Genomic DNA, 57024 nt, shown 5'->3' on the forward strand with positions numbered 1-57024 from the left:
AACGCCGTAGCGCCGATGGTAGTGTGGGGTCTCCCCATGCGAGAGTAGGGAACTGCCAGGCATCAAATTAACATACCTGACCAGAACTTCAGGGCAGTTCACTACTCGACAGAGAGTAGGACAAAAGCGAAGCTTTTGAACGTTGCGCAGCAACGGCCCGAAGGGTGAATCGCACAGCGATTCATAAACTGCCAGGCATCAAATTAAAGAACCCTCAGCGAAAGCTGAGGGTTTTTTAATTTTGTATTTCTGAAAACGTCCCGGCAGGTCATCTGCCGGTACTTTTCAGGCCTGTCATCCAGGCTTCTGCCACCACCGGCAGCTGCAGGATCAACCCTGTTGCGTATCAATCCATACCATCACAACACCGGCTGCCACCACATCCCTGCGCAGGGCCGCGCCGCCGGGTTCATATGTGAGCGTTGCACCACTCCGCAGGGAAGCGGGTGCACCACCCGTAAACGACCCGGTGGCAGACTGAAACTCCCCCAGCACACGTCAGTTTTCTGGCGTTTTCAACTGGATGCATGCTTCCCTGCCTCAGACATTTTCCGATATTGCCACTTCACCCTTTTTCCTCATCTATCCTTATGATGCCTGTTTCTGACCGGGAGGTATCATTCTGGCTAACAAACCCTTTAATTATCAGCAAGATTTCTCCAGCATCGACTTCAGCAAACATCCTGAACTTTATCAGGTAGGGCGTGGCGAACAGGGCGTATTGCTGGTTGAACCCTATAAAAGTGAGATCCTGCCGCACTGGCGCTACAAAAATGCTGAAGCGGCAGAGAAATCCGCAGCTGCTATCTATGAGATGTTTGAAGCCTGGCGAGCAGAAGACGATTTTGTCGGTATGGATATGGCGCGGAAATTCATTCAGATGGGTTATACCCGTGCTCGTCGCTACGCCAATTACAAAGGCGGCAAAAAATATACCGAGGATGGTTCAACGCATCCGCGCGGCAACGATCCGGTGAAAGCGGTAGCGGCTGCCGTATTCAAAACCTGGTGGGATCGGATCCGCGCCGACGATGACTATCTGCGCCGCAAACGCGAGCATCAGTCAAAGTATGGCTAAGCGCATCCAGCTTTTCACAACAATTACCGTCTGGCTTCACAAAACCGTAGTCAGCAAATAATTAACACTTTATTTACTTTTTCAGCGAGCGCACTCTACGGCTTTCAGTAATGAAGGCTGAATGCGTCTGATAACAAGGAGAAGATCATGACAGAAGTCACCGCTCGCACTGAACAGAAAGCCGCTGAGCATCTGGATACCCGCCGGCGCGTCTGGGCCATCGTGGGTGCTTCATCAGGTAATCTGGTCGAATGGTTCGACTTTTACGTGTACTCGTTCTGCTCGCTCTATTTTGCCCATATCTTTTTCCCGTCCGGGAACCCGACCACACAACTCCTGCAAACTGCAGGGATCTTTGCTGCCGGGTTCTTAATGCGCCCGGTGGGCGGCTGGCTGTTTGGCTGGATCGCTGACCGACACGGACGCAAAACCTCAATGCTTATCTCGGTATGCATGATGTGCTTCGGTTCACTGGTGATTGCCTGTCTGCCCGGCTATGCGCAGATTGGTACCCTGGCTCCGGTATTACTGCTGCTGGCGCGCTTGTTCCAGGGATTATCCGTAGGCGGCGAATATGGCACCAGTGCGACCTATATGAGTGAAGTGGCAATCGAAGGTCGGAAGGGCTTTTTCGCTTCTTTCCAGTATGTAACGCTGATTGGGGGACAACTGCTGGCGCTGTTGACGGTGGTGATCCTGCAGCAGGTGCTGGATGAAAAAGATCTCTATGCCTGGGGCTGGCGCATTCCTTTTGCAATAGGTGCCGTGCTGGCTATCGTCGCGCTATGGCTGCGCCGTTCGCTGGATGAGACCTCGACGGATGAAACCCGTGCACTGAAAGAGGCCGGGTCGCTGAAGGGACTGTGGCGTAACCGCAAAGCGTTCATTATGGTGCTCGGCTTTACCGCGGGTGGCTCGCTCAGCTTCTACACCTTCACCACCTACATGCAAAAATACCTGGTGAATACCGCGGGCATGCATGCGAATACGGCCAGCGCGATCATGACCGGGGCGCTGTTTATCTTTATGCTGCTGCAACCCTTCATCGGCGCGCTGTCGGATAAAATTGGCCGCCGCAGCTCCATGCTGTGCTTCGGCGCGCTGGCGACCCTGTGCACCGTGCCCATCCTTACCGCGCTGCAGAATGTCTCTTCGCCCTGGGCGGCGTTTGGTCTGGTGATGCTGGCGCTGATCATTGTCAGCTTTTACACCTCAATCAGCGGCATTCTGAAGGCTGAAATGTTTCCGGCGCAGGTCCGCGCGCTTGGGGTGGGCTTATCCTATGCGGTAGCCAATGCGCTGTTTGGTGGCTCGGCAGAATATGTGGCGCTGTGGCTGAAGTCGCTTGGCTCGGAAACAGCCTTCTTCTGGTACGTATCCGCGATGGGCGCGCTGGCTTTTGTGGTATCGCTGATGCTGCATCGCAAAGGGAAGGGGATCGCGCTTTAGTACTGCGCCATTTGCCACAGGGCGTAACCGGTGGTTGCGCCCGCAACGTCCCAGGCGAGATCTTTCCAGCTCCAGCCGCTCCCCGCCGGGCGGCTGTCCCAGAGTTCTTTCGTGGCACCAAGACTTACCGCAAACATCAACCCAATTCCGGCGCTGCGATCGCGGCTCCAGCCCTGATGCTGACCTGCCTCGTTGCCAGCGGCGGCAAGCATCGCCGAACCAATAAAGTGTTGGGCTTTATCCTGGCCGTACCAGGCGTCCTGCGCCTGATGACTGCATCCGCTTATCAATAACATGGCGAGTAGACTCAGCGAGCGCATACCAGCTCCATAAAAAAGCCCTGCAAGCAGGGCTGAATAATCAGAGGATACGGCTGATCAGCCGATCGATACGAATCCGGCGCAGGCGGCGAATAAGCTTGCGCACTTTTACCGGATACTCAGCAATGCTCTGCAGGTCGCGATAGTGCTGCACCACGGTAGTGTGAGTGCGGATAAGCTCAAGCTCGCGATCGCGCTGGGCAGCCAGCTCGTGTTGCGGATCGTGGATCAGCACCGCATTCTCCAGATCGAGACGCCAGGCGCGCGGGTTCAGGTTGTTGCCGGTGAGCAGCATCCACTCGTCATCCACCCACATGCCTTTCAGGTGATAGCTGTTATCTTCATCTTTCCACAGACGCACTACCAGCTGACCGCTGCTGACGTAATACTGCAGGCGGCTCAGGAAACGACGCAGGTTAATCTCGTAGAGATAGGGCAGCGCGCCGATGATTTTGAACGGCTGATCTTCAGGAATGTAGAAGTCATTGGCGGTTTTATCGCCGACAATAATTTCCACCTGTTTGCCGCTGCGCAGTAGCTGAATAATGTTACGCACCAGCACGGCAGGAAGGTTGAAGTAAGGTGTACAAATCGTCAGCTTGCGCTCGGCGCACGGCATCAGATGGAAAATGGTTTTATTAAGCGGGCTGGATTTGCCCAGTCCGACCAGCGGCGTGACCGCCAGCTCATCGTTATCCGCATCGCCCTGATAGTTAAACACCGCATCGCGCAGCTCCTGGCGGAACAGGCGAATGTCGTTTTTAATCTCCTGGCTTTTCGGGCGGTTTTCTTCATCGAGGCGGTTAACGGCGCGTCCCTGAATCAGATGCTGTTCAACCCAGCTGAACATCACGTCCGCCAGCTGCGCGTTGCGGATCAGGTGATAGCGGTCGTAGCGATATTTTTCATGCTGATGCAGATAGACGTCGTTCAGGCTGGCGCCGCTGTAGAACACCGCATCATCGATGATAAAGCCTTTGAAGTGCAGAACGCCGAGGGCCTCACGGGTGTTGACCGGAACGCCGTACACCGGGAGGGTAACGCCGGGATTTTCCTGCGCTAAACGGGTGTACCAGTCGGCATTGGTATTTGATGCTGCGGCACCGATGCGGCCGCGCTGTGCGCGGTGCCAGTCAACCAGCACGCAGACCTCAAGTTCAGGGCGCTGGCGCTTCGCATCATAAAGCGCATTGAGAATGCCTTTGCCACCATCATCCTGCTCAAGATAGAGCGCCACGATGCAGATACGGCGCGTGGCACCGGCGATTTTCTCAAGCAGCGTCTCCCGAAATGCTGCCGGGGAGTAGTGAAACGCCACGTCGTCAGCAGACTGAGAAAGCTTCGGTAGTTGGGCAAGGTGTTGTTGATGTTTATTGCGTTTAAATTTAGACAACATCACAGTGCGTATCTTCTCTATACAGTGGACGGTCTTCTGTGCAGTACAGCTGACAGAAGCGGGGGATGATACCACTACTGTCCGGGAATGTGGTCAACATTTCCAGTACCTTACTCACGAATCCGCGTGTGGTGACAGTGGCAAAGTCAGGCCGACAATTCCGTCTTCAAGCTGAATATCGACCTGAAAACCGAGTTTACGTGCCAGCGCGACCATCCCCTGATTACCCGGCATGGTGATGCCGTTAAGCTGCGCAATGCCGTGCTCGCGCGTATAGGCAATCAGTTTTTCCAGTAAGCGCCTGCCCAGGCCAAGCCCCTTCAAATCGGAACGCACCAGTACCGCAAATTCGGCATCGCGATTATCCGGATCTGAGATAGCGCGCGTCACGCCAAGGATCTCCTCTTCCGGCCCGGGATGACGCACTGCAACAAACGCCATCTCCCGATCGTAGTCGATCTGGGTCATATTGGCTAAATCTTCATGAGTAAATTCATTGATCTCGCTAAAGTAACGATAGTAGAGATCCTCTTTGGTGACCTGAGCAATAAAACGGCGCAGCTGTGGCTCGTCTTCGGGCAGGATCGGGCGGAACAGGCAGCGCTCGCCGTTTTTCATCTCAACCCACTCCTCAAAGCGGTGCGGATAAGGGCGGATCGCCAGACGGGTTTCCGGGTCTCCCTGCCAGGGCGCAATCTGTAACGTGACATCGAGGGCGATAAATTCTGAACCCGTCGCCAGCAGGGGATGAATATCCAGCCGGTTAATTTCGGGGCAGTCCACCACCAGGTTCGATACCTGCACCAGCACCTGAGCCAGCCCGGCGATGTCCAGCGGGCGCAGCGCGCTACGGGCGCGAATTTTTCCGCGCTTGATGGCCTGAATCACCAGATAGCGCGCCAGGTTCATGTTGAGCGGCGGGAGTGCCACCGCTGCCGCGTTCTGGCTGTCCCACTCGGTGCCACCTTCCCCCAGCATGATCAGCGGGCCAAACAGCGGGTCGACCTCGACGGCGATACGCAGCTCCTGCGCCCCGGCGCGATTGGCCATGCTCTGCACCAGCAGACCGTGAATGCGCGCCTGCGGCGAGGTCATTTTCACACGGTCAAAAATCGCGGTCGCCGCCTGATGCACTTCCGCCGCGGTGCGCAGATATAGCATTACCCCCTGCACGTCAGATTTATGCGGAATATCCGGCGAGCGCAGCTTAAGGGCGACCGGATAGCCAATCTGCCCGGCGATATGTACCGCTTCGCTGCTGTCACCGGCGATCCAGGTGGGCAGGGTTTGCAGTCCGTAAGCTTCAAGTATTGGCCGCACCTCGTGGGTATCCAGCGCCAGCGCACCGTCATTCAGCGCGTGCTGCAGCAGACGATGGGCATCCCCGGTATTGGCTGTAAGGTTGGGGGGCAGGGCCGGAGTTTCGCGCAGCTGTTTCTGGTTACGGCGGTACTCCACCATATGCATAAACGCGGTGATGGTGCCTTCCGGCGTGCGATAGGTTGGGATGCCGGCATCGCTGAATAAGCGGCGCGCCTCCTGGGATGAAAACTCCCCGCACCAGTTGGTCAGCAGGGTGATGTATTTTCCGCGCGGGTGTTGAGCTATCGCATCAATCAGCGCTCTGGCGCTGGCGCTGCCCGGTGCGGCGGCGCTGGGGGAGTGGATCACCATCAGGGCATCCACCTCCTGGCTGTCGAGCAGCGCCGTTATCGCCTGCTGGTAGCGCTGGGCGGTGGCGTCATCCAGCAGATCGAGCGGATTACCCGGCGTAACGCTGCCCGGTAACACGCTTTGCAGAGCGCTGAGCGTCTCGTCACTTAAGGTTGCCAGCTTGCCGTTACGCCGCCACAGCTCGTCCAGCGCCAGCGCAGCGGGTGCCGCGCCGTTGCTGACAATCATCACCCGCTCACCGCGCAGCGGACGCATATGGCTCAGGGTTTCCACCGCCGAGAAAAGCTCATGGGTATCTTCCACCCGCAGCAGGCCGGCGCGTTGGATCGCAGCATCCCAGGCCTGATCCGATCCGGCATCCGCTTTTAACAGCTGCTGCGCCCCGGGGCTTCTGCCGCTTTTGATCACCAGAATGGGTTTATTACGCGATGCGCTGCGCGCGGCCGAAACGAAGCGCCGGGCATCGCTCAGGTTTTCGAGGTAGAGCAGGATCGCGGTGGTTTTGCTGTCCCGGGCAAGGTAGTCCAGCAGGTCGTCCACATCAATATCGAGACTGTCGCCCAGCGCAATAAAGTAGGAGAACCCCATCTCTCGCTGCTGCGCCCAGTCGAGAATGGTATTGGACACCGCCGCCGACTGGGAGATAAACGCCAGCTTGCCTTTGCGGATCGGCACCGGCGAAAAGCTGGCGTTCAGTCCCTGCCAGGGGGCCAGCAGGCCGAGGCTGTTTGGCCCGAGCAACCGCATTTGCCAGCGGCTGGCGCAGGCGAGGAGTGCGGCATGCTGGTCAGGAGAGGCGGAAAGAATAATGCAGGTTTTGCAGCCCTTTTCTCCCAGCGCCTCCAGCAGCGCCAGGTTGCGTTTCGAATGGGTACAGAGCACCGCGAGATCCGGCGTAAACGGCAGGCTGGCAACATCAGGCCAGGCCAGCACCCCGCATACCGCTTTCCAGGCGGGCGTGACCGGAAGTACCGGGCCGCTGAATCCGCCCGCCAGCAAGTTGCGCATCATTAAGTAACCGGCGCGATCCGGCTTCATTGATGCGCCGATGACGGCGATGGACCTGGGACGAAGCAGCGCTTCCAGTCCACGTTGGCTCATTGGGGATCTCCATCAGGCAAAGTGACCTGATGATTTTAAACGCTTTCTGATTCGTCTGCTGTGATACTGCCCGAATGATGGGGTTTCCCTGCCAGGTAGCGTTCGCGGAACAGGGAAAAGTGATCGCTCAGTCCACGGGCGGCTGCCGTGTCACCCGCGAGGTCAAGCAGGGCAATTGCCACTTCGGCGGTGCAGTATTGCCCCTCAGCGTGCGCTTCCCGCAGTCGGTAAGCGGACACGCGCGACAGATCCACCGACATCACCGGGAAACCATCGAGCCACGGGCTTTTACGAAACATCTTGCGCGCTTCGGTCCAGGTTCCGTCGAGCATAATAAACAGCGGCGGCTTGCCGGTGAGCGGCGGGGTAGTGAGAACGGTACGACCGGCATCGGCGTAAGAGGCAGGGAAAACCACCACGGGCTGGTAATCGCCGCTGGCGACCAGATCGAGCAGCGCTTGCGGTGGCGCAGTGCGCGACCACTGAAAGGCTGTCGTCGTCGGCAGAATATCGGCAATCAGCCGCCCGGTGTTGCTGGGCTTCATCGGTTCGGTATCGAACATCACCAGGCAGAATTCACTGCGAGCGGCAACGGGTGCCAGCGTGGCGCACAGGCACTGCTTTAACGGCAGCAGGCAGCGCTGACAGCGTCGGATACGGTTTCCGCGGGCCAGAAAAGGGCGGGTGGCGCGAGCCAGACGGTCGGCCCGAAGGCGTAAAACGGCGTTTTCAGTCATGGGGAAGGAAACAGGAAAAACGCTATTCTGGCAGAGCGCGGGGCAGGGTACAAGCCTGCCCCGGCAGGTCAGACTGACTCGTTGAGCCAGCTGTCAAAAGGCGCTTTCGGCATTGCGCCGTTCAGCATGTCGACCATTTCACCATTTTTAAAAATCATGATGGTGGGAATGCTGCGAATACGGAAGCGGGCGCTCAGTTCGCGTTCAGCTTCGGTATTGATTTTAACAAAGCGCATTTTCCCGCTGCGCTCTTCCGCCACGTCTTCAAAGACGGGCGCAAAGTTACGGCACGGGCCACACCACGGCGCCCAGAAATCGACCACGACGGGCAGATCGTCTTTCAGCAACGTATCAAACGTTTCACCGGTGGCGTTGATCACTTCGCCATCGAAAAGCTCATGGCCGCAGCGCCCACATTTGGCGCCATCATCAATGCGGTCATCAGGAAGGCGGTTGACGGACTGGCAGGCGGTACAGACGGTATTCATCGTTAACCTCAGGCACATGTAGCCGGTTTGGTGAGCAATTTGCTCAATTTGTTTCAAAGATGTTACACATTATCATTCAGGTCAAAGATATCGACAACGCGATTTATTCAATGAGTACAATAGTTATTAGCTTTTGAGAGAAGGTCATGGCTATGCGCCAGTACATCGGGTAATCTTCGCGCTTCGCGCAGCGCTGGTGGAGAAAAGCATGAACGACGATTTAAAAGGTAAGAGCGGTAAGGTCCGCGTAATGTATGTTCGCGGAGACGATAACGCAGAAAAACGATCTGAAAATCCCCGCACCGGGAAAGGTGGAGGCCGCCCGCAAAGCTCCTCCCGCGCTGAAGGCGGCCGTCGTGGCGGCCGTGATGAAAACCGTAGCCGCGACGGCGGTCGTGGCCAGCGTGATGACCGCCGCGGTCGCGACGCGGGTCATGGTCAACGTGAAGAGAGTTCGCCGTGGCGCACCGTTTCCCGTCCGCCGCGTGACGATGCCGCGCAGGCAAACGCGGCGAATGCTGAACTGCCGAAAGGCTATGTCGATCCGGAAGTGATCCGCAAACAGCGTGCTGAAGAGGCGCGCGTCTACGGCGAGAACGCCTGTCAGGCGCTGTTCCAGAGCCGCCCGGAAGCCATCGTGCGCGCCTGGTTTGTCCAGAGCGTCACCCCTCGCTTTAAAGAAGCGCTGCGCTGGATGGCTGCCAACCGCAAAGCCTATCATGTGGTGGAAGACGCCGATCTGGTGAAAGCCTCCGGCACCGAACATCACGGCGGCGTCTGCTTCATTATTAAGAAACGTCACGGTATCAGCGTACCGCAGTGGCTGGCCCAGGCCGGCGAAACTGACTGCGTACTGGCGCTGGAAGATGTCGGCAACCCGCATAACCTCGGCGCTATCGTGCGCAGCTGCGCGCACTTCGGCGTGAAGGGCGTCGTGGTGCAGGATGCCGGTCTGCTGGAATCCGGTGCGGCGATCCGCACTGCAGAAGGCGGGGCCGAGCACGTTGAAGCTATTACCGGCGATGGCTTCCAGGCGTCTCTCGATGCGTTCCGCAAAGCGGGCTACGCTATCGTCACCACCTCCAGCCATAAAGGCACGCCGCTGTTTAAAGCTTCCATGCCGAAGAAAATGGTGCTGGTGCTGGGGCAGGAGAAAGAGGGCGTTTCTGAAACGACCTTCGCCGGTGCCGATCTGAGCATTGCCATCGATGGTACCGGGAATGTGGAAAGCCTCAACGTTTCGGTTGCCACCGGCATTCTGCTTGCGGAATGGTGGCGTCAGAACCACAGCTAAGCGACCGACGACATGAAAAAAGCCAGCATTGCGCTGGCTTTTTTTGTTATGCGTCCGGGAGCACCGGCTGCCAGTCGATGGGCGTTTCGCCGCGCTCGCTAAGCCAGGCATTGGCTTTCACAAAGTGATCGCAGCCAAAGAATCCACGGTGGGCTGACAGCGGTGACGGGTGCGGCGCACGCAGTACGCAGTGCTTATTCCCGTCGATAATCGCCCCTTTTTTCTGGGCGTGTGACCCCCACAACAGGAACACCACCCCTTCCCGATGCTGGTTGATAATCTCAATCACTTTATCGGTAAAGGTTTCCCAGCCTAAGCTGGCGTGAGAATGCGCCTGCCCGGCACGTACCGTCAGCACGGTATTGAGCAGCAGCACGCCCTGACGCGCCCAGCTTTCCAGATAGCCGTGGGTCGGACGTTCGAAGCCCGGTATCGAGCTTTGCAGCTCTTTGTACATGTTCACCAGTGACGGCGGCGGCGCAATGCCCGGACGCACCGAGAATGCCAGACCGTGCGCCTGACCTGGCCCGTGGTAGGGGTCCTGGCCGAGGATCACCACTTTCACATCCCCCAGCTCGGTAAAGCGAAAGGCGTTGAAGACGTCCTTCTGCGGCGGATAGATAGTGGTACCGGCTTCGCGCTCGGCGGCCACGGTTTGCAGCGTCTGCTGAAAATAGGGTTTCTGTTTCTCGTCTGCCAGCACGTCATGCCAGGTCAGGGGGCTTGTCATCTCGCTCTCCTGCGAAGGTTACTTCCTTTTAGCTTAACGTCTTATCGGGTAAGAACAAAACCTCAGTGCGCATTCAGCAACCCCGGTCATCCGGAAAAGTGAATTTTGATGCTAAACAAGAACCTGGACGTATACCCCTTCCCGGTATGCGGATTTAATTGATTTTGGTCAAAGAATCGCGCCTGTCTGGCTGGTATATAAACAGGATAGCAACAATGGTTTTACCAATGAGCCAGCGAGTCGCTGAGCCATCATCAATAATCGCCCGGGAGGCATACTATGATTACAGGTATCCAGATTACTAAAGCAGCAAACGACGCTCTGATGAACTCTTTCTGGCTGCTGGACAACGAAAAAGGCGAAGCGCGTTGCCTGTGTGCAAAAGGCGGCTATGCCGAAGATGACGTGGTGCCGGTGGCCACGCTGGGTGATATCGAATACCGTGAAATTCCGATGGAAGTAAAACCGGAAGTGCGCGTGGAAGGCGGTCAGCACCTGAATGTTAACGTGCTGCGTCGTGAAACGTTGGAAGATGCAGTTAAGCATCCGGAAAAATATCCGCAGCTGACCATCCGTGTTTCTGGCTATGCGGTGCGCTTCAACTCCCTGACACCGGAACAGCAGCGCGACGTGATCGCCCGTACCTTTACCGAAAGCCTGTAATCGCAGGCGAAAAAAAACGGCGGGGAGACCCGCCGTTTTTATTTTTATTCACCCTTTTCCGGGTTTTCCGCCGCTGCGGCTGAACCCGCAGGCTTACGGCGCTTGCCGATGTTTTTCTTGTCGCGATGGCGCACCTTCACGCGCGGCTTGTCTTTATCCTGCTCTTTCTTCTTCTCTTCGCGTTTCGCCAGCACCTTCTTCGACGGCTTACCGGTCAGCTTCTCGCTCGGCGCACGCGTAGTGGGACGCAGCTCGTCAATCACACGGGCCTTCAGCGGCTCGCTGATGTAGCGGCCGACTTTGCCGAGCAGCAAATGATCATGCGCTTCGACCAGTGAGATCGCCGTGCCTTTACGCCCGGCGCGGCCGGTACGACCGATGCGGTGCAGATAGGTATCGCCGGTGCGCGGCATATCGAAGTTGAAGACGTGACTGACGTCGGGAATATCAATCCCGCGCGCGGCCACATCGGTGGCAACCAGCACGTTAACGCGCCCGTCGGTCAGGCGTTTAATCGCTTCGTTACGCTTAACCTGCACCATCTCACCTTCGAGATAGCAGTTGTTGATGCCCGCTTCACGCAGCCAGGTGGCTAGCTCGTGCACACGCTCGCGCTTGCGGACAAAGACGATGGAACGCGTGGCGTCCGGCTGCTTCAGCAGATGCACCAGCAGGGCGGTTTTATGTTCGATGTTGTCAGCGCGGTAGTACCACTGATGTATCTTCTTACGCTCGCGGGTGGACGGCAGGGCAGACACCTCAACCGGATCTTCCAGCAGGCGCTTCGCGAAGTCGCTCACTTCTTCACTTTCGAGCGTCGCGGAAAACAGCATGGTCTGCTTGCGCCAGCGGGTTTCACCGGCGATGGTTTCGATATCCTGCGCAAAGCCCATGTCGAGCATGCGGTCGGCTTCGTCGAGGATCAGCGTCTCAACCGCGCGGCAGTCGAAGTTCTCTTCTTTAATGTACTGCAGCAGACGACCGGTGGTCGCAACCACGATGTCCTGGTTTTCGCTGAACACCTCAGCATGGTTCATATAGGCCACACCGCCGGTGATGGTGGCGATGTCGAGATGCGTATGGGCTGCAAGTTCGCGGGCGTGTTCCGCCACCTGCATCGCCAGTTCTCGTGTCGGGGTAAGGATCAAGATGCGCGGCGGCCCTGATTTTTTACGCGGGAAGTCGATCAAATGCTGCAACGCGGGCAGCAGGTACGCTGCCGTTTTACCGGTACCTGTCGGCGCAGAGCCAAGAACGTCGCGTCCTTCCAGCGCGGGCGGGATCGCCTCGGCCTGGATGGCGGTGGGGCGGGTGAAACCCTTATCCTGGAGCGCATCCAGCAGGCTATCGTCGAGATCGAGTTCGGAAAAAGTCGTTACAGTCATGTTCTACCTCAGTGTGGGCCGCCGATTATAGACGTTCGGGCTGTAATGTTCATCTGTTTGTATGGTTATGCCTTTTAAGCCGCTTCGCTTTGCCCTATGCTAAACCGGAATTCAGATAAGGTAGCAAAGATGTCCCAGCCAAAATCCCCACTCCGCCGCAACGGTTTTACCTTCAAGCAATTTTTTGTCGCCCATGACCGCTGCGCCATGAAAGTGGGGACCGACGGCATTCTGCTGGGGGCCTGGGCGCCGGTTGCCAGAGTGAAGCGCATGCTCGACATTGGCACCGGTAGCGGCTTACTGGCGCTGATGCTGGCGCAGCGCACGCCGGATGATGTGACGATTGATGCAGTGGAGCTGGAGCCCGACGCCGCGGCACAGGCGGCCGACAACGTGCAGGCTTCACCCTGGCGCGAACGCATTCGGGTTCACGCTGCCGATATTCAGCCCTGGGCGCGGGAGCAAACCCAGCGCTACGAGCTTATCGTCAGCAATCCGCCCTATTTCCCACAGGGCGTTGAGTGCGCCACCCCGGAACGTCAGCAGGCGCGCTATACCACTACGCTCGATCATAGCGCATTACTGTTCTGCGCCGCACAGCGTATTACCGAAGAGGGATTTTTTTGCGTGGTGCTGCCGGAGTCCGAAGGCGCAGCCTTTACGCAGAAGGCGCTGGAGATGGGATGGCACAGCAGGCTGCGCACCGATATCGCTGAAACCGAAGGGCGATTGCCGCACCGGGTGCTGCTGGCTTTTTCTCCGCAGGCGGGTGAGCTGTTCAGCGATCGACTGATCGTTCGTGGGCCAGACCAGAGCTACTCTGAAGCCTACTGCGGTCTGACCCAGGCTTTCTATTTATTTATGTAGGCGTGGGGAACCAGCACTGACGGGCCGGCATCCTCAGCAACATCCGGATAATCAAGGGTGTAATGCAGGCCGCGGCTCTCCTTGCGCATCATCGCGCAGCGTACAATCAGTTCCGCCACCTGCACCAGATTACGCAGCTCCAGCAGGTTGTTCGAGACGCGGAAATGCGCATAGTACTCATCGATCTCCTGCTGCAGCATAGTGATGCGGCGCAGGGCGCGCTCAAGCCGCCGTGTAGTGCGCACTATCCCCACATAATCCCACATAAACAGCCGCAGCTCGTGCCAGTTATGCTGGATCACCACGCGCTCGTCTGCATCGTCCACCCGGCTTTCGTCCCACGCCGGGAGCGCGTCATGAACGCGGGTCACGGGCAGACGGGCGCGAATATCTTCCGCTGCCGACCAGCCGTACACCAGACACTCCAGCAGCGAATTCGATGCCATGCGATTAGCTCCGTGCAGCCCGGTGCAGGAGACCTCACCGATCGCATACAGCCCGTTAACGTCGGTGCGCCCGTGTTCATCCACCATCACGCCGCCACAGGTGTAATGCGCCGCCGGTACGACCGGGACCGGATCGGTAGTGAGATCGATACCCAGCGTCAGCAGCTTCTCGTAGATGGTCGGAAAGTGGTGACGAATAAACGCCGGGGATTTATGCGAAATATCGAGGAACATGCAGTCGGCCCCGAGACGCTTCATCTCGCCATCGATGGCGCGCGCCACAATATCGCGCGGTGCCAGCTCGGCACGCGGGTCGATTTCCGGCATAAAGCGGCTGCCGTCCGGGCGAGTCAGGTATGCCCCTTCGCCGCGCAGCGCTTCGGTCAGCAGGAAATTGCGCGCCTGAGGATGGTAAAGCGCGGTGGGGTGGAACTGGTTGAATTCGAGATTCGCGACGCGACAGCCAGCGCGCCACGCCATTGCGATGCCATCGCCGGACGCCACGTCGGGGTTAGTGGTGTACTGATAGACTTTTGACGCCCCGCCGGTTGCCAGCACGACGGCCTTCGCCTGGCAGGTTTCCACCCGCTCCTGGTTGCGGTTCCAGATCCATGCTCCCACCGCGTGACGCGGACCCTCAACGCCGATCCGGTCTGAGAGGATCAGGTCCACGGCATTAAAGCGTTCGAGAATACGGATATTGGGATGGCTGAGCGCCTGGCTGACCAGCGTGGTTTCTACCGCTTTTCCGGTCGCATCGGCGGAATGCAGGATGCGGCGATGGCTGTGCCCGCCTTCGCGGGTGAGGTGATAACCCGCTTCGCCGTTCGCCTGGATCTCGGTATCGAACATCACGCCCTGATCGATAAGCCACTGGACGCAGTGCCGCGCGTTAGTGGCGACAAACTCAACGGCGTCACGATCGCACAGGCCGGCACCGGCAATCAGGGTATCCTCCACATGGGAAGCGATGCTGTCGGTTTCATCAAACACGGCAGCGATGCCGCCCTGGGCGTAAAAGGTCGCGCCTTCGCTGACCGGGCCTTTGCTGAGCACAATAACGCTGGCGCTGGCGGCGAGTCGCAGCGCCAGCGACAGGCCGGCTGCGCCGCTGCCAACGATCAGAACATCACAGCGATAATCGGGTATGGTTGTCATGATGTGTTTAATTTACTAAACAAGGTTGCCGCAGCATAGCACCACCTTTGCCAGGTGAGCAGCATTTTTTCGCCTTGCGGTTCTAAACGCTAAACCAGGCGGCAGGGAGAGCGGAAAAAGCAGCTGACAACCTGAGCAGCCAGGATTTAAAGAGATGAAATAAAAGTGCGCTTGCGTTAACCTGCACCCGGTCTGTCTGGCAACGTATTGTTAAAAGCCACCCTTTCACTGCAGCGGAACGTATAATGAACAGCGTAGAGCCTGCTTCCGCTCAACAGATCATAACAACAACGGCGTAACGGAATTTACAGGACGAATAGCGGTCATATCCCTGCTCGCAGCGCCAGCAGGTGCCGGAGTCGTTCCGATTACGCGTGGAGATGAGTTTTGAGGAGACATTACCTCGGATGAGCGAGCAGTTAACGGATCAGATCCTCGTCGAGCGGGTCCAGAAAGGAGATCAGAAATCGTTTAACTTACTGGTAGTCCGCTACCAGCATAAAGTGGCGAGCCTGGTTTCCCGTTATGTGCCCTCAGGTGATGTTCCTGACGTGGTGCAAGAATCCTTTATCAAAGCCTATCGCGCGCTGGACTCTTTCCGGGGCGATAGCGCCTTTTACACCTGGCTGTACCGCATCGCGGTAAACACCGCCAAGAACTATCTTGTCGCTCAGGGACGCCGTCCGCCGTCAAGTGACGTGGACGCCAACGACGCCGAAAATTATGAAAGTGGCGGCGCGTTGAAAGAAATTTCGAACCCTGAGAACTTAATGTTGTCTGAAGAACTGAAACAAATTGTTTTCCGCACTATCGAGTCGCTCCCGGAAGATTTACGTATGGCAATTACGTTGCGGGAGTTGGATGGACTTAGCTATGAAGAGATAGCCGCCATCATGGATTGCCCGGTCGGTACGGTTCGTTCGCGCATTTTCCGTGCGCGTGAAGCAATTGATAATAAAGTTCAACCGCTTATCAGGCGTTGACGATAGCGGGATACTGGAAAAGGTATAGGCATGCAGAAAGAACAACTTTCCGCTTTGATGGATGGTGAGACCGTAGACAGTGCGCTGCTGGCGGAGCTGTCTAAAGACGCATCGCTGCAGCAAACCTGGGAACACTATCACCTGATCCGCGACACGATGCGGGGTGATACCAGCGACGTGCTGCATTTTGACATCTCAGCGCGCGTGATGGCCGCCCTGGAAAACGAGCCTGCACACGGCGTTGCCCCGTTAATCCCGGAAGCGCAGCCTGAGCCGCAGAGCTGGCAAAAGATGCCGTTCTGGCATAAAGTCCGTCCGTGGGCGAGTCAGCTTACGCAGATGGGCGTTGCCGCCTGTGTTTCGCTTGCCGTTATCGTTGGCGTGCAGCAGTACAACACCCCGAGCGACGCCAGCGCCCAGCCTGAGACGCCGGTATTCAATACCCTGCCGGTAATGGGCAAAGCCAGCCCGGTAAGCCTTGGCGTACCGGCGGATAATCTTTCCGGTGCCGGCCAGCAGCAGGTGCAGGAGCAGCGTCGCCGCATTAACGCGATGCTTCAGGACTATGAACTGCAGCGTCGCCTCCACGCCGATCAAATCCAGGCGGATGAGAATCAGCAGGCAGCGGTTCAGGTACCAGGAAACCAGACTTTAGGAACTCAATCGCAGTAATGAAGCAGCTTTGGTGCGCCATGTCCCTTATGGCTGGTACCCTGTTCTTCTCAACAAACGCCCTGGCTGATACCGCATCCGGGGCGTTGTTGCAGCAGATGAACGCGGCAAGCCAGTCCCTGAACTACGAGTTAGCCTTTATCAGCATCAACAAGCAGGGTGTGGAGTCGTTACGCTATCGCCATGCGGTGCTGAATAACACCCCGCTGGCCCAGCTGCTGCAGATGGACGGCCCGCGCCGGGAAGTGGTCCAGCGCGGCAGTGAAATCAGCTACTTCGAACCCGGGCTTGAGCCTTTTACGCTCAATGGCGAATACATCGTCGATTCGCTGCCGTCTCTGGCTTACACCGACTTCAAACGCCTCGCGCCGTATTACGACTTTATCCCCGTGGGTCGCAACCGTATTGCCGACAGGCTGTGCGAAGTGATCCGCGTGGTGGCGCGTGACGGTACACGTTACAGCTATATCGCCTGGCTTGACAGCGAAACTCATCTGCCGCTGCGCGTCGATCTGCTCGATCGCGACGGGGAAACCCTGGAGCAGTTCCGGGTGATCTCCTTTACCGTGAATCAGCAGGTGGAAGGCATGATGCAGAATCTCGCCAAAGCCAGCCTGCCGCCGCTGCTGTCGGTTCCGGCTTCTGATAACGTCAATTTCAACTGGGCACCTACCTGGCTGCCGCAGGGCTTTAGCGAAGTATCGAAAAGCCGCCGTCCATTGCCGGGCGTGGAGCTGCCGATCGAGTCCCGTCTTTACTCTGACGGGCTGTTTAGTTTCTCCGTGAATATCAACCGCGCGACCAGCGCCAGCGCCGAGCAGACGCTGCGCACCGGACGTCGCACGGTAAATACCTCAGTGCGTAATAATGCGGAAATCACCGTGGTGGGCGAACTGCCGCCGCCAACCGCGAAACGCATTGCGGACAGCATCAAATTTAAGGCAAGCCAATGATTAAAGAGTGGGCGACGGTCGTGTCCTGGGAAAATGGCGAAGCGCTGCTGAGCTGCGACGTGAAAGCCTCCTGTAACAGCTGTGCCTCCCGCAGCGGTTGCGGCAGTCGCGTGCTGAATAAGCTCGGACCGCAAAACACCCACACTATCGCTGTGTCCAGCGCCGAACCGCTGGTGCCGGGGCAGAAAGTGGAGTTGGGCATTGCTGAAAGCAGCCTGCTTGGCTCGGCACTGCTGGTCTACATGGCACCGCTGGCCGGTCTGTTTATCATGGCGGGCCTGTTCCAGTTCCTGTTTGCCAGCGATCTGGCAGCCATGAGCGGCGCGCTGCTTGGCGGCGTGGGCGGCTTCCTGCTGGCGCGCGGCTGGGGCGAAAAGCTTACTCGCCGCAACGAATGGCAGCCGGTGATCATCAGCGTCGGGCTGCCGCCGGATGCGCTGCGCGTTGAAACCTTTACTCCTCAGGATAACCGCTGATCGCCTCGCGTGTTGCGGGTGCTACACGCATCTTCCTCTCAGACATTTCATCCAGCGACACCGCGTGCTGGATGAGCATTTCCCCGCTTTCTGGTTGTAGTGTAGAATGCGGCGTTTCAGACCACAGACAGCCACAGACAGAAGGCTCGAACTGCGCGTTGCGCGAAGCCCTGAAGGCACACGTAAGGCATAAAACTCCAAAATATGAAGAACATACGTAACTTTTCCATTATTGCCCATATCGACCACGGTAAATCGACGCTGTCTGACCGTATCATTCAGCTGTGCGGTGGCTTGTCCGATCGTGAAATGGCGGCGCAGGTTCTTGATTCGATGGATCTGGAGCGCGAGCGTGGCATCACCATCAAAGCGCAGAGCGTTACCCTCGACTATAAAGCGGCTGACGGTGAAACCTACCAGCTGAACTTCATCGACACCCCAGGCCACGTTGACTTCTCCTATGAAGTATCCCGTTCGCTGGCGGCCTGTGAAGGCGCGCTGCTGGTGGTAGATGCCGGGCAGGGCGTAGAAGCCCAGACCCTGGCTAACTGCTACACCGCGATGGAGATGGATCTGGAAGTGGTGCCGGTTCTGAACAAAATCGACCTGCCGGCGGCCGATCCGGAGCGCGTGGCGGAAGAGATCGAAGACATCGTCGGTATCGATGCTGCCGACGCGGTGCGCTGCTCGGCGAAAACCGGCGTTGGCGTGCAGGACGTGCTTGAGCGTCTGGTCCGCGACATCCCTGGCCCGGAAGGCGATCCGGATGGCCCGCTGCAGGCGCTGATCATCGACTCCTGGTTTGATAACTATCTGGGCGTCGTCTCGCTGGTGCGTATTAAAAACGGCACCATGCGTAAAGGCGACAAAATCAAAGTGATGAGTACCGGACAGGTCTACAACGCCGATCGTCTGGGCATCTTCACCCCGAAACAGGTTGACCGTACCGAGCTGAAATGCGGCGAGGTAGGCTGGCTGGTGTGCGCCATCAAAGACATTCTTGGTGCCCCGGTGGGCGACACCCTGACCCAGGCGCGTAACCCGGCGGATAAAGCGCTGCCAGGCTTCAAAAAAGTGAAGCCGCAGGTCTACGCTGGACTGTTCCCGGTCAGCTCGGACGACTATGAAAACTTCCGTGATGCGCTCGGCAAGCTGAGCCTCAACGACGCTTCCCTGTTCTACGAGCCGGAAAGCTCCACGGCGCTCGGCTTCGGCTTCCGCTGCGGCTTCCTCGGTCTGCTGCACATGGAGATCATCCAGGAGCGTCTGGAGCGTGAGTACGATCTCGACCTCATCACCACTGCGCCGACGGTAGTGTATGAAGTGGAAACCACCAGTAAAGAGGTGGTGTATGTCGACAGCCCGTCCAAGCTGCCGCCGCTGAACAACATCGAAGAGCTGCGCGAGCCAATCGCCGAGTGTCACATGCTGCTGCCGCAGGAGTATCTGGGCAACGTGATGACCCTGTGCGTGGAGAAACGCGGCGTGCAGACCAACATGGTTTACCACGGTAACCAGGTGGCGCTGACTTACGAAATCCCAATGGCGGAAGTGGTGCTCGACTTCTTCGACCGTCTGAAGTCCACCTCCCGCGGCTACGCGTCGCTGGATTACAACTTCAAGCGCTTCCAGGCCTCGAACATGGTGCGCGTGGACGTGCTGATCAACGGCGAGCGCGTCGATGCGCTGGCGCTGATCACCCACAACGACAACGCCCCGTACCGCGGTCGCGAGCTGGTTGAGAAGATGAAAGATCTGATCCCACGCCAGCAGTTTGATATCGCGATTCAGGCTGCCATCGGCAACCACATCATTGCCCGCTCGACGGTGAAACAGCTGCGTAAAAACGTACTCGCCAAGTGCTACGGCGGTGACGTCAGCCGTAAGAAGAAACTGTTGCAGAAACAGAAAGAAGGTAAGAAACGTATGAAGCAGGTCGGTAACGTCGAACTGCCGCAGGAAGCGTTCCTCGCCATCTTACACGTCGGTAAAGACGGTAAATAATTAAGGAGTAGTCATGGCGAATTTGTTCGCGCTGATTCTGGTTATTGCGACGCTGGTAACGGGCATCCTGTGGTGCCTGGATAAGTTTGTTTTTGCCCCGAAACGTCGTGAGCGCCAGGCGGCGGCGCAGGCTGCCGCAGGTGGGGCGCTGGATGAGAAAACCGTGAAGAAAGTCGGGCAGAAGCCCGGCTGGCTGGAAACGGGCGCATCGGTATTCCCGGTGCTGGCGCTGGTGCTGGTGGTGCGCTCGTTCATCTACGAGCCGTTCCAGATCCCGTCAGGCTCCATGATGCCGACGCTGCTTATCGGCGATTTCATCCTGGTGGAAAAATTCGCCTACGGCATCAAGGATCCGCTGTACCAGAAAACGCTGATCGAAACCGGGCATCCGAAACGCGGCGATATCGCCGTGTTTAAATACCCGAACGATCCGCGCGTCAACTACATCAAGCGAGTCGTGGGTCTGCCGGGGGATCGCGTCAGCTACGATCCGTTCACCAAGCAGGTCACCATTGAGCCGAACTGCGCGTCGGGTCAGGCATGCGAAAGCGCACTGGTGGTGACCTATTCGGATGCGAAGCCGAGCGATTTCATTCAGACCTTCAGCTTTGCTGGCGGCGTTGAATCAAGCAAAGGCTTCTTCAACGTGCCGCAGGGTGAAAGTATGGATCAGGGCGTGCGCCTGGCGCAGCGTAACGAAACGCTGGGCGATGTGACGCACCGCATTCTGCTCAACCCGGAAGCGCAGGACAACGTGGGCGGCTACTTCCGCCAGACCCGCAGCCAGATCGCGACCTGGATCGTACCGCCGGGCTATTACTTCATGATGGGTGATAACCGCGACAACAGCGCCGACAGCCGCTACTGGGGCTTTGTGCCGGAGCAGAACCTGGTGGGTAAAGCTACGGCGATCTGGATGAGCTTCGAGAAGCAGGAAGGGGAGTGGCCGACCGGTCTGCGCCTCAACCGCATCGGCGGTATTCACTGATCTCTTGATTATTCCCGGTCACGCCCTCACGCGTTGACCGGGAATTTCATAATATGCCGTTGGCGCTTTTAAAATTATTTAGAATATAAATCTCGTCTGGCTAACGACATCCCCTCAGGTTCTGTATAGAATAATTTCCCGAAGTTTTTGGTTGGCCCCAAACGGGTGCCACGGCACACGAAACAGCGTTGATAGTTATCAGGTCTGTTCCGTGTGCTGAATAGTCGACGCATTCATTAACTGGTATCGCATGAACCCCATCGTAATTAATCGGCTCCAGCGCAAGCTGGGCTACACTTTTCAACATCAGGAGTTGTTGCAACAGGCATTGACCCATCGCAGCGCCAGCAGTAAGCACAACGAGCGGCTGGAATTCCTGGGTGACTCCATTCTCAGTTACGTTATCGCCAATGCGCTTTACCACCGCTTTCCGCGCGTGGATGAGGGCGACATGAGCCGTATGCGCGCCACGCTGGTGCGCGGCAATACGCTGGCGGAAATTGCGCGTGAATTTGAACTGGGTGAATGTCTGCGTCTTGGTCCGGGCGAACTGAAAAGCGGCGGTTTTCGTCGTGAATCGATTCTCGCTGACACCGTGGAAGCATTAATCGGTGGGGTGTTCCTCGACAGCGATATCAATACCGTTGAGCGTCTGATCCTTAGCTGGTATCAGACCCGTCTGGATGAAATCAGTCCGGGCGATAAGCAAAAAGATCCGAAAACGCGTTTGCAGGAATATTTGCAGGGCCGCCATCTGCCGCTGCCATCCTATCTGGTGGTACAGGTGCGAGGCGAAGCCCACGATCAGGAATTTACTATCCACTGCCAGGTGAGTGGCCTCAGCGAACCAGTGGTTGGCACGGGTTCCAGCCGCCGTAAAGCGGAGCAGGCAGCCGCTGAACAGGCACTTAAAAAACTGGAGCTGGAATGAGCGACGAAAAGAGTTATAGCGGGTTTATCGCCATTGTTGGCCGCCCGAACGTAGGGAAATCCACCCTGCTGAATAAACTGCTGGGGCAGAAAGTCTCCATCACTTCGCGTAAAGCGCAGACCACCCGCCACCGTATCGTCGGTATTCATACCGAAGGCGCGTATCAGGCCATTTATGTAGATACTCCCGGCCTGCATATGGAAGAGAAGCGCGCCATTAACCGCCTGATGAACAAAGCGGCGAGCAGCTCCATTGCTGACGTGCAGCTGGTGATTTTTGTGGTGGAAGGCACGCGCTGGACCGCTGACGACGAGATGGTGCTGAACAAGCTGCGCGACAGCAAAGCGCCGGTCATCCTCGCGGTGAATAAAGTCGATAACGTGCAGGAGAAAGCGGATCTGCTTCCGCACCTGCAGTTCCTTGGCGCGCAGATGAACTTCCTCGATATCGTCCCGCTCTCTGCCGAAACCGGCGTGAACGTCGATACCATCGCGGCCATCGTGCGTAAGCACCTGCCGGAATCCGAGCATCACTTCCCGGAAGATTACATCACTGACCGTTCACAGCGCTTTATGGCCTCGGAAATCATCCGCGAGAAGCTGATGCGCTTCCTCGGGGCCGAGCTGCCGTATTCGGTCACCGTTGAGATCGAACGCTTCCAGACCAACGAGCGCGGTGGGTATGACATCCACGGCCTGATCCTCGTTGAGCGTGAAGGGCAGAAGAAGATGGTGATTGGCAACAAAGGCGCCAAGATCAAAACCATCGGCATTGAAGCCCGTAAAGACATGGAAGAGATGTTCGACAACAGCGTTTATCTTGAGCTGTGGGTCAAGGTTAAATCCGGCTGGGCTGACGACGAGCGCGCCCTGCGCAGTCTCGGCTACGGCGAAGACCGCTAAGGTCATGCCGGATGGAAGGCTGGCAACGCGCCTTCGTACTGCACAGTCGCCCCTGGAGCGAAACCAGCCTGATGCTCGATCTCTTTACCGAAGAGTCGGGCCGCATCAGGCTGATAGCCAAGGGCGCTCGCGCTAAGCGTTCAAGTCTCAAAGGCACGTTACAGCCCTTCACACCCTTGCTGGTGCGTTTTGGCGGGCGCGGGGAAGTCAAAACCCTGCGCAGCGCTGAAGCAGTCTCCCTGGCACTTCCTCTCAGCGGCATCGCGCTCTACAGCGGTCTGTATGTTAACGAACTTATCGCCCGCGTGCTGGAGCCGGAAACCCGTTTTTCCGAGCTGTTCTTCGACTATCTCCACTGCATTCAGGCCTTAGCCGGTGCCACCGGATCGCCGGAGCCAGCCCTGCGCCGCTTTGAGCTGGCGCTGCTCGGCCATCTGGGATACGGCGTCGATTTCCTGCACTGTGCCGGGAGCGGCGATGAGGTAGCCGATGAGATGACCTACCGCTATCGGGAAGAGAAAGGGTTTATCGCCAGTCTGGTGGTCGATAACGCCACCTTTACCGGCAGCCAGCTCAAAGCCCTGGCCAGCCGCGAATTTCCCGATATGGATCGGCTGCGGGCCGCCAAACGCTTTACGCGTATCGCCCTTAAACCCTATCTCGGCGGCAAGCCCTTGAAGAGCCGGGAATTGTTCCGCCAGTTTGTGCCAAAAAGGTCGGCGCGATAGTCAGCCTTTCCGGCAAACGTGTACACTGGCGGCAGAACACCACACTGATAAGCCTCTCAGAAGGCGACGTTTACTTACGAGGATAGTCATGGCTGCATTGCTGTTAGGCGTTAACATCGACCACATTGCCACGCTGCGTAACGCCCGTGGTACCGCTTATCCCGATCCGGTTCAGGCCGCCTTTATCGCTGAGCAGGCCGGTGCGGATGGTATTACCGTTCACCTGCGTGAAGATCGCCGCCACATTACCGATCGCGATGTGCGCGTGCTGCGCCAGACCCTCGACACCCGCATGAACCTGGAGATGGCCGTTACCGAAGAGATGCTGGCCATCGCCTGCGACACAAAGCCACACTTCTGCTGCCTGGTGCCAGAGAAGCGTCAGGAAGTCACCACTGAAGGCGGTCTCGACGTGGCGGGCCAGCTCGACAAAATGCGTGATGCCTGTCAGCGTCTGGCGGACGCCGGAATTCTGGTGTCGCTGTTTATCGATGCTGACCACGCGCAGATCGATGCCGCCGTCGCCGCTGGCGCGCCGTACATCGAAATTCATACCGGCTGCTATGCCGATGCCGTCGATGAGGCCGCGCAGGCCCGCGAGCTGGCGCGCATCGCCGCCGCTGCAACCTACGCTGCCAGCAAAGGCCTGAAGGTGAATGCCGGCCACGGCCTGACCTACCACAACGTCCAGCCCATCGCAGCGCTGCCGGAAATGCACGAGCTGAATATCGGTCACGCCATTATTGGTCGCGCGGTGATGAGCGGCCTGAAAGAGGCGGTGGCTGAGATGAAACGCCTGATGCTGGACGCGCGTCGCTGATGGCGATCCTCGGCCTGGGTACCGATATCGTGGAGATCGCCCGCATCGAGGCGGTGATCTCCCGCTCCGGCGATCGTCTGGCGCAGCGCGTGCTGAGCGACTATGAGTGGACGCAGTATCAGGCGCATCAGCAACCGGTACGCTTCCTGGCTAAACGCTTTGCGGTAAAAGAGGCGGCGGCAAAAGCCTTTGGTACCGGCATTCGTAACGGGCTGGCGTTTAATCAGTTTGAAGTGTTTAACGATGCGCTGGGGAAACCGCGGCTGCGGCTGCGCGATGAAGCGGAACGGCTGGCGGAACAGATGGGCGTGAAATCGGTACACGTCACCCTTGCCGATGAGCGCCACTACGCCTGCGCCACTGTGATTATCGAAAGTTAAATTTTATCGGCGTGATGCAGCTGAACGAACTTGTCCCACAGCTGCTCGTCGTTCTCGACGCGCGCCGGATCTTTCAGAATGGTATTGGGGATCGGGCAGACTTTCTGGCAGGTCGGGGTGTCGTAATGACCCACGCACTCGGTACAGCGGTCAGCGTTGATTTCGTAGATGCTGTCTCCCATGGAGATCGCCTCGTTCGGGCACTCCGGCTCGCACATATCGCAGTTGATGCATTTCTTTGTGATAAGCAACGCCATTGGGAAATTCTCAAAACAACACAAACAGGGCGGGCATTATACGCCCATTCCCCCGTCAGACCAGTTTTTTTACCAGTGCCTCGCTGTGACGGATACGCTCCGGCGCGTGCTCCAGATCCTGCTGTACCAGTGCCATAAACAGAAGATCCGCCAGCATCATCTGGGCGCTGGAGGACGAGATGGCCGCGCTGCGCGTCGCCAGCTCCTCCGCGATGGTATAGAGACAGTGGGTCGCCCGTTGCTGCAGCGCATTCGGGCTGAAGCCGGTGATAGCCAGCACCCGCGCATTGGCGCGCAGCGCTTCATCCGCCGCGAGGTTGATTTCACGCCGCTCACCGGAGTAGGAGATCGCCAGCAGCACGTCGTCCGCCTCCATCGCCTGCACGGTTGCCAGCAGGGCGTGCATGTCCAGCTCCGCGACGGCGTTCAGACCGATCTTCATCAGCTTCCACGAGAAATTTTTTGCCACCAGCCCGGAGGCACCAATACCGGTGATCAGAATACGGCGCGCGTTGCGCAGCAGCATCACGCTGGTCAGCAGTTTCTCTTCGCTGTTGATGTCCAGCGAAGCCAGCATCGCCGCATAGTTATCCTGGATCAGTTTCTCCCCCACCAGACGCAGCGGATCGTCGCCCAGGATCTGGTTGTGCACCGGCACAGAATGCGGGGTAGGGGAACTGGCCAGCGCCTCGCTGATAGCCAGTTTCAGCGCCGGAAATCCTTTAAAGCCAAGCTTCTGGGAAAACTTCACTACGCTCGACTGGCTGACGCCCGCCTCGACGGCAAGCTGCTGGGAGCTGAGATGACGCGCTGCTTCCGGATTTTCCAGAATGTAGTCCGCCAGCTTCTGGTCACTCTGTGCCAGCGTTGGATAGCGCTGGCGAATACGAATTAAGCAGTTCACGGATCGCTCCCCGGCAAATGTGATCGTCGACATAAAGGCGTGAAATTAACTCGCCCGATTGAATTTTATATTCCATTATAGCGTGGTTATTATGAATTAAATATTCAGAGGTGCAATATGAATCTCGGCTCGCTGGTTTCTGAATCCCGGAACCCGGACACCATGGATCTCGACTCGCTTTCCACCCGGGAACTGGTTGAGTGTTTTAACCGTCAGGATACGCAGGTAGCCGATGCGGTACGCGCCACGCTACCCGAGGTGGCAAAGGCGGTAGATGCCGCTGCTGCCGCGCTCGCTGCGGGCGGACGCATTATTTATATGGGAGCGGGCACCAGCGGTCGCCTCGGCGTGCTGGACGCGTCCGAATGCCCCCCGACCTTCGGCGTGCCGCATGGCGTGGTGATCGGCCTGATCGCCGGTGGCCCCGGTGCGTTGCTCAAAGCGGTGGAAGGGGCGGAGGACGATCCGGCGCTCGGCAAAGCAGATTTACAGGCGCTGGGCCTGACGCCGCAGGATTTGGTGGTCGGGCTGGCCGCCTCGGGCCGCACGCCGTACGTTATCGGCGGGCTGGAATTTGCAAAGGCTGAAGGCTGCACCACGGTAGCTATCTCCTGTAATCCGGCGTCGCCCATCGCCAGTATCGCCCGAATTGCTATTTCGCCGGTGGTTGGCCCGGAAGCGCTCACCGGCTCGACGCGTCTGAAGTCCGGCACCGCCCAGAAGCTGGTGCTGAATATGATCTCCACCGGGGCGATGGTGAAGTGGGGCAAGGTCTGGCAGAACCTGATGGTGGATATGAAAGCCACCAACGTGAAGCTGGTGGACCGCGCCTGTCGCATGGTGATGGAAGCCACCGGCGTGGCGCGCGACGAGGCGCAGGCGGTGCTGGAGCAGACCGGCTACGACGTGAAGCCCGCTATCCTGATGATCCTCAGCGGTCTGGATGCGGAAACGGCGCGGGCGCGGCTGGCACAGCACAACGGCTTTTTACGCGCGGCCTTAGCGCAACAATAACGGGGGCGTCATGGACAAAACCTCAGCGCTGGCCAGCGGTATTCTGCTGGGCGTCGGCGGGCAGGGCAATATTCACCGGCTGGAAAACTGCATGACGCGCGTGCGCCTGGAAGTGCATGACGACGCGCGCCTGGATATTGCCGCGCTGAAAGCGCTGCCCGGCGTCAGCGGCTACGTGAAGCAGGGGGCGCAGCATCAGCTGATCGTCGGCCCTGGCCGGGCGGCGCAGGTGGTGGATGCCATGCGCGCCGCGATGCAGCAGAGCGCTGCGCCGCGTGAGGTTGACGCCATCGCACAGAGCAAAGCTCAGGCCAAAGCGCGCTATAAAGCGCCGATGAGCGATGCCCTGCGCCAGCTTGCCAACGTCTTTATCCCGCTGATCCCGGCGTTCATCGCCTCGGGTCTGATCACCGGCATCATCAATATTCTCAAACGCCCGGACATCGTTGGCGACGTCGCCACCCAGTACCCCAACGTCCTCGGCCTGCTGGGCATTTTCGGCAGCGCGGTATTTGCCATCATGAATATTCTGGTGGGGGTTAACGCCGCACGGGTATTCGGTGGCTCAATGGCGATGGGCGGCGTGATGGCGGGCATTCTCTCCAGCCCGCAGCTGGCGCAGATCACCCTGTTCGGCGAGGCCTTACAGCCCGGACGCGGCGGGGTGATCGCGGTGCTGCTGGTGGTGGCCCTGATGTGCTGGATTGAGAAGCGGCTGCGCGAGCGCCTGCCCGGCTCGATTGAGCTGATCCTTAACCCGCTGCTGACTACGCTGATTACCGCCACGGTGGCGATTGTCGCGCTGCAGCCGCTGGGCGGCTGGATCTCCGATGCCATCGCCCGCGGCGCGACGCTGGCCATCGACCAGGGCGGCCTGCTGGTGGGCGGACTGCTGGCCGGCACCTTCCTGCCACTGGTGCTCACCGGGCTGCATCAGGGGCTGGTGCCGATCCACGTCGAGCTGGTACAGGCCCACGGCGTCAACGCGCTGTTGCCGGTGCTGGCGATGGCGGGTGTCGGGCAGATTGGTGCTGCCGTGGCGGTGCTGATGAAAACCCGCAATGCGCGTCTGAAAAAGGTGATTAAGGGCGCGCTGCCGGTGGGGCTGCTGGGTGTCGGGGAACCGCTGATCTTTGGCGTCACGCTCCCGCTCGGTAAACCGTTTCTCGGTGCCTGCCTCGGCGGTGCCGTTGGCGGGGCGCTGATCAGCTATTTCAAAGTCGCAACGGTCGTCACTTTTGGTATTTCGGGCCTGCCGCTGGCGTTAACCATCGTAACCGGAAAAGTTGCCATCTATCTGTTAGGCTATTTAGTAGCAGTAGCCGCAGGATTTCTTTTCACATGGTTCCTTGGCTTTAACGATCCAGAGGAGTGAGGTTTGTCTCAGAACGCGCGTCGGGTAGTTTTTTTCGATTTGGATGGCACGCTGCATCAGCAGGATATGTTCGGCACGTTTATGCGCTATCTGCTGCGTCATCAGCCGCTTAATGTGCTGCTCGTTATCCCGTTGCTGCCGGTGATTGGCGCGGGGCTGTTGATTAAGGGGCGTGCCGCGCGCTGGCCGATGAGCCTGCTGTTGTGGGGCTGTACCTTCGGGCACAGCGAAGCGCGGCTCAAGGCGCTGGAAAAAAGCTTTGTCGCCTGGTTCCGCACCCACGTTAAAGCCTTCCCGGTGGTGCAGGCGCGCTTAACCGAATACCTTGCCAGCACCGATGCTGACGTCTGGCTGATCACCGGCTCCCCGATGCCGCTGGTAGAGCAGGTGTATGTGGATACGCCCTGGCTGCCGCGGGTAAACCTTATCGCCAGCCAGGTGACCCGCCGCTACGGCGGCTGGGTGCTGACCCTGCGCTGCCTCGGTCATGAAAAAGTGGCCCAGCTTGAGCAGCAGATCGGCACGCCGCTGCGCCTCTACAGCGGCTACAGCGACAGCAAGCAGGACAACCCGCTGCTCTACTTCTGCCAGCACCGCTGGCGCGTAACGCCGCAGGGTGAGCTTCAGCAACTGGAGTAAACGCGCGGTCTCTCCTGATGCGTTTCACTAAACATTATCGCTGTGTATAATGCGCCGCCTTTTGTAGCTCAGGAGTTATCTGTGTCAGACAGCGAATTTACCCACGAATACTGGATGCGCCACGCGCTCACCCTGGCGCAGCGTGCCTGGGACGAGGGGGAGGTGCCGGTCGGGGCTGTGCTGGTGCATAACAACCAGGTGATTGGCGAAGGCTGGAATCGCCCGATTGGCCGTCACGATCCTACCGCCCACGCCGAAATCATGGCGCTGCGTCAGGGCGGGCTGGTGCTGCAAAATTACCGTCTGCTGGATACCACGCTGTATGTCACGCTCGAACCCTGCGTCATGTGCGCGGGGGCGATGGTACACAGCCGTATCGGTCATCTGGTGTTTGGTGCGCGGGATGCGAAAACCGGCGCGGTCGGCTCGCTATTGGATGTGCCGGGCCATCCCGGCATGAACCATGTGATGCAGGTTACGGATGGGGTGCTGGCAGAAGCGTGTTCGGCCTTACTAAGTGAGTTCTTTCGAACGCGTCGTCTTGAGAAAAAGGCCCTAAAGGAAGCGGCCCGAAAGGCGGTTTGATCAGCTCCTGCGGACGCACAATCGGGTAATCCGCAGCGATTTTCTCCAGGCGGGCGGCCTGCTTCTCTTTCTCCATCAGATAGCCAACCAGGCTTATCTGATACTTACGAATATTTTCTACATAGGCGTAAGCCTCATGCCCGCGCGCGTAGCCGTAGGTCGTCTTGCTGTAGTAGGGCTTCAGGCTCAGCAGTGACAGGCGCTGTTTTACGTCAGCCCAGCTGTCGGGATTGCCTTTCTGCTTCGCCGTCAGCGCTCTGGCATCCAGCATATGGGCGTACCCCATATTGTAAGCCGCCAGCGCGAACCAGATGCGCTCCTCTTCCGGCACCGTCTCCGGCACCTTTTTCATCATATCGCTCAGGTAGCGCGCCCCGCCGCTGATGCTCTGCTCGGGATCGAGCCGGTCAGTCAGGCCGACGCTCTGTGCGGTATTACGCGTCAGCATCATCAGGCCGCGTACGCCGGTGGGGGAGGTGGCCTGCGGGTCCCAGTGCGACTCCTGATAGGAAATGGCGGCCAGCAGCTTCCAGTCGATGTCGGTTGCGTACTTCTCAAACAGCGGCTGCAGATCCGGCAGCAGCGTGTCCACGGCACGCAGGAAGCTGCGGGTGTCTACATAGTCGAAATCGTTGCCGTGACCGAGGTACTTCTCCTCCAGCCGCGCCAGAGTGCCGTCTTCGTTAATGCGGTTGAAGAAATCCAGCATCGCTGCCGCCAGCGTATGGTCGCCGTCGCGCTGGGTGTACCAGCTTACCGGCTGCTCATCGGTCATATCCAGCGCCACGGCCAGCTGGGGATGCACACGCTGGAACAGGTTCACCGCCACCGAGTCGGCAATGGTGTAGTCAATTTTGCCTTCCAGCACCTGGCTTAACAGGGTGTTGCTGTTGCGCTGAGGATCGATGGTCCAGCTGAGGTCCGGGTATTTGCTCGCCCTGAGCTTTTCCAGCTCGTTAAGCGCCGTATGCCCTGGCGCGATCACCAGCTGGCCGGGCTTGATAGTGCCGGGGTTGCGCGGACGCAGGGAGCCGACGCGGTAAACCAGCTGCTGCGAAACCGAATAGTAGGTCGGCCCCGGCTCGTAGTGCCGGGTTCGCTCCGGGTTGTACACCAGCCCGGCGGCGAGCACGTCGGCATCATTATTATCAAGATCGTCAAACAGCTCGTTAATGTTCTGACGTGAAGTGATCTCAAGCTTCACGCCGAGATAGTCAGCAAACAGCTGCGCCAGCTCATAGTCGAGGCCGTAGGCTTTGCCGTTGATCGAGGTAAAGATAAGCGGGGAGGGAACGGTACTGACGCGCAGTACGCCGCGAGACTTTATTTCCGCCAGTCGGTTTTCCGCGCCGCCAAACCAGGGGATAGCGGGCCACAAGGCTAACGCCAGCAGCAGAGACACGATGCAGATAAACAGATAATTAAGCTTTAATTTTTTCAATCAGTTAATTCTCTGCGGTGTATCGAGCCCCGGCGGTAATGTGTAGTGTTATAGGTATGGTTAATGACAATTTGAGCGGCATTTTGCTTAACAATGAGTCAGTTGGCAACTAATTAGAGCGATTGGCGACGGCATACGGACGAAACGGCGGGCGATTTTATTTCTACGCAAACGGTTTCGTCGGCGCGCCGTATTCTCTATAATGACGCCCGTTTTCCCCTGCGCCCACTGACAGCGCTGCGCTGGCGCTGCAAAGACGAGAGACTTATGATGGAAATTCTGCGTGGTTCGCCCGCCCTGTCTGCATTCCGTATCAACAAGCTGCTGGACCGTTTCACGGCACTCAACCTGCCGGTGACCTCGGTTTATGCGGAATACGTTCACTTTGCCGACCTTAATGCGCCACTCAGTGCGGATGAACACAGCCGCTTAGCCCGCCTGCTGCAGTATGGCCCGAGCCTCAGCAGCCATGAACCGCGCGGTACGCTGCTGCTGGTGACGCCGCGTCCGGGCACCATCTCTCCGTGGTCATCGAAAGCGACCGATATCGCCCATAACTGCGGTCTGGCGCAGATCAACCGCCTTGAACGCGGCGTAGCCTGGTATGTCGTCGCCGACTCCCTGAACGATGCGCAGTGGCAGGCGCTGGCCGGCGAGCTGCACGATCGCATGATGGAGAGCGTGTTCGGCTCGCTGAACGAGGCGCAGCAGCTGTTTGCTCATCACTCCCCGGCCCCGGTGCAGAGTGTGGATCTGCTGGGCCAGGGCCGCGAGGCGCTGATGGAGGCCAATGTGCGTCTCGGTCTTGCGCTGGCGGAAGATGAAATCGACTATCTGCAGGATGCTTTTACCCGTCTGGAGCGCAACCCGAACGATATCGAACTCTATATGTTCGCGCAGGCCAACTCAGAGCACTGCCGCCATAAGATCTTCAACGCCGACTGGATCATCGACGGCGAACAGCAGCCGAAGTCGCTGTTCAAAATGATCAAAAACACCTTCGAGAAAACCCCGGAGCACGTACTGTCGGCGTATAAAGACAACGCCGCGGTGATGGAAGGTTCCCCGGTGGGCCGCTTCTTTGCCGACCACAGCGCCGGGCGCTACGACTACCATCAGGAAGAGGCGCACATCCTGATGAAAGTGGAAACTCATAACCACCCGACCGCCATCTCTCCGTGGCCGGGTGCCGCCACCGGCTCCGGCGGCGAGATCCGCGATGAAGGCGCCACCGGACGCGGTGCCAAACCGAAAGCCGGGCTGGTGGGCTTCTCAGTTTCCAACCTGCGTATCCCGGGCTTCGAACAGCCGTGGGAAGAGGATTTCGGCAAGCCGGAACGCATCGTTACCGCGCTGGATATCATGACCGACGGCCCGCTGGGCGGCGCGGCGTTTAACAACGAATTTGGTCGTCCGGCCCTGACCGGCTACTTCCGTACCTACGAAGAAAAAGTCACCAGCCACAATGGCGAAGAGCTGCGCGGCTATCACAAGCCGGTGATGCTGGCAGGCGGTATCGGCAACATTCGCGGCGAGCACGTCAGAAAGGGCGAAATTACCGTCGGCGCGAAGCTGATCGTACTGGGCGGCCCGGCGATGAACATCGGTCTCGGCGGCGGGGCGGCCTCCTCAATGGCGTCTGGTCAGTCCGATGCGGATTTAGATTTTGCCTCGGTACAGCGCGACAACCCGGAAATGGAACGTCGCTGTCAGGAAGTGATCGACCGCTGCTGGCAGCTCGGCGATGCCAACCCGATTCTGTTTATTCATGACGTCGGTGCCGGCGGCCTCTCTAACGCCATGCCGGAGCTGGTGAGCGATGGCGGCCGCGGCGGACGCTTCGAGCTGCGCGGCATCCTCAACGACGAGCCCGGCATGAGCCCGCTGGAAGTGTGGTGTAACGAATCTCAGGAGCGCTACGTGCTGGCGGTGGCGCCGGAGCAGCTGGCGCTATTCGACGAGCTGTGCCGCCGCGAGCGCGCACCTTACGCGGTGATCGGTGAAGCCACCGAAGAACTGCACCTGACCCTCAACGACAGCCACTTCGACAACCAGCCGATCGACATGCCGCTGGACGTGCTGCTGGGTAAAGCCCCGAAGATGACCCGCAACGTGACGCGCCAGCAGGCCAGCGGCCAGCCGCTTGAACGCCGCGGGATCACCATTGCGGAAGCGGTGAAGCGCGTGCTGCACCTCCCGACGGTGGCGGAGAAAACCTTCCTCGTCACCATCGGCGACCGTACCGTCACCGGCATGGTGGCGCGCGACCAGATGGTTGGTCCGTGGCAGGTGCCGGTTGCTAACTGTGCGGTAACCACCGCCAGCCTCGACAGCTACTACGGCGAAGCGATGTCGCTGGGCGAGCGCGCGCCAGTGGCGCTGCTCGACTTCGCGGCTTCTGCGCGTCTGGCAGTTGGTGAAGCGCTGACCAATATCGCCGCTACGCAGATCGGCGACATCAAACGCATCAAGCTCTCGGCAAACTGGATGGCGGCAGCGGGCCATCCGGGCGAAGACGCCGGGCTGTATGAAGCGGTAAAAGCGGTGGGTGAAGAGCTCTGCCCGCAGCTTGGCCTGACCATTCCGGTGGGTAAAGATTCAATGTCGATGAAAACCCGCTGGCAGCAGGGCGACGAGCAGCGTGAGATGACCGCGCCGCTGTCGCTGGTGATCACCGCGTTTGCCCGCGTGGAAGACGTGCGCGGCACCGTAACACCGCAGCTTGCCACCGAAGACAACGCCCTGCTGCTGATCGACCTCGGCAAAGGCCATAACGCGCTGGGGGCCACTGCGCTGTCTCAGGTGTGGCGTCAGCTGGGCGATAAGCCCGCAGACGTGCGTGACGTGCAGCAGCTGAAAGGCTTCTATAACGCCATGCAGGCGCTGGTAGCGGATCGCAAGCTGCTGGCCTGGCACGACCGCTCCGACGGCGGCCTGCTGGTCACCCTCGCAGAGATGGCCTTCGCGGGTCACTGCGGTGTTGAGGCAGACATCACCCGCCTCGGCGACGACGCGCTGGCAGCGCTGTTCAACGAAGAGCTGGGCGGCGTGATCCAGGTGCGTGCCGCCGATCGTCAGGCGGTGGAAGCGGTGCTGGACGCGCACGGCCTCGCCGACTGCGTGCACTATCTCGGCAAGGCGGTAGCAGGGGATCGCTTCACGCTGATCGCCAGCGGCGACACCGTCTTCAGCGAAAGCCGTACCACGCTGCGCGTCTGGTGGGCGGAAACCACCTGGCAGATGCAGCGCCTGCGTGATAACCCGGCGTGCGCCGATCAGGAGCACGAGGCGAAATCTAACGACAGCGATCCGGGCCTAAACGTGAAGCTGTCGTTCGATATCAACGAAGACATCGCGGCACCGTACATCGCCAAAGGCGCACGCCCGAAAGTAGCGGTACTGCGCGAGCAGGGCGTTAACTCCCACGTGGAGATGGCCGCGGCGTTCCACCGCGCGGGCTTTGATGCCATCGACGTACACATGAGCGACCTGCTGGCCGGTCGTCGCGGTCTGGACGATGTCCAGGCGCTGGTGGCGTGCGGCGGCTTCTCCTACGGTGATGTGCTGGGTGCGGGCGAAGGCTGGGCAAAATCAATTCTGTTCAACGAGCGCGTGCGTGACGAGTTCCAGACGTTCTTCCACCGTCCGCAGACCCTGGCGCTGGGCGTGTGCAACGGCTGTCAGATGATGTCCAACCTGCGCGAGCTGATCCCGGGCAGCGACTTGTGGCCGCGCTTCGTGCGTAACCAGTCCGACCGCTTTGAAGCACGCTTCAGCCTGGTGGAAGTGACCGCCAGCCCGTCGCTGCTGCTGCAGGGGATGGTCGGGTCGCACATGCCGATCGCCGTTTCCCACGGCGAAGGGCTGGTAGAAGTGCGCGATGCGGCACACCTCGCCGCGCTGGAGAGCAAAGGCCTGGTGGCGCTGCGCTTCATCGATAACTTTGGGGCGGTGACCGAAACCTATCCGGCGAACCCGAACGGCTCGCCGAACGGGATCACGGCGGTGACCAGCGAAAGCGGACGCGTTACCATCATGATGCCGCACCCGGAGCGCGTATTCCGTACCGTGGCGAACTCCTGGCATCCGGAAGAGTGGGGCGAGGACAGCCCGTGGATGCGTATCTTCCGTAACGCCCGTAAGCAGCTGGGCTAACCGGACAAGGGGAGCGAAACGCTCCCCCTTTTTTATGCAGATCGCTATTTCTCTCGCTGCGTTCATGCTGTTACTTTTAATCTGTGATATACCCCGCAAATGTGTCGGCAATTTGCGACAGCGCCAGTCAGTAACTGTCGCCAAAAGGTGACATTTAAGTTATTGATTTATAATGACTGCGCAAGGCGACGTTTGGAGTGTTGTTTTTTGACGACAGGCCGGTGAAAAAACGTGCGCGATCTTCGTGGCTCGATTTAATTAATAATCACTTTAATATCAGTTAATTATAATTAAATTTTCAAAAGTGGCACGCATCCTGCTAGATAATACTCAGTGGCTCATTCACCTTCTTATGTCAGACCCTTCGGGAGCGCTACATAAACCTCAGAATGACGCACAACAAGGTGCCTGCCGTCCAGCTGCTGATTATCGCAATGCGTTATCAAACTTCGGGCGACACGTTGAGTAAGGCACCGCCTCATTTCACACGAAAGGCAGGGTAATTACCCTGCCTTTCGTGTTTCTGCCATTCGGCGCTTCCCACGCGTGCCGCACTCCGCTAGCATCCGGTTATTCCTTTTATCGCGAGATAACATGTTGAAACGCTGGCCTGTTGTATTCCCTCGTTCACTGCGCCAACTGGTAATGATGGCCTTTCTGCTGATCCAGGTGCCGTTGCTGGTGCTGGCCTGGCAGGCGTGGCAGAGCCTTAACGCCCTGAGCGATCAGGCCGCGCTCACCAACCGCACCACGCTGGTGGATGCCCGTCGCAGCGAAGCCATGACCAATGCCGCGCTGGAAATGGAGCGCAGCTACCGTCAGTACTGCGTGCTGGACGACCCGACGCTGGCCCGCGTTTACCAGAGCCAGCGCAAGCGTTATGCCCAGATGCTGGATGCCCATTCCGGCGTGCTGCCGGATGAGATGCTCTATCAGGCGCTGCGGCAGAACCTCAACGATCTCGCGCTGTTACAGTGTAAAAACAGCGGCCCGGACAGCGCCGCCGCCGCCCGGCTGGAAGCCTTTGCCAGCGCCAATACCGAAATGGTGCAGGCCACCCGCGCCGTGGTGTTCTCGCGCGGACAGCAGCTCCAGCAGGAGATCGCCGAGCGCGGTCAGTTCTTTGGCTGGCAGGCGCTGATCCTGTTTCTGGTCAGCCTGGCGCTGGTGCTGCTGTTTACCCGCATGATCATCGGCCCGGTGAAGGGGATCGAGCGGATGATCAATCGTCTCGGGGAAGGGCGCTCGCCAGGTCATACCGTGGCGTTCAAGGGGCCGCGCGAGTTGCGTTCCGTCGGGCAGCGTATTATCTGGCTCAGCGAGCGTCTGGCGTGGCTCGAATCCCAGCGTCACCAGTTCCTGCGCCATCTCTCTCACGAGCTGAAAACGCCGCTGGCGAGCATGCGCGAGGGCACTGAGCTGCTGGCCGATCAGGTCGCCGGCCCGCTGACCGCCGGGCAAAAAGAGGTGGTGGATATACTGGATACCAGCAGCCGTAACCTGCAAAAGCTGATTGAACAGCTGCTGGACTACAACCGTAAACTGGCCGATGCCCAGGTCGAGCTGGAGCAGGTTGAAATCGCGCCGCTGGTTGATATGGTGATCGCTGCTCACAGTCTGCCGGCGCGGGCTAAAATGATGCATACCGACATCGCCCTTGAAGCGCAGGTGTGTCTGGCGGAACCGATGCTGCTGATGAGCGTGCTGGATAATCTCTATTCCAATGCGGTGCACTACGGCAGTGAATCCGGTACCATTTATATCCGCAGTTACACAGCCGGATCGCGGCTGCGGATTGAAGTCGCAAATACCGGAACGCCGATCCCCGCGGCTGAGCGGGAGATGATCTTCGAACCTTTCTTTCAGGGAAGCCTGCAGCGCAAAGGCGCGGTCAAGGGCAGCGGCCTGGGGCTGAGCATCGCTCAGGACTGTATTCGCCGCATGCATGGCGAGCTTCGTCTGGTGGAAGAACACGGCGCCGATGTCTGTTTTCGCATCGAGCTGCCTGTCCCTGAGCCGGAAACACCACAACAATGAGTCTGGACCTTATGAATTTACTGCGGCCCGTTTTGTCGCGCCTGAAACGCCCACGTCTTCTCCGCTCGCTGCTGTGCCCGGCGCTTGCCGGGATGCTGCTCAGCGGCTGCGTTGCCCATCCGGTGAAAAGCTCGCTTAAAAACAAAAATGAACCGCAGCTTCCGGATCATCAGCTGGCTGATTTTCTCTCCACCGACTGTCAGGACATCTGGCAGCTTGGCGGGCACAGTATTGAGACCAACCCGCTCTACTGGCTGCGCGGTATGGACTGCGCGCTGCGTCTGTCGCCGGTGGATGCCCGCGCCGAGGCGCGCCTGTGGTCGGCATACAGCTGGCAGGACACCTTCAAGCGCGGCATTTTACTGGCGAACGCCAGAATCAACCCGACCGAGCGCCGCGGCTTTATTACCGCGCTCGACGATCTGAGCCCCGGCATCCCGGCGCAGGTGCGCCCGCTCTACCAGGTGTGGCGCGACGGCCAGGCCTCGCTGCTGCAGCTTTCCGATGAGCGCACGCGCTACAGCAAGCTGCAGCAGAGCAGCGACAGCGAGCTGGACACTCTGCGCCAGCAGCAGCAGCACCTGCGCAGCCAGCTCGATCTGACCACGCGCAAGCTGGAAAACCTCACCGACATCGAACGCCGGCTGTCGTCGCGTAAACCGACCAGCAGTTATATGCAGGACAACACTCATCCGAACGGGGGCGAGAGCAAAGATGCCCCGGCGGCGGAGGATATCACCACGCCGGACAACAGCAGCACCGGTTCTGCCCCGGAGGAACTGACGCCATGACGCAACGCAAGCCTGCCCGTCTGCTGCTGGTGGATGACGATCCCGGGCTGCTGAAGCTGCTCGGCATGCGTCTCACCAGCGAAGGGTACAGCGTGGAGACCGCGGAAAGCGGAGCCGAAGGGCTGCGCGTACTGACGCGCGAGAAGATCGACCTGGTAATAAGCGATCTGCGCATGGATGAGATGGACGGCCTGCAGCTGTTTGCCGAAATCCAGAAGCTGCAGCCCGGCATGCCGGTGATCATCCTTACCGCGCACGGCTCAATCCCGGATGCGGTGGCCGCCACCCAGCAGGGCGTGTTCAGCTTTCTCACCAAACCGGTGGATCGCGACGCGCTGTACAAGGCGATAGACGATGCGCTACTGCACACCGTCTCCAGCAGCGATGATGCCTGGCGCGAGTCCATCGTCACCCGCAGCCCGATTATGCTGCGTCTGCTGGAGCAGGCGCGCATGGTGGCGCAGTCCGACGTCAGCGTACTGATCAACGGCCAGAGCGGCACCGGGAAAGAGATCCTCGCCCAGGCGATCCACAACGCCAGCCCGCGCAGCAAGAAGGCGTTTATCGCCATCAACTGCGGCGCGCTGCCGGAGCAGCTGCTGGAGTCCGAACTCTTTGGTCACGCCCGCGGTGCCTTTACCGGCGCGGTAAGCAGCCGGGAAGGGCTGTTCCAGGCCGCCGAAGGGGGCACGCTGTTCCTCGATGAGATTGGCGATATGCCGATCCCGTTACAGGTGAAGCTGCTGCGCGTCTTGCAGGAGCGCAAGGTACGCCCGCTGGGCAGCAACCGCGATCTGGATATTGACGTGCGCATTCTCTCGGCCACCCACCGCGACCTGCCGAAGGCGATGGAGCGCGGCGAATTTCGTGAAGATCTGTTTTACCGCCTCAACGTGGTGAACCTGAAGATCCCGGCGTTGAACGAGCGTGCGGAAGATATTCCGCTGCTGGCCGCCCATCTGCTGCGCCAGTCGGCGGATCGCCACAAGCCGTTCGTGCGCAGCTTCTCGACTGACGCCATGAAACGCCTGATGACCGCCAGCTGGCCGGGCAACGTGCGCCAGCTGGTGAACGTCATTGAGCAGTGCGTGGCGCTGACGTCCGCCCCGGTGATCAGCGATGCGCTGGTGGAGCAGGCGCTGGAAGGCGAAAACACCGTGCTGCCGACCTTTGTTGAGGCAAGGAATCTGTTCGAACTGAACTATTTACGCAAAATTCTGCAAATCACCAAAGGCAACGTCACCCATGCTGCGCGCATGGCCGGGCGCAACCGCACCGAATTCTATAAACTGCTGTCGCGTCATGAACTTGATGCCAACGACTTCAAAGAGTAGTTTCGCCATCCATTGGCGCTAAGAATATGATAGGGTGAGCAACCGATTACGTACCCATGATGAACACCTGACGGGCGAAGAGAGTTAAGGACCACCATGAAAAAGATTGATGCGATTATTAAACCATTCAAACTGGACGATGTGCGCGAAGCGCTGGCGGAAGTGGGCATCACCGGTATGACCGTCACCGAAGTAAAAGGCTTTGGTCGCCAGAAAGGGCACACCGAACTCTATCGCGGTGCCGAGTACATGGTGGACTTCCTGCCGAAGGTGAAGATTGAGATCGTGGTGCCAGACGATATCGTCGAAACCTGCGTCGATACCATCATCCGCACAGCTCAGACCGGAAAAATCGGCGACGGTAAGATTTTCGTCTTCGACGTGGCGCGCGTGGTGCGTATCCGTACCGGCGAAGAGGACGACGCGGCGATTTAATCTCGTGCTCGCAAAAAAAAGGCAGGTCTGAGACCTGCCTTTTTTGTTGGGCTTTTGCGGTAAAAATTACAGTACCTTATGCGGCCCGAAGCACTCGTAGTGGATGTGGTCGCGATCCACGCCCAGCGCCACCAGCTGCTGCGCGGCAAACTGCATAAAGCCGACCGGGCCACAGAGCCAGAAAGTCATGGCCGGATCGCTGAACGCGCTTTGCTGGCTCGCCAGCTCCATCAATCCTTCGCTGTCAAAACGCACCGCCTCGCGGTCCGCCTCGGCTGGCGTCTGATACCAGACGTGAGAGGTGAAACGCGGCAGTTTCGCACCCAGCGCCGCCACTTCATCGGCAAAAGCATGCACTTCGCCATTCAGCGCGGCGTGGAACCAGTTAACCTGGGCCGGATGCGCATTGTTCGCCAGCGTATCCAGCATCGCCAGCATCGGGGTCTGGCCGACGCCAGCGGAGATCAGCGTCACCGGGGTCTGTGGCGTAGCGTCCAGGAAGAAATCCCCGGCCGGGGCGGCAACCTGTACCACATCGCCAACGCGCGCGTCCCGGTGCAGCCAGTTCGACACCTGGCCGCCATCTTCGCGTTTTACCGCAATGCGGTAGCTGCGGCCGTTGGGGCTGCGGGTGAGGGAGTACTGACGGATCTCCTGGTGCGGGAAGGCGTCCGGCTTCAGCCAGACTGCGAGGTACTGCCCCGCACGGTAATCCGCCACCGCGCCGCCATCAACCGGCTCCAGCTCAATGCTGGTAATCAAAGCGCTGCGCGGGGTTTTGTCGACGATGCGGAACGCACGGGTGCCTTCCCAGCCGCCCCGTTTGCTGGCGTGCTCCTGATAGATCTCGGCTTCGCGATTGATAAACACCTGCGCCAGCACGCCATAGGCTTTGCCCCAGGCATCCAGCACCTCCTGACCCGGACTCATCAGCTCGTCAATGGTGGCCAGCAGATGGGTTCCCACGATGTTGTACTGCTCAGGTCTGATAGAGAAGCTGGTGTGCTTCTGGGCGATTTTTTCCACCGCCGGCAGCAGCACGGCCAGATTTTCAATATTGGTGGCGTAGGCGCAGATGGCATTAAACAGCGCTTCACGCTGGTCGCCGTTACGCTGGTTACTCATATTGAAAATTTCTTTCAGTTCCGGATTGTGCTGGAACATGCGGTCATAGAAATGGGCGGTAAGTTTTGGCCCGGTCGCGGCAATGGCGGGAATGGTGGATTTCACGATGGCGATGGTTTGCGCGTCTAACATGGCAGGTCCTTTTTAATGTTGCATTTTAAATGCATGTTATAAGCGATACCCCTGCGTTGTAAAGGGGAAATACGCGGCCAGGGTAAAAACGAACGTGAAAAATCGACATCTCAAAAATGAAAAGAATTCGTGAAATCATGCCGGAATTATGTGTGGTCAAAGCCTTACGCGGCGCGGAGCCAATCGTTTGCGTAAAAAGCTTTGTCAAGACCTGTTATCGCCCCTTTAATCAGTTATACTGTGGGCCGCTGCCGACGGGGCAATGGCCTCAGGCGAAAATAAATACTGTTAGCTGAGTCAGGAGATGCGGATGTTAAAGCGTGAAATGAACATTGCCGATTATGATGCCGAACTGTGGCAGGCTATGGAGCAGGAAAAAGTACGTCAGGAAGAGCACATCGAACTGATCGCCTCCGAGAACTACACCAGCCCGCGCGTGATGCAGGCGCAGGGCTCTCAGCTGACCAATAAATACGCGGAAGGCTATCCGGGCAAGCGCTACTACGGCGGCTGCGAATATGTGGATATCGTTGAGCAGCTGGCGATTGACCGCGCAAAAGCGCTCTTCGGCGCTGACTACGCTAACGTCCAGCCGCACTCCGGCTCACAGGCTAACTTCGCGGTCTACACCGCGCTGCTGCAACCGGGCGATACCGTGCTGGGTATGAACCTGGCGCAGGGCGGCCACCTGACACACGGCTCCCCGGTTAACTTCTCCGGCAAACTGTACAACATCATTCCTTACGGTATTGATGAGACCGGTAAAATCGATTACGAAGACATGGCGAAGCAGGCGCAGACCCATAAACCGAAGATGATCATCGGCGGCTTCTCGGCTTACTCCGGTATCGTTGACTGGGCGAAAATGCGTGAAATCGCTGACAGCATCGGCGCATACCTGTTCGTTGATATGGCCCACGTGGCAGGTCTGATTGCCGCTGGCGTCTACCCGAACCCGGTTCCGCACGCCCATGTCGTCACCACCACAACCCATAAAACCCTGGCGGGTCCGCGCGGCGGTCTGATCCTCGCCAACGGCGGCAGCGAAGAGCTGTACAAAAAACTGAACTCTGCGGTGTTCCCGAGCGCGCAGGGTGGCCCGCTGATGCACGTTATCGCGGCGAAAGCGGTCGCGTTGAAAGAGGCGATGGAACCGGAGTTCAAAACCTACCAGCAGCAGGTGGCAAAAAACGCCAAAGCGATGGTAGAAGTGTTCCTGAACCGTGGCTATAAAGTGGTGTCCGGCGGCACTGAAAACCACCTGTTCCTGCTGGATCTGGTGGATAAAAACCTGACCGGTAAAGATGCTGACGCAGCCCTGGGCCGCGCCAATATCACCGTGAATAAAAACAGCGTGCCGAACGATCCGAAGAGCCCGTTCGTCACTTCCGGCATCCGTATCGGTTCGCCGTCTGTGACCCGCCGCGGCTTTAAAGAAGCGGAAGTCAAAGAGCTGGCTGGCTGGATGTGCGACATTCTCGACAACATCCATGACGACGCGGTTATCGAGCGCGTAAAAGCTAAAGTGCTGGATATCTGCGCCCGCTTCCCGGTTTACGCGTAAGCGTACGCCATCTGAAAAAGCCGCCGCGAGCGGCTTTTTTTATGCCTGCAGGAGGGCACATGCGTATTCAGACCTTTGCGCAGCTGACCGGGCTGTCGGTTCATACCCTGCGCTATTACGAAAAACTCGGCCTGTTGAGTCCGGGGCGTAACGCCAGCGGTCACCGCGACTACCGGCAAAGCGACGTTGACTGGGTAAACTTCATCAAGCGGCTGAAGGCCACCGATATGCCGCTGGAGGCGATCCAGCGTTACGCGCAGTTACGCAGCGCGGGCGACAGCACGCTGGCCGAACGGCGCACGCTGCTGGCGCATCACGCTGAGCGGCTGGCCCGGCGGCTGGCCGAGCAGCAGGCGCATCTGCATCAGCTTGAAGTGAAAATGGCCTGGTATGATGACGCGCTGCTGAAAAACAGCGCTTGACCTGGAGTTAACTCGAAGCTTTACCGTTGTCTCCACATTCAACAAGGAGACATCATCATGACCCCATCCCGCTATGACACCGGCCTCGCACGCCTTGCCGCCATCGACGGCGCTGCCGGCGAAAAGGTGATCGCCGCACTGGCCGACATCGCGCCGGATCTCGGCAAATACGTGATTGAATTCGGCTTCGGCGACGTCTACAGCCGCCCGGGGCTGGATGTGAAAAGTCGCGAACTGGCGACCATTGCCGCGCTGACTGCGCTCGGTCACGCCCAGCCGCAGCTGGCGGTGCACCTGCACGCGGCACTTAACGTCGGGTGCAGCCGCGAAGAAATTATTGAAGTGATTATCCAGATGGCGCTGTACGCCGGTTTCCCGGCGGCGCTGAATGCGATGTTCACCGCTAAAGCGGTATTTATCGAGGCGGGTATTCAGTAAAACTCCCTGCCGCAAGGGCAGGGAGTGCGGTTACGGCTGCGTCTTGTCCGCGGTGCGGGTGTCGAAATCTGACGCGTCGTGACGCTCATGCAGCTGCGACGCCGGATCGCCAGAGAGACGATTCACCATCCGCCCGCGCTTCACCGCCGGGCGGCTCGCCACCTCTTCAGCCCAGCGCACCACGTTCTTATACGATTTCACGTCGAGGAACTCGGCGGCCTCGTAGATACCGTCCAGCACCAGCGCGCCATACCACGGGAAGATGGCGATATCGGCGATGCTGTACTCATCCCCGGCAATAAAGCGGCGAGTCGCCAGCTGCTGGTCCAGCACGTCGAGCTGGCGCTTGGCTTCCATTGAGAAACGCTCAATCGCGTATTCGATTTTCAGCGGCGCATAGTGATAGAAGTGCCCGAAGCCGCCGCCGAGGTACGGCGCCGAGCCCTGCAGCCAGAACAGCCAGTTCAGCGCTTCGGTGCGGCCGGCATGGCTTTTCGGCAGGAAGTGACCGAACTTATCCGCGAGATAGAGCAGGATTGCCCCGGATTCAAACACGCGCAGCGGTGGGGTTTGCGAGCGGTCTTCCAGCGCCGGGATCTTTGAGTTCGGGTTCACGCCCACAAAGCCACTGCCAAACTGATCCCCGTCGCCGATGCGGATCAGCCAGGCATCATACTCTGCAGCGGTAACGCCCAGCGCCAGCAGTTCCTCCAGCAGGATCGTCACCTTCTGCCCGTTTGGCGTCGCCAGCGAGTAGAGCTGCAGCGGATGTTTGCCCACCGGCAGCGCTTTATCGTGGGTCGCCCCGGAAACCGGACGGTTAATGGATGCCCAGGTGCCTGCGCCACCCTGTTTCCAGGTCCAGACTTTTGGCGGTTGATATTGATTTTCCGACATATTCGTTGCCCCGTTTGCCTGTTGTGAAGCTTCGAGTGTAGCAGGAAGCACAGGGCGGGTTTAGCAGGATGCGGCGTTAACACTGCCGCGAAACGGCAATGGCGCGCCGCGAGGAAAGCAGAAAGACAGGCGGCCGGAGCCGCCTGAGAGGAAGTTATTTCAGATGCGCTTTCAGCTCTGAACCGGCCTGGGCCAGCGCGGTGCGCACGGTTGGCTCCTGGCTCAGGGCATTGAGCAGGCCATAGTCGTGGATCATGCCGTTATAGCGGGTTACGGTCACCGGGACACCGGCGGCATCCAGTTTGCGGCCAAAGGCTTCGCCCTCATCGCGCAGCACATCAAGTTCAGCGGTCTGGATCAGCGTCGGCGGCAGGCCTTTCAGCTCGGCACTGGTAGCGCGCAGCGGCGAGGCCAGGATGTTGTTGCGGTCGGTTTCGCGGGTGGTGTAGTTATCCCAGAACCACTTCATCATGTTGCGGCTCAGGAAGTAGCCGTTCTGATATTGATCATACGAGGCGGTATCGAAGCGCGCATCGGTGACCGGCCAGAACATCACTTCATAGCGGATCGCCGGCGTGTGGTTACGTTTTGCCTGCAGGGCGACGGCCGCGACCATGTTACCGCCCACGCTGTTGCCCGCCAGCGCCAGACGGCTGCCGTCAACGCCGATTTCCCCTCCGTGCTCCGCGACCCATTTCGTGGCTTCATACGCCTGGGTGATGGCGACCGGGAAGTGGGCTTCCGGTGACGGCGTATAGTTAACGAACACCGCCGCCGCGCCGGATTCATTCACCAGGTCGCGCACAAAACGCTCGTGGGTCGGGAAGTCGCCCAGTACCCAGCCGCCGCCGTGGAAGAACATAAACACCGGCAGTTTACCGGTTGCCCCGGCGGGTTTCACGATGGTGAGCGTCAGCGGCTTACCCAGTGCGGTAATGGTTTTTTCACTGACATCAGCGGCTGGCAAGGCAGCGCCTTTCTGCGCACCGATCAGGACATCACGCGCCTGCTGGACGGAGAGCTGCTCAAGCGGCTTGCCGCCAGCGCCGTTCAGTGCGCTCAGGAAAGTGGCTACGCCGGCAGTCGGAGCAGGCGCATTGTCAGCCTGGGCGAAGGGAGCAACGGTGGAGGCCAGTACTGCAGCGGCAAGAACAGAATGCTTGATTGTCATTTTTAATCTCCTGCTATTGTGTAGTGCGCTATTTATATGATGGCGTGAATGCCGGTTGATGGAGTGAACTATAGCGCCTGGATTTTGCATTGCAAGCAAAAATTTAATAAACAATTTAATTGTGCGCTATTTAAATGTCAGGGCAACGCCAGATGCCTCTCATTCTGGCGCATTCAGGGGTCGATAAATAATGTTAAATTGATGTTACGTCTTGCATGAGGGGGAATTACCCGCGAGACTATCGCCGTCCAAAACGGGAGGGATTCATGGGACTGCATTCCAGAAACTGGCTGGCGCTCAGCTACTTCACCTACTTCTTCAGCTACGGCATTTTTCTGCCCTTCTGGAGCGTCTGGCTTCAGGGCGTTGGCCTGCCCGCCGAAACTATCGGCTTACTGCTGGGGGCAGGGCTGATCGCCCGTTTTCTCGGTAGCCTGCTGCTGGCTCCCCGCGTACAGGATCCTTCCCGGCTGGTCTTTGCCCTGCGCATTCTTGCGTTGCTGACGCTGGTGTTCGCGCTGGCCTTCTGGTTGGGTACGGCCGCCGCCTGGCTGTTTGTGGTGATGGTCGGCTTCAACCTGTTTTTCTCCCCGCTGGTGCCGCTCACCGACGCGTTGGCCGGCACCTGGCAGCGGCAGATCGCGATGGATTATGGCCGCGTGCGGCTGTGGGGGTCGATTGCCTTTGTGGTGGGCTCAGCCCTGACCGGTAAGCTGGTCAGTCTTTATGACTACCACGCCATTCTGGTGCTGCTGTCGATCGGCATCGCGTCCATGTTGCTCGGTATGCTGCTGCGCCCTTCGGTGATGCCGCAGGGCGAAGCCCGCAGTCGCGAAGCGGCAGGCTGGCCGGCATGGCGGGCGCTTATTGCCAGCAGCTGGCGTTTTCTCGCCTGCGTCTCCCTGCTGCAGGGGGCGCACGCCGCCTATTACGGGTTCAGCGCTATCTACTGGCAGAAAGCGGGCTATTCCGCGTCGGTGGTGGGCTATCTGTGGTCGCTGGGCGTCGTGGCGGAGATCCTGGTGTTTGCGCTGAGCAACAGGCTGTTCCGCCGCTTTTCGGTACGCGGGCTGCTGCTGCTCTCGGGCATCAGCGGCATAGTGCGCTGGGGGCTAATGGGCTGGACCACCGATCTGCCGTGGCTCATCGTGATGCAGATCCTGCACTGCGGCAGCTTTACGGTCTGTCATCTGGCGGCGATGCGCTACATTTCTGCGCGCAAAGGCGCTGAGGTGATTCGCCTGCAGGCAATGTACTCCGCGGTGGCAATGGGAGGCGGCATCGCCATCATGACGATGATCGCGGGCTATCTCTACCAGCACCTCGATAACGGTGTGTTCTGGGTGATGGCGCTGGTGGCGCTGCCGGCGCTGCTGTTACGCCCCGGCGTGGCAGCGCCGCGTTAGGCTTCAAGAATGGCGCGAATGCGCGCCTGCTGATGTTCCCCCAGCGGCATAGTGGCATGGATCAGCGGCGGTGAAAACAGCGGCAGCGAGGTGGCGTAAGGCGTCACAATCAGCGCCGCCTCCCTGGGAGCGCCCTGCTGCTGGAAAGCATGCAGCGTCAGATGGCGAATATTGAGCGGCAGCAGCGTCAGTTCGCGCAGCTGCTGTTCGATCTCCTGCTCCAGCCGGGTATCGTTGCCGGTTAACAGCAGCACCTGTTTCTCATGCAGATCGCTCTCCTGCATCAGCCATGCACCAAATATCACCGCGACCAGCCCCACCTCTTCATCGGAAAAGTCGATGCCGTACTCGGTTTCAAAGCCGCGGAACGCCTCGCGCGTGGTGCGCATCAGGCGCGGATAAAGCCGGTAAACCTCTTCCGGCAGGCTGTTATCAATGCCGATGCCGAACAGCGAGCGCTCCAGCGCCTGCGCCAGATGAATATAGAGCTGATCGGCCAGCCCCTGTTCATCGCTGAAGGTCATGCCGGACAGCGCCCGGAAGCGTTCGATCATCTGACCAATGGCGAGCCGCAGCCGGATATCCTGCTGGTGGCTGTCGTTAAGAGGGTCCGGGGTGCGCAGCATCATAAACAGCAGGGCGAGGAAGCGCTGCTCATTTTCATGGGGAAGCTGCATCACCCGGCGCTGCCAGTGCCGCACGATCTCCTGCGCCGCCTGATACTCGGCACGCGTCTGGGTCCACTGCTGCTGCGGCTCGGTAAACTCCGGCGTCAGGCCGTCATGGTGCTGCAGCAGGCAGTACTGAAGGTAAAGACGCAGGAACTGGACATCGCGGGTGCCAAAGCTGCGCTGCAGACGGCGACCACACAGGTTGACCAGCGCCTGCAGGTTCGTGTCGTCATACAGCGCGGTGGCGATGCCAAGGGTGCGCAGACCGGTCTTCAGCGTTGGTGTGAAGTGTTGCTCGATAAAGTGCGGGCACAGACGCAGGCCGCGCCGCAGCCAGTGCAGCAGGCAGAGGCGGCGGTCGAGGGCGGAGCCGTCAATCCGGTAGCTGCCATCTTCGAGGGTCAGGATCGTCAGCCGGTGAAAGCGGGCAATCTCCTCGCTGGCGTCCAGAATATCCTGTCGGGCAATGCTGTCGTCCACGCCATTCACGCGTGCCAGAATTTCTGGCGTCACGATCTGTCCCGGCAGATAGAGCATCAATAACACCTGGCAGCGACGCTGCGGACTGGAGAGCGCAGAGGACGGCGGGCATAATAGTGTCATCATCTGATTTTCCAGTTATGTTGAATAACGTTAAGAGTAGCTAACCTGTACCCGGCGGAAAGCGAGACAGACGGCTTTTCATTACGGAATTGTGGCTGGCTCACAGAATTTTGCATCTGAGGGAAAAATGCGCAGACAAATGCAGGGGATTATCGGCGCGGCAGCGTTGTGGATGCTGACCGGCGCACAGGATGCGTTTGCGCATCCGCACAGCTTTATTTCGCTGCAGTCGACGGTGGTGGTGCGGGATGACCAGTTTATCGCGCTGAAAATGCGCTGGACGATGGATGAAATTACTTCAGCAGATCTTCTCTATGATGCCGGTGATGCCCCGCCGGGCTCGGAAATCTGGAAAAAGCTCGCCGCCGAGGTGATGGCGAACGTGCTGGGCCAGCACTATTTCACCGAGGTGTGGCACAACGGTAAAAAGGTGAAGTTTATCGACCGCCCCACGTCCTATAGCCTGGAGGAGGAGAACCACCAGGCGGTGCTTAACTTCGTGCTGCCGCTGGCTTCGGCGCAACCGCTTAGCGGGCAGACGTACACTTTTTCAACCTTCGACCCGAGCTACTACGTGGATATGAGCTACGCCGAGGACAGCGATGCCCGGCTGCCGCCAGCGCTGGCGTCGCGCTGCTCGCTGAAGGTGATGACGCCGTCGCCGGGGGATGAGGTGCTGGATTTCGCCTCTTCGCTCGATAAAGCGGACGCGCCGCCGGAAGATATGAATTTAGGTCGACAATTTGCTCAGCAGGTAACGCTTCAATGTCAGTGATCTTTACCCAACGCACCGCGTCACGCCGCTGGCTGCCATTCTGGCCGCTGGCGCTGTTTGCTCTGTTTATACTGATGGCCGGGCTGGCGCTCTGGCACTACTGGCCGCAGGTAATGATCAGCAGCATCCGCTGGCAGCGGGCGGCCAACAGTGAGATGAGCCAGCTGCTCAAGCGCGTGGCAGAGAACCCCGGTCAGGCGGGTGCGTCACTGCTGCTGTTCAGTTTCGTCTACGGCGTGCTCCACGCGCTGGGGCCAGGGCACGGTAAAGTGGTGATCACCACCTGGCTGGCTACGCATCCGTCGCGGCTGAAAACCAGCCTCGGGCTGACGTTTGCCTCCTCGCTGCTGCAGGGCGTGGTGGCGATTGCACTGGTTACCGTGGTGCTGACGCTGCTGAAGCTGCCGGCGCGCCAGCTGCACCTCAGTGGTTTCTGGATGGAGAAGGGGAGCTATCTGCTGGTAGGCGCGCTGGGGCTGCTGCTCTGCTACCGGGCGATAAAACGCCTGCGCCGCCTGATGCCGCAGCCGCGCCGCTTCACCGCCTTTACGCCGCATCACCAGCATCACGCCAACTGCGGCTGCGGTCATCAGCATCTGCCGGATAACGAGCAGCTCGCCAACAGCGATGACTGGCGCGCCCGGCTGGCGATTATCCTTTCCATGGGAATGCGTCCGTGTTCAGGGGCGCTGATGGTGCTGCTGTTCAGCAAGGTGATCGGCGTGTTTGGCTGGGGGATGGCCTCGGCGCTGGCAATGGCGGCGGGGACGTCGCTGACCATCTCGGCGCTGGCGCTGCTGGTGCACAGCTTCCGGCGCGTCGCACAGCGGCTGAGCGCCGGAAGTACGCCCGCGCTGTGGCGCAGGGTGGGCGGGGCAACGCTGGCCCTGAGCGGCGGGGCGATATTGCTGATCGCCGCCCTGGTGATGTGGCTCAGCGCTCAACCGCCGGGGGGCGGGCTGCGACCGTTCTGAATTTCCGGCAACAAAAAAGGCAGCTGCTCGCGCACCTGCCTTTTTTCATTCGCGCTATGGATTAGCGCTTCATGGCTTCGCTGAGCTCATCACGCATAGCGGCGAGCATTGCTTTTACCACGCGCGGGTTACCGGCGACGATGTTACCGCTCATCAGGTGGTTATGACCGCCGGTGAAATCGCACACCAGACCGCCAGCTTCACGAACCAGCAGTTCGCCCGCGGCGAAATCCCACGGCTTCAGGCCCAGTTCGAAATAACCGTCAACGCGGCCCGAGGCCACGTAGGCCAGGTCCAGCGCGGCAGAGCCGGTGCGACGGAAGTCGGCACACTGGGTGAACAGTTTGCCAACGATGTTCATGTACGGGGTGGCGTGCTGTTTGGCTTTGAACGGGAAACCGGTCGCCAGAATGGTGCCATCCAGATCGCGAGCATTGCTGCTGCGCAGACGATAACCGTTGAGCTGTGCGCCCTGACCGCGAACGGCAGAGAAGAGTTCGTTACGCATCGGATCGTAAACCACCGCCACTTCGGTACGGCCTTTAATGCGTACGGCGATTGAGACGGAGAAGTGCGGCAGACGTTTGATAAAGTTAGACGTGCCATCCAGTGGATCGATAACCCATTGCACATCCTGATCGGTACCTTCATGTTCACCGCTTTCTTCGGTGATGATGGTGTGCTGCGGATACGATTTACGAATCACGTCGATAATCATGGCTTCTGCCGCTTTATCTACGTTGGTGACGAAATCGTTGGTGCCTTTCTGGCTCGCTTCTACAGCGTCGGGCGTTTCATAGTTCTTGGCAATTACGTTACCCGCTTTGCGCGCGGCACGCACGGCGATGTTCAGCATCGGATGCATCGGTTAGTCTCACTGGATGTTAAAGAACGGAAAAAACGCGCGGAGTATATACCCTTGCGCCCGGACGGTGCAACCTCATTTACCGGCTCGCCTACAACCTTGCCTGCGGGCAACAGTAAGTCAAGGTAACCTTTACTGCGAAATTCAGATAATAAAAAACCCGCACCGGGCGGGTTTATTTTTATTATCTGCGGGGCTTAACTGCTCAGACGTAATGTCTTCTTCGCTATTGTAAACGTCGCGGATAATTAGCGCAGCTTACAGCGGAGTAACGTTACCCGCTGCCGGGCCTTTAGCACCATTTTCAATGGTGAAAGATACCTGCTGACCTTCATCCAGGGTTTTAAAGCTGTCGCTCTGGATAGCAGAGAAATGTACGAATACATCTTTGCTGCCGTCGTTCGGAGTGATAAAGCCAAAACCTTTATCAGCGTTGAACCATTTTACTAAACCAGTCATTTTGTTAGACATAGATATTTCCTTAATTGATGAGCCACATTGAGTAGCGAGGATGGCCTGATATTAGAGAGTTACTTATTTGGCACTTAGGAGGAGGCTCATTGAGGAGGGTATCTATTGATAACGCCTGAACTGAGGACTGCTTTACTAAAACTGCTTTCATAAGGTCTGTATTCCAAACCGAGGACGCCATTAAGACACAGGGAAATAATTTTAGCAACGGTTAGCTTTATTTATTTTAAACGCTTACACACCCGGATGGCTATATGGCTTTTAATCAGGCAAAGCGATAAGGAGGTATTTCTCTGACAGAGAATATAGTTTCCTTTATTAAGCGCAGCGCGGAAATGTCGGTGACTTCCGGCGTGACGCAATAACAGCAGGGTAGTCAATCTGTTCGGCGTGCACTATGGCAGACTGCACGCTGCGTCCGCTTCTTCAGCGCGCTGCGTGCCTGTTTGTCACATCGCTGCAACATCCTTAGCGCAGGGGCGGATCATCCGGACGCTTTATGGTAGGATGCTGCCATATTTTTCCCTCGTACCGAATCGCTATGCTGCAAAACATTCGTATTGTGCTGGTTGAAACCTCTCACACCGGCAACATGGGCTCCGTAGCCCGCGCTATGAAAACCATGGGCCTGACTAACCTCTGGCTGGTCAATCCGCTGGTGAAACCGGACTCGCAGGCCATCGCCCTGGCCGCCGGAGCCAGCGACGTGATTGGCAATGCGCAGATCGTTGACACCCTCGATGAAGCCATTGCCGGGTGCAGCCTGGTGGTTGGCACCAGCGCACGCTCGCGCACCCTGCCGTGGCCGATGCTCGACCCGCGCGAGTGCGGCATCAAGAGCGTGGCGGAAGGGCGGAACACGCCGGTGGCGCTGGTCTTTGGTCGCGAACGCGTTGGCCTGACTAATGATGAACTGCAGAAGTGCCACTACCACGTCGCCATTGCCGCTAACCCAGAGTACAGCTCGCTGAACCTGGCGATGGCAGTGCAGGTTATCGCCTATGAAGTGCGTATGGCATGGCTGGCGACCCAGGAACAGCCTGCCGCTGCGCAGCCTGAAGAGACCCCGTATCCGCTGGTGGACGATCTGGAGCGTTTCTATGGCCACCTGGAGCAGGTGCTGCTGGATACCGGTTTTATCCGTGCCAGCCACCCCGGCCAGGTCATGAACAAGCTGCGCCGCCTGTTCACCCGCGCCCGTCCTGAAAGCCAGGAGCTGAACATCCTGCGCGGGATGCTGGCCTCGATGGAACAGAAAAACAAACCGCAAAAATAGCCCTGAATGCCCTCCGCAAGCGTCACGGCGCGGGGGCGAAAAACGGGATAAATCAGCGCGCAATACCCCGGTAAACTATCGGGGTAAATACTTGAGTAAAATAGTCAGGTAAATAGTTGACCATTTTAGTCGGGAATGTCAGACTTGCGCCTGCTATGTGATACACATCCCATTCAAAACCCCCGTCTCGAGGGGCATTTTTGAGGTAAGACATGAGACTGACATCTAAAGGGCGCTATGCCGTTACCGCAATGCTGGACGTTGCGCTGAACTCTGAAGCAGGCCCGGTGCCGTTGGCTGATATCTCCGAACGTCAGGGAATTTCGCTCTCCTATCTGGAGCAGCTGTTTTCCCGCCTGCGCAAAAATGGCCTCGTGGCAAGCGTACGCGGTCCGGGCGGTGGTTACCTGCTGGGTAAAGAAGCCGGCAGCATCGCGGTAGGCGAAGTCATCAGCGCAGTGGATGAGTCCGTGGACGCAACCCGCTGTCAGGGTAAAGGCGGCTGCCAGGGCGGCGATAAGTGCCTGACCCACGCGCTGTGGCGCGATCTCAGCGACCGTCTTACCGGTTTCCTGAACAACATTACTCTTGGCGAGCTGGTGAACAACCAGGAAGTGCTGGACGTGTCTGACCGTCAGCACAGCCATGAGACGCAGCGTCCTGGCCGTGGCCAGGACGGCATCGACGTGAAGCTGCGCGCGTAATCTGAAGCCTTTTTACCGTTTTAATTGAATCAGGCCGGGGGCGATACGTTGCCCCACTAAACTGGCGCGAAAGACGCCGGTGGCCTGCTTCGACATATTGAAGTGATGTACGGAGCTTAAGAGCAATGAAATTACCGATTTATCTCGACTACTCCGCGACTACGCCTGCTGATCCGCGTGTTGCTGAGAAGATGATGCAATTTCTGACAATGGACGGTACGTTCGGTAACCCGGCGTCCCGTTCTCACCGTTTCGGCTGGCAGGCGGAAGAAGCGGTAGATATCGCCCGTAACCAGGTGGCAGAGCTGATTGGCGCGGACCCGCGTGAAATCGTCTTTACCTCCGGTGCCACCGAATCTGATAACCTGGCGATCAAAGGTGCAGCCAACTTCTACCAGAAAAAAGGCAAGCACATCATCACCAGCAAGACCGAACACAAAGCCGTGCTGGATACCTGCCGTCAGCTGGAGCGCGAAGGCTTCGAAGTGACGTATCTGGCACCGCAGCCTAACGGCATCATCGATCTTAAAGAACTCGAAGCCGCGATGCGCGAGGACACCATCCTCGTCTCCATCATGCATGTGAATAACGAAATCGGCGTGGTGCAGGATATTGCCACCATTGGCGACCTGTGCCGTGCGCGCGGCATCATCTTCCACGTGGATGCGACCCAGAGCGTTGGCAAACTGCCAATCGACCTGACCCAGCTGAAAGTGGACCTGATGTCCTTCTCCGGTCACAAAATCTACGGTCCGAAAGGCATCGGCGGTCTGTACGTGCGTCGTAAGCCGCGTATCCGCATTGAAGCCCAGATGCACGGCGGCGGTCACGAGCGCGGTATGCGTTCCGGCACCCTGCCTGTGCACCAGATCGTCGGCATGGGCGAAGCCTATCGCATCGCGAAAGAAGAGATGGCGAGCGAAATGGATCGCCTGCGCGGCCTGCGTAACCGTCTGTGGGATGGACTGAAAGATATCGAAGAAGTGTACCTCAACGGTTCACTGGAGCAGGGCGTCCCGACCATCCTCAACGTCAGCTTTAACTACGTTGAAGGCGAGTCGCTGATTATGGCGCTGAAAGACCTCGCGGTCTCTTCCGGTTCCGCCTGTACTTCTGCAAGCCTTGAGCCTTCCTACGTGCTGCGCGCGCTGGGCATGAATGACGAGCTGGCACACAGTTCAATCCGTTTCTCTTTAGGTCGTTTTACTACCGTTGAAGAGATTGATTACACCATCGAGCTGGTTCGCAAATCGATTGGTCGTCTGCGCGATCTCTCTCCGCTGTGGGAGATGTTCAAGCAGGGCGTCGATCTGAACACTATCGAATGGTCACATCACTAATCGGTTTACGACTTAAGGAAAAATCATCATGGCTTACAGCGAAAAAGTAATCGATCACTACGAAAACCCGCGCAACGTCGGCTCGTTCGACAACAACGACGAGAGCGTTGGTAGCGGCATGGTTGGCGCACCGGCGTGCGGCGACGTGATGAAGCTGCAGATCAAAGTCAACAATGACGGTATCATTGAGGACGCGCGCTTTAAGACCTACGGTTGCGGCTCCGCAATCGCCTCCAGCTCCCTCATTACCGAGTGGGTGAAGGGGAAATCTCTGGACGAAGCGCAGGCTATCAAAAACACTGATATCGCCGATGAGCTTGAACTGCCGCCGGTGAAAATTCACTGCTCTATCCTCGCGGAAGATGCGATTAAAGCCGCGATTGCGGACTACAAAAGCAAACGCGAAGCGGGTTCCAAATAATTCGATTCGCTACCGGGCAGGCTGACCGTGCGTCGCCTGCTGTGGATTTCCCGCGATTTGAACTATGACGAGATAAATATAGAGGTTGTTGTATGTCGATTACCCTTAGCGACAGTGCTGCCGCGCGTGTGAATGATTTTCTCGCTAACCGGGGCAAAGGCTTTGGCCTGCGTCTTGGCGTGCGCACGTCCGGCTGCTCTGGCATGGCCTATGTGCTGGAATTTGTGGACGAACCCCAGTCGGAAGATACGGTGTTTGAAGACAAAGGCGTGAAGGTGGTTGTCGATGGCAAAAGCCTGCAGTTCCTCAACGGCACCCAGCTCGACTTCGTAAAAGAAGGGCTGAACGAAGGGTTTAAGTTCACGAACCCGAACGTGAAAGATGAGTGCGGCTGCGGCGAAAGCTTCCACGTCTGATACCCGCGATACCTTTACCCCACCGCGCCCGTCGCGCGTGGGGTATTGTTTTACCAGGCGACCCCTTTTCGCTGCCGTGGCGCACTGCCACCGGCCGAAAACGCATAATCAGAACGCTGAGAACGCTATGGATTACTTCACCCTTTTTGACCTGCCGGTCAGCTACCAGATCGATACCGCCAGCCTTGCGGCGCGCTATCAGGATCTGCAGCGTCAGTTTCACCCCGATAAATTCGCCAGTCGCCCGCAGGCCGAACAGCTGGCCGCCGTGCAGCAATCCGCCACCATCAACCAGGCCTGGCAGACGCTGCGCCATCCGCTTGGGCGTGCCGAATACCTTCTCTCGCTGCACGGCTTTGATTTAGCCTCCGAGCAGCACACCGTGCGCGATACCGCCTTTTTGATGGAGCAGCTGGAGCTGCGCGAAGAGCTGGATGAGATCGAGCAGGCGCGCGACGCATCACGGCTGGACGGCTTTATGGCGCGGGTAGACGGCCTGTTCAACGCCCGGTATCAGCAGATGGTCGAGGAACTGGCAAGCAACGCGTGGCCGGCGGCGGCAGATACCGTGCGTAAACTGCGCTTTCTCGATAAACTGCGCAGCGCAACAGAACAACTCGAAGAAAAACTACTCGATTTTTAAGCCTGTACGGCATTATTTTCTGGAAGCTCAACATGGCCTTACTTCAAATCAGTGAGCCCGGCATGAGTGCCGCGCCTCACCAGCGCCGTCTTGCGGCTGGTATCGATTTAGGTACTACCAACTCGCTGGTTGCTACCGTGCGTAGCGGCCAGGCAGAAACCCTCGCCGACAGCCAGGGTCGGCACCTGCTGCCCTCCGTGGTGCACTATACCGCCCGGACGCACAGCGTCGGTTTCGACGCCCGTGCCCAGGCCGCCGACGATCCGGTCAACACCATCAGTTCGGTAAAACGCCTGATGGGCCGCTCGCTGGCAGACATCCAGGCGCGCTACCCCCATCTGCCGTATCAGCTGCAGGCCAGTGAAAACGGTCTGCCGATGATCAATACCCCGGCCGGTCTGCTGAACCCGATCCGCATCTCCGCAGACATCCTGAAAGCCCTCGCGGCCCGCGCCAGCGAAGCGCTGGCGGGCGAGCTGGATGGCGTGGTGATCACCGTTCCGGCGTATTTCGATGACGCCCAGCGTCAGGGCACCAAAGACGCCGCGCGCCTTGCGGGTCTGCACGTCCTGCGGCTGCTCAATGAGCCGACCGCTGCGGCTATCGCCTACGGGCTGGATTCCGGCCAGGAAGGGGTTATCGCCGTGTACGATCTCGGCGGCGGCACCTTTGATATCTCCATTCTGCGTCTGAGCCGCGGCGTGTTCGAAGTGCTGGCCACCGGCGGCGACTCGGCCCTCGGCGGGGATGACTTTGACCACCTGCTTGCTGACCACATTCGTGAGCTGGCAGGCCTGAGCGATCGCAGCGATAACCGCCTGCAGCGTCAGCTGCTGGATGCGGCGATTGCAGCCAAGATTGCCCTCAGCGCTGCCGATACGGCGACGGTTAACGTGGCTGGCTGGCAGGGCGAGGTGACGCGCGCCCAGTTCGAAACCCTGATTGCTCCGCTGGTGAAACGCACCCTGATGGCCTGCCGTCGCGCGCTGAAAGACGCTGCGGTGGACGCCAGCGAGGTGCTGGAAGTGGTGATGGTGGGCGGGTCCACCCGCGTACCGCTGGTGCGCGAGCGCGTCGGCGAGTTCTTCGGCCGCACGCCGCTGACCGCCATCGACCCGGA

The 57024-nt window shown here is 58.8% G+C and carries 55 protein-coding genes (1 of these 55 only partly in view); 38 read left to right on the forward strand and 17 right to left on the reverse strand.

Annotation, left to right across the window (positions count from 1 at the left end; genetic code table 11):
• Window positions 1-622 precede the first annotated feature (622 nt).
• The gene (locus tag ET34_RS0105680; RefSeq protein WP_031520223.1) at window positions 623-1078 is read left to right on the forward strand and encodes a DUF4385 domain-containing protein; all 456 of its coding nucleotides are present in this window, start codon (window positions 623-625) and stop codon (window positions 1076-1078) included.
• 147 nt (window positions 1079-1225) lie between these two features.
• The gene (locus ET34_RS0105685) at window positions 1226-2527 is read left to right on the forward strand and encodes an MFS transporter (protein WP_031520225.1); all 1302 of its coding nucleotides are present in this window, start codon (window positions 1226-1228) and stop codon (window positions 2525-2527) included.
• Here the strand turns inward: ET34_RS0105685 and ET34_RS0105690 are convergent.
• From ET34_RS0105690 to trxC, 5 genes are all read right to left on the reverse strand, one after another.
• Window positions 2524-2847, reverse strand: coding sequence for a YfiM family lipoprotein (locus ET34_RS0105690; RefSeq protein ID WP_031520227.1), 324 nt, complete (start codon window positions 2845-2847; stop codon window positions 2524-2526). The two genes, ET34_RS0105685 and ET34_RS0105690, sit on opposite strands and share 4 nt — an antisense overlap.
• 40 nt (window positions 2848-2887) lie before the next feature.
• Window positions 2888-4243 (reverse strand): CDP-diacylglycerol--serine O-phosphatidyltransferase, encoded by a 1356-nt coding sequence (pssA, locus tag ET34_RS0105695; RefSeq protein ID WP_031520229.1) that lies wholly within the window; start codon window positions 4241-4243, stop codon window positions 2888-2890.
• 114 nt (window positions 4244-4357) lie between these two features.
• Window positions 4358-7018, reverse strand: a complete 2661-nt coding sequence (locus tag ET34_RS0105700; RefSeq protein WP_031520231.1) for a bifunctional acetate--CoA ligase family protein/GNAT family N-acetyltransferase — start codon at window positions 7016-7018, stop codon at window positions 4358-4360.
• Between the two features lie 35 nt (window positions 7019-7053).
• Window positions 7054-7755 carry a tRNA-uridine aminocarboxypropyltransferase gene (locus ET34_RS0105705; protein WP_031520233.1) on the reverse strand — a complete coding sequence of 234 codons (702 nt, stop codon included), beginning with the start codon at window positions 7753-7755 and terminating at the stop codon, window positions 7054-7056.
• A gap of 68 nt (window positions 7756-7823) precedes the next feature.
• Window positions 7824-8243 (reverse strand): thioredoxin TrxC, encoded by a 420-nt coding sequence (gene trxC, locus ET34_RS0105710; protein ID WP_031520234.1) that lies wholly within the window; start codon window positions 8241-8243, stop codon window positions 7824-7826.
• 208 nt (window positions 8244-8451) lie between these two features.
• On the opposite strand from trxC, the gene ET34_RS0105715 reads away from it, so the two are divergent.
• Complete coding sequence (locus ET34_RS0105715) at window positions 8452-9537, forward strand: tRNA/rRNA methyltransferase (protein ID WP_031520236.1); 1086 nt, start codon at window positions 8452-8454, stop codon at window positions 9535-9537.
• Window positions 9538-9583: 46 nt separating this feature from the next.
• On the opposite strand, the gene ung is transcribed toward ET34_RS0105715, so the two are convergent.
• Window positions 9584-10267, reverse strand: coding sequence for a uracil-DNA glycosylase (gene ung / locus ET34_RS0105720; protein WP_031520238.1), 684 nt, complete (start codon window positions 10265-10267; stop codon window positions 9584-9586).
• Between the two features lie 279 nt (window positions 10268-10546).
• Between ung and grcA the strand changes: the two genes are divergently transcribed.
• Entirely contained in the window at window positions 10547-10930 is a 384-nt protein-coding gene (grcA, locus tag ET34_RS0105725; protein WP_031520240.1) for an autonomous glycyl radical cofactor GrcA, read from the forward strand.
• Window positions 10931-10974: 44 nt separating this feature from the next.
• Here grcA and srmB read toward each other — a convergent pair whose 3' ends face one another.
• Window positions 10975-12315 (reverse strand): ATP-dependent RNA helicase SrmB, encoded by a 1341-nt coding sequence (srmB, locus tag ET34_RS0105730; protein ID WP_031520242.1) that lies wholly within the window; start codon window positions 12313-12315, stop codon window positions 10975-10977.
• 129 nt (window positions 12316-12444) lie between these two features.
• Here srmB and trmN point away from each other — a divergent pair, with 129 nt between their 5' ends.
• The gene (trmN, locus tag ET34_RS0105735) at window positions 12445-13182 is read left to right on the forward strand and encodes a tRNA(1)(Val) (adenine(37)-N(6))-methyltransferase TrmN (RefSeq protein WP_031520243.1); all 738 of its coding nucleotides are present in this window, start codon (window positions 12445-12447) and stop codon (window positions 13180-13182) included.
• Here trmN and nadB read toward each other — a convergent pair.
• Window positions 13167-14786: an L-aspartate oxidase gene (nadB, locus tag ET34_RS0105740; protein ID WP_031520245.1), complete on the reverse strand. Its 1620-nt coding sequence runs from the start codon at window positions 14784-14786 to the stop codon at window positions 13167-13169. The genes trmN and nadB overlap by 16 nt on opposite strands.
• A 407-nt stretch (window positions 14787-15193) precedes the next feature.
• Here nadB and rpoE point away from each other — a divergent pair, with 407 nt between their 5' ends.
• The 11 genes from rpoE to acpS all read left to right on the forward strand — a co-directional run bounded on the left by rpoE (window position 15194) and on the right by acpS (window position 24623).
• Window positions 15194-15769 carry an RNA polymerase sigma factor RpoE gene (gene rpoE, locus ET34_RS0105745; RefSeq protein ID WP_031520247.1) on the forward strand — a complete coding sequence of 192 codons (576 nt, stop codon included), beginning with the start codon at window positions 15194-15196 and terminating at the stop codon, window positions 15767-15769.
• Window positions 15770-15799: 30 nt separating this feature from the next.
• Window positions 15800-16441, forward strand: coding sequence for an anti-sigma-E factor RseA (gene rseA, locus ET34_RS0105750; protein WP_031520248.1), 642 nt, complete (start codon window positions 15800-15802; stop codon window positions 16439-16441).
• A complete protein-coding gene (rseB, locus tag ET34_RS0105755; RefSeq protein WP_031520250.1) occupies window positions 16441-17394 on the forward strand; it encodes a sigma-E factor regulatory protein RseB in 954 nt (317 codons plus the stop codon). The genes rseA and rseB overlap by 1 nt, the downstream gene beginning before the upstream one ends.
• A complete protein-coding gene (gene rseC, locus ET34_RS0105760; RefSeq protein WP_031520252.1) occupies window positions 17391-17870 on the forward strand; it encodes a SoxR-reducing system protein RseC in 480 nt (159 codons plus the stop codon). Before rseB ends, rseC begins: the two co-directional genes overlap by 4 nt.
• Window positions 17871-18074: 204 nt before the next feature.
• Complete coding sequence (gene lepA / locus ET34_RS0105765; RefSeq protein WP_031520254.1) at window positions 18075-19874, forward strand: translation elongation factor 4; 1800 nt, start codon at window positions 18075-18077, stop codon at window positions 19872-19874.
• Window positions 19875-19887: 13 nt separating this feature from the next.
• The gene (lepB, locus tag ET34_RS0105770) at window positions 19888-20862 is read left to right on the forward strand and encodes a signal peptidase I (protein ID WP_031520256.1); all 975 of its coding nucleotides are present in this window, start codon (window positions 19888-19890) and stop codon (window positions 20860-20862) included.
• A gap of 250 nt (window positions 20863-21112) precedes the next feature.
• Window positions 21113-21793 (forward strand): ribonuclease III, encoded by a 681-nt coding sequence (gene rnc, locus ET34_RS0105775; protein WP_031520258.1) that lies wholly within the window; start codon window positions 21113-21115, stop codon window positions 21791-21793.
• The gene (gene era, locus ET34_RS0105780; RefSeq protein ID WP_031520259.1) at window positions 21790-22695 is read left to right on the forward strand and encodes a GTPase Era; all 906 of its coding nucleotides are present in this window, start codon (window positions 21790-21792) and stop codon (window positions 22693-22695) included. The genes rnc and era overlap by 4 nt, the downstream gene beginning before the upstream one ends.
• 11 nt (window positions 22696-22706) lie before the next feature.
• Window positions 22707-23423, forward strand: a complete 717-nt coding sequence (gene recO, locus ET34_RS0105785; protein ID WP_031520261.1) for a DNA repair protein RecO — start codon at window positions 22707-22709, stop codon at window positions 23421-23423.
• A gap of 88 nt (window positions 23424-23511) precedes the next feature.
• Complete coding sequence (pdxJ, locus tag ET34_RS0105790) at window positions 23512-24243, forward strand: pyridoxine 5'-phosphate synthase (protein WP_031520263.1); 732 nt, start codon at window positions 23512-23514, stop codon at window positions 24241-24243.
• Window positions 24243-24623 (forward strand): holo-ACP synthase, encoded by a 381-nt coding sequence (acpS, locus tag ET34_RS0105795; protein ID WP_031520265.1) that lies wholly within the window; start codon window positions 24243-24245, stop codon window positions 24621-24623. Before pdxJ ends, acpS begins: the two co-directional genes overlap by 1 nt.
• Here acpS and ET34_RS0105800 read toward each other — a convergent pair.
• A complete protein-coding gene (locus ET34_RS0105800; RefSeq protein ID WP_031520267.1) occupies window positions 24620-24880 on the reverse strand; it encodes a YfhL family 4Fe-4S dicluster ferredoxin in 261 nt (86 codons plus the stop codon). The genes acpS and ET34_RS0105800 overlap by 4 nt on opposite strands.
• 55 nt (window positions 24881-24935) lie before the next feature.
• Window positions 24936-25784 carry a MurR/RpiR family transcriptional regulator gene (locus ET34_RS0105805; protein ID WP_031520269.1) on the reverse strand — a complete coding sequence of 283 codons (849 nt, stop codon included), beginning with the start codon at window positions 25782-25784 and terminating at the stop codon, window positions 24936-24938.
• A gap of 117 nt (window positions 25785-25901) precedes the next feature.
• Here ET34_RS0105805 and murQ point away from each other — a divergent pair, with 117 nt between their 5' ends.
• The 4 genes from murQ (at window position 25902) to tadA (ending at window position 29397) form a co-directional block, all read left to right on the forward strand.
• A complete protein-coding gene (murQ, locus tag ET34_RS0105810) occupies window positions 25902-26798 on the forward strand; it encodes an N-acetylmuramic acid 6-phosphate etherase (RefSeq protein WP_031520271.1) in 897 nt (298 codons plus the stop codon).
• A 10-nt stretch (window positions 26799-26808) separates the two neighbouring features.
• Window positions 26809-28173, forward strand: a complete 1365-nt coding sequence (locus tag ET34_RS0105815) for a PTS transporter subunit EIIC (RefSeq protein WP_031520272.1) — start codon at window positions 26809-26811, stop codon at window positions 28171-28173.
• A gap of 3 nt (window positions 28174-28176) precedes the next feature.
• A complete protein-coding gene (gene yfhb, locus ET34_RS0105820; protein WP_031520274.1) occupies window positions 28177-28812 on the forward strand; it encodes a phosphatidylglycerophosphatase C in 636 nt (211 codons plus the stop codon).
• Window positions 28813-28893: 81 nt separating this feature from the next.
• Window positions 28894-29397, forward strand: coding sequence for a tRNA adenosine(34) deaminase TadA (gene tadA, locus ET34_RS0105825; protein ID WP_031520276.1), 504 nt, complete (start codon window positions 28894-28896; stop codon window positions 29395-29397).
• On the opposite strand, the gene mltF is transcribed toward tadA, so the two are convergent.
• Window positions 29288-30838 carry a membrane-bound lytic murein transglycosylase MltF gene (mltF, locus tag ET34_RS0105830; protein ID WP_031520278.1) on the reverse strand — a complete coding sequence of 517 codons (1551 nt, stop codon included), beginning with the start codon at window positions 30836-30838 and terminating at the stop codon, window positions 29288-29290. The two genes, tadA and mltF, sit on opposite strands and share 110 nt — an antisense overlap.
• Before the next feature lie 267 nt (window positions 30839-31105).
• Between mltF and purL the strand changes: the two genes are divergently transcribed.
• From purL to glnB, 5 genes are all read left to right on the forward strand, one after another.
• Window positions 31106-34993 carry a phosphoribosylformylglycinamidine synthase gene (purL, locus tag ET34_RS0105835; protein WP_031520279.1) on the forward strand — a complete coding sequence of 1296 codons (3888 nt, stop codon included), beginning with the start codon at window positions 31106-31108 and terminating at the stop codon, window positions 34991-34993.
• Window positions 34994-35590: 597 nt separating this feature from the next.
• Complete coding sequence (qseE, locus tag ET34_RS0105840; RefSeq protein WP_169738117.1) at window positions 35591-37030, forward strand: two component system sensor histidine kinase QseE/GlrK; 1440 nt, start codon at window positions 35591-35593, stop codon at window positions 37028-37030.
• The gene (qseG, locus tag ET34_RS0105845; RefSeq protein ID WP_051640487.1) at window positions 37027-37821 is read left to right on the forward strand and encodes a two-component system QseEF-associated lipoprotein QseG; all 795 of its coding nucleotides are present in this window, start codon (window positions 37027-37029) and stop codon (window positions 37819-37821) included. The genes qseE and qseG overlap by 4 nt, the downstream gene beginning before the upstream one ends.
• Window positions 37818-39155 (forward strand): two-component system response regulator GlrR, encoded by a 1338-nt coding sequence (gene glrR / locus ET34_RS0105850; protein ID WP_031520285.1) that lies wholly within the window; start codon window positions 37818-37820, stop codon window positions 39153-39155. The genes qseG and glrR overlap by 4 nt, the downstream gene beginning before the upstream one ends.
• A gap of 96 nt (window positions 39156-39251) precedes the next feature.
• The gene (glnB, locus tag ET34_RS0105855) at window positions 39252-39590 is read left to right on the forward strand and encodes a nitrogen regulatory protein P-II (protein ID WP_012906673.1); all 339 of its coding nucleotides are present in this window, start codon (window positions 39252-39254) and stop codon (window positions 39588-39590) included.
• A gap of 66 nt (window positions 39591-39656) precedes the next feature.
• On the opposite strand, the gene hmpA is transcribed toward glnB, so the two are convergent.
• Window positions 39657-40847 carry an NO-inducible flavohemoprotein gene (gene hmpA, locus ET34_RS0105860; RefSeq protein ID WP_031520288.1) on the reverse strand — a complete coding sequence of 397 codons (1191 nt, stop codon included), beginning with the start codon at window positions 40845-40847 and terminating at the stop codon, window positions 39657-39659.
• Between the two features lie 310 nt (window positions 40848-41157).
• Between hmpA and glyA the strand changes: the two genes are divergently transcribed.
• The 3 genes from glyA to ET34_RS0105875 are packed head-to-tail and all read left to right on the forward strand — an operon-like array spanning window position 41158 to window position 43271.
• Window positions 41158-42411: a serine hydroxymethyltransferase gene (gene glyA, locus ET34_RS0105865; protein ID WP_031520290.1), complete on the forward strand. Its 1254-nt coding sequence runs from the start codon at window positions 41158-41160 to the stop codon at window positions 42409-42411.
• Between the two features lie 59 nt (window positions 42412-42470).
• The gene (locus ET34_RS0105870; protein WP_031520292.1) at window positions 42471-42833 is read left to right on the forward strand and encodes a MerR family transcriptional regulator; all 363 of its coding nucleotides are present in this window, start codon (window positions 42471-42473) and stop codon (window positions 42831-42833) included.
• Window positions 42834-42890: 57 nt separating this feature from the next.
• Window positions 42891-43271, forward strand: a complete 381-nt coding sequence (locus ET34_RS0105875) for a carboxymuconolactone decarboxylase family protein (RefSeq protein WP_031520294.1) — start codon at window positions 42891-42893, stop codon at window positions 43269-43271.
• A gap of 30 nt (window positions 43272-43301) precedes the next feature.
• Here ET34_RS0105875 and yghU read toward each other — a convergent pair whose 3' ends face one another.
• Window positions 43302-44168, reverse strand: a complete 867-nt coding sequence (yghU, locus tag ET34_RS0105880) for a glutathione-dependent disulfide-bond oxidoreductase (RefSeq protein WP_031520295.1) — start codon at window positions 44166-44168, stop codon at window positions 43302-43304.
• A gap of 154 nt (window positions 44169-44322) precedes the next feature.
• On the reverse strand, window positions 44323-45339 hold the full coding sequence (locus tag ET34_RS0105885) for an alpha/beta hydrolase (RefSeq protein WP_031520297.1): 1017 nt from the start codon (window positions 45337-45339) through the stop codon (window positions 44323-44325).
• A 266-nt stretch (window positions 45340-45605) separates the two neighbouring features.
• Here ET34_RS0105885 and ET34_RS0105890 point away from each other — a divergent pair, with 266 nt between their 5' ends.
• On the forward strand, window positions 45606-46745 hold the full coding sequence (locus ET34_RS0105890) for a 3-phenylpropionate MFS transporter (protein WP_031520299.1): 1140 nt from the start codon (window positions 45606-45608) through the stop codon (window positions 46743-46745).
• Here the strand turns inward: ET34_RS0105890 and csiE are convergent.
• On the reverse strand, window positions 46742-48022 hold the full coding sequence (gene csiE / locus ET34_RS0105895; protein ID WP_031520301.1) for a stationary phase inducible protein CsiE: 1281 nt from the start codon (window positions 48020-48022) through the stop codon (window positions 46742-46744). The two genes, ET34_RS0105890 and csiE, sit on opposite strands and share 4 nt — an antisense overlap.
• Window positions 48023-48158: 136 nt before the next feature.
• Here csiE and ET34_RS0105900 point away from each other — a divergent pair, with 136 nt between their 5' ends.
• Complete coding sequence (locus ET34_RS0105900) at window positions 48159-48794, forward strand: DUF1007 family protein (RefSeq protein ID WP_031520303.1); 636 nt, start codon at window positions 48159-48161, stop codon at window positions 48792-48794.
• Complete coding sequence (locus ET34_RS0105905; protein WP_031520305.1) at window positions 48785-49768, forward strand: nickel/cobalt transporter; 984 nt, start codon at window positions 48785-48787, stop codon at window positions 49766-49768. Before ET34_RS0105900 ends, ET34_RS0105905 begins: the two co-directional genes overlap by 10 nt.
• Before the next feature lie 61 nt (window positions 49769-49829).
• On the opposite strand, the gene suhB is transcribed toward ET34_RS0105905, so the two are convergent.
• Together suhB and cspE are read right to left on the reverse strand one after the other, a co-directional pair.
• Window positions 49830-50633 (reverse strand): inositol-1-monophosphatase, encoded by an 804-nt coding sequence (suhB, locus tag ET34_RS0105910; RefSeq protein ID WP_031520306.1) that lies wholly within the window; start codon window positions 50631-50633, stop codon window positions 49830-49832.
• A 258-nt stretch (window positions 50634-50891) separates the two neighbouring features.
• Complete coding sequence (gene cspE / locus ET34_RS0105915; protein WP_031520308.1) at window positions 50892-51104, reverse strand: transcription antiterminator/RNA stability regulator CspE; 213 nt, start codon at window positions 51102-51104, stop codon at window positions 50892-50894.
• Between the two features lie 541 nt (window positions 51105-51645).
• Here cspE and trmJ point away from each other — a divergent pair.
• From trmJ to hscA, 7 genes are all read left to right on the forward strand, one after another.
• Window positions 51646-52380 carry a tRNA (cytosine(32)/uridine(32)-2'-O)-methyltransferase TrmJ gene (gene trmJ, locus ET34_RS0105920; RefSeq protein ID WP_031520310.1) on the forward strand — a complete coding sequence of 245 codons (735 nt, stop codon included), beginning with the start codon at window positions 51646-51648 and terminating at the stop codon, window positions 52378-52380.
• 212 nt (window positions 52381-52592) lie between these two features.
• Window positions 52593-53084: a Fe-S cluster assembly transcriptional regulator IscR gene (gene iscR / locus ET34_RS0105925; RefSeq protein ID WP_031520312.1), complete on the forward strand. Its 492-nt coding sequence runs from the start codon at window positions 52593-52595 to the stop codon at window positions 53082-53084.
• A gap of 125 nt (window positions 53085-53209) precedes the next feature.
• A complete protein-coding gene (locus ET34_RS0105930; RefSeq protein WP_031520314.1) occupies window positions 53210-54424 on the forward strand; it encodes an IscS subfamily cysteine desulfurase in 1215 nt (404 codons plus the stop codon).
• Window positions 54425-54452: 28 nt separating this feature from the next.
• Window positions 54453-54845, forward strand: a complete 393-nt coding sequence (gene iscU, locus ET34_RS0105935; RefSeq protein ID WP_031520315.1) for a Fe-S cluster assembly scaffold IscU — start codon at window positions 54453-54455, stop codon at window positions 54843-54845.
• 92 nt (window positions 54846-54937) lie between these two features.
• On the forward strand, window positions 54938-55261 hold the full coding sequence (gene iscA, locus ET34_RS0105940) for an iron-sulfur cluster assembly protein IscA (protein ID WP_031520318.1): 324 nt from the start codon (window positions 54938-54940) through the stop codon (window positions 55259-55261).
• A 127-nt stretch (window positions 55262-55388) separates the two neighbouring features.
• Window positions 55389-55904 carry a co-chaperone HscB gene (gene hscB, locus ET34_RS0105945; RefSeq protein WP_031520319.1) on the forward strand — a complete coding sequence of 172 codons (516 nt, stop codon included), beginning with the start codon at window positions 55389-55391 and terminating at the stop codon, window positions 55902-55904.
• 32 nt (window positions 55905-55936) lie between these two features.
• Window positions 55937-57024: the 5' portion of a Fe-S protein assembly chaperone HscA gene (gene hscA, locus ET34_RS0105950; RefSeq protein WP_031520321.1), read on the forward strand. Its footprint extends 763 nt past the window's final position; only the first 1088 of its 1851 coding nucleotides appear in the window; the start codon lies at window positions 55937-55939; its stop codon lies off the right edge, out of view.

Source organism: Siccibacter colletis, assembly GCF_000696575.1.
Lineage (GTDB): Bacteria > Pseudomonadota > Gammaproteobacteria > Enterobacterales > Enterobacteriaceae > Siccibacter > Siccibacter colletis.

Bases quoted from the DNA above. Each gene is read 5' to 3' on its own strand.
- ET34_RS0105685 (WP_031520225.1), top strand. From the start codon at position 1,226: ATGACAGAAGTCACCGCTCGCACTGAACAGAAAGCCGCTGAGCATCTG.
- ET34_RS0105690 (WP_031520227.1), bottom strand. From the start codon at position 2,847: ATGCGCTCGCTGAGTCTACTCGCCATGTTATTGATAAGCGGATGCAGT.
- pssA (WP_031520229.1), bottom strand. From the start codon at position 4,243: ATGTTGTCTAAATTTAAACGCAATAAACATCAACAACACCTTGCCCAA.
- ET34_RS0105700 (WP_031520231.1), bottom strand. From the start codon at position 7,018: ATGAGCCAACGTGGACTGGAAGCGCTGCTTCGTCCCAGGTCCATCGCC.
- ET34_RS0105705 (WP_031520233.1), bottom strand. From the start codon at position 7,755: ATGACTGAAAACGCCGTTTTACGCCTTCGGGCCGACCGTCTGGCTCGC.
- trxC (WP_031520234.1), bottom strand. From the start codon at position 8,243: ATGAATACCGTCTGTACCGCCTGCCAGTCCGTCAACCGCCTTCCTGAT.
- ET34_RS0105715 (WP_031520236.1), top strand. From the start codon at position 8,452: ATGAACGACGATTTAAAAGGTAAGAGCGGTAAGGTCCGCGTAATGTAT.
- ung (WP_031520238.1), bottom strand. From the start codon at position 10,267: ATGACAAGCCCCCTGACCTGGCATGACGTGCTGGCAGACGAGAAACAG.
- grcA (WP_031520240.1), top strand. From the start codon at position 10,547: ATGATTACAGGTATCCAGATTACTAAAGCAGCAAACGACGCTCTGATG.
- srmB (WP_031520242.1), bottom strand. From the start codon at position 12,315: ATGACTGTAACGACTTTTTCCGAACTCGATCTCGACGATAGCCTGCTG.
- trmN (WP_031520243.1), top strand. From the start codon at position 12,445: ATGTCCCAGCCAAAATCCCCACTCCGCCGCAACGGTTTTACCTTCAAG.
- nadB (WP_031520245.1), bottom strand. From the start codon at position 14,786: ATGACAACCATACCCGATTATCGCTGTGATGTTCTGATCGTTGGCAGC.
- rpoE (WP_031520247.1), top strand. From the start codon at position 15,194: ATGAGCGAGCAGTTAACGGATCAGATCCTCGTCGAGCGGGTCCAGAAA.
- rseA (WP_031520248.1), top strand. From the start codon at position 15,800: ATGCAGAAAGAACAACTTTCCGCTTTGATGGATGGTGAGACCGTAGAC.
- rseB (WP_031520250.1), top strand. From the start codon at position 16,441: ATGAAGCAGCTTTGGTGCGCCATGTCCCTTATGGCTGGTACCCTGTTC.
- rseC (WP_031520252.1), top strand. From the start codon at position 17,391: ATGATTAAAGAGTGGGCGACGGTCGTGTCCTGGGAAAATGGCGAAGCG.
- lepA (WP_031520254.1), top strand. From the start codon at position 18,075: ATGAAGAACATACGTAACTTTTCCATTATTGCCCATATCGACCACGGT.
- lepB (WP_031520256.1), top strand. From the start codon at position 19,888: ATGGCGAATTTGTTCGCGCTGATTCTGGTTATTGCGACGCTGGTAACG.
- rnc (WP_031520258.1), top strand. From the start codon at position 21,113: ATGAACCCCATCGTAATTAATCGGCTCCAGCGCAAGCTGGGCTACACT.
- era (WP_031520259.1), top strand. From the start codon at position 21,790: ATGAGCGACGAAAAGAGTTATAGCGGGTTTATCGCCATTGTTGGCCGC.
- recO (WP_031520261.1), top strand. From the start codon at position 22,707: ATGGAAGGCTGGCAACGCGCCTTCGTACTGCACAGTCGCCCCTGGAGC.
- pdxJ (WP_031520263.1), top strand. From the start codon at position 23,512: ATGGCTGCATTGCTGTTAGGCGTTAACATCGACCACATTGCCACGCTG.
- acpS (WP_031520265.1), top strand. From the start codon at position 24,243: ATGGCGATCCTCGGCCTGGGTACCGATATCGTGGAGATCGCCCGCATC.
- ET34_RS0105800 (WP_031520267.1), bottom strand. From the start codon at position 24,880: ATGGCGTTGCTTATCACAAAGAAATGCATCAACTGCGATATGTGCGAG.
- murQ (WP_031520271.1), top strand. From the start codon at position 25,902: ATGAATCTCGGCTCGCTGGTTTCTGAATCCCGGAACCCGGACACCATG.
- ET34_RS0105815 (WP_031520272.1), top strand. From the start codon at position 26,809: ATGGACAAAACCTCAGCGCTGGCCAGCGGTATTCTGCTGGGCGTCGGC.
- purL (WP_031520279.1), top strand. From the start codon at position 31,106: ATGATGGAAATTCTGCGTGGTTCGCCCGCCCTGTCTGCATTCCGTATC.
- qseG (WP_051640487.1), top strand. From the start codon at position 37,027: ATGAGTCTGGACCTTATGAATTTACTGCGGCCCGTTTTGTCGCGCCTG.
- glrR (WP_031520285.1), top strand. From the start codon at position 37,818: ATGACGCAACGCAAGCCTGCCCGTCTGCTGCTGGTGGATGACGATCCC.
- glnB (WP_012906673.1), top strand. From the start codon at position 39,252: ATGAAAAAGATTGATGCGATTATTAAACCATTCAAACTGGACGATGTG.
- hmpA (WP_031520288.1), bottom strand. From the start codon at position 40,847: ATGTTAGACGCGCAAACCATCGCCATCGTGAAATCCACCATTCCCGCC.
- glyA (WP_031520290.1), top strand. From the start codon at position 41,158: ATGTTAAAGCGTGAAATGAACATTGCCGATTATGATGCCGAACTGTGG.
- ET34_RS0105870 (WP_031520292.1), top strand. From the start codon at position 42,471: ATGCGTATTCAGACCTTTGCGCAGCTGACCGGGCTGTCGGTTCATACC.
- ET34_RS0105875 (WP_031520294.1), top strand. From the start codon at position 42,891: ATGACCCCATCCCGCTATGACACCGGCCTCGCACGCCTTGCCGCCATC.
- yghU (WP_031520295.1), bottom strand. From the start codon at position 44,168: ATGTCGGAAAATCAATATCAACCGCCAAAAGTCTGGACCTGGAAACAG.
- ET34_RS0105885 (WP_031520297.1), bottom strand. From the start codon at position 45,339: ATGACAATCAAGCATTCTGTTCTTGCCGCTGCAGTACTGGCCTCCACC.
- ET34_RS0105890 (WP_031520299.1), top strand. From the start codon at position 45,606: ATGGGACTGCATTCCAGAAACTGGCTGGCGCTCAGCTACTTCACCTAC.
- csiE (WP_031520301.1), bottom strand. From the start codon at position 48,022: ATGATGACACTATTATGCCCGCCGTCCTCTGCGCTCTCCAGTCCGCAG.
- ET34_RS0105900 (WP_031520303.1), top strand. From the start codon at position 48,159: ATGCAGGGGATTATCGGCGCGGCAGCGTTGTGGATGCTGACCGGCGCA.
- ET34_RS0105905 (WP_031520305.1), top strand. From the start codon at position 48,785: ATGTCAGTGATCTTTACCCAACGCACCGCGTCACGCCGCTGGCTGCCA.
- suhB (WP_031520306.1), bottom strand. From the start codon at position 50,633: ATGCATCCGATGCTGAACATCGCCGTGCGTGCCGCGCGCAAAGCGGGT.
- cspE (WP_031520308.1), bottom strand. From the start codon at position 51,104: ATGTCTAACAAAATGACTGGTTTAGTAAAATGGTTCAACGCTGATAAA.
- trmJ (WP_031520310.1), top strand. From the start codon at position 51,646: ATGCTGCAAAACATTCGTATTGTGCTGGTTGAAACCTCTCACACCGGC.
- iscR (WP_031520312.1), top strand. From the start codon at position 52,593: ATGAGACTGACATCTAAAGGGCGCTATGCCGTTACCGCAATGCTGGAC.
- ET34_RS0105930 (WP_031520314.1), top strand. From the start codon at position 53,210: ATGAAATTACCGATTTATCTCGACTACTCCGCGACTACGCCTGCTGAT.
- iscU (WP_031520315.1), top strand. From the start codon at position 54,453: ATGGCTTACAGCGAAAAAGTAATCGATCACTACGAAAACCCGCGCAAC.
- iscA (WP_031520318.1), top strand. From the start codon at position 54,938: ATGTCGATTACCCTTAGCGACAGTGCTGCCGCGCGTGTGAATGATTTT.
- hscB (WP_031520319.1), top strand. From the start codon at position 55,389: ATGGATTACTTCACCCTTTTTGACCTGCCGGTCAGCTACCAGATCGAT.